The sequence below is a fragment of the Bradyrhizobium sp. Ses1 genome, assembly GCF_059512365.1.
Genome location: NZ_JCAMOQ010000001.1, coordinates 1 through 57,145, shown reverse-complemented (window position 1 = coordinate 57,145; position 57,145 = coordinate 1). Strand labels below are relative to the sequence as shown.

Annotated in this window: 51 protein-coding genes and 2 pseudogenes (1 of these 53 cut by a window edge); 30 read left to right on the top strand and 23 right to left on the bottom strand. The window is 63.8% G+C overall.

The features are described 5' to 3' along the window. Positions 1-982: the 3' portion of an allophanate hydrolase gene (atzF, locus tag AC5ZG5_RS00265; RefSeq protein WP_456640653.1), read on the top strand. The gene continues 812 nt to the left of window position 1, outside the view; only the last 982 of its 1,794 coding nucleotides appear in the window; its start codon lies off the left edge, out of view; it ends in the stop codon at positions 980-982. A gap of 133 nt (positions 983-1,115) precedes the next feature. On the opposite strand, the gene AC5ZG5_RS00260 is transcribed toward atzF, so the two are convergent. The 10 genes from AC5ZG5_RS00260 to ugpB all read right to left on the bottom strand — a co-directional run bounded on the left by AC5ZG5_RS00260 (position 1,116) and on the right by ugpB (position 12,011). After that, entirely contained in the window at positions 1,116-1,844 is a 729-nt protein-coding gene (locus AC5ZG5_RS00260) for a GntR family transcriptional regulator (protein ID WP_456640652.1), read from the bottom strand. Beyond that, positions 1,841-2,239 carry an oxalurate catabolism protein HpxZ gene (gene hpxZ, locus AC5ZG5_RS00255; RefSeq protein ID WP_456640651.1) on the bottom strand — a complete coding sequence of 133 codons (399 nt, stop codon included), beginning with the start codon at positions 2,237-2,239 and terminating at the stop codon, positions 1,841-1,843. Before hpxZ ends, AC5ZG5_RS00260 begins: the two co-directional genes overlap by 4 nt. Positions 2,240-2,242: 3 nt before the next feature. Next, entirely contained in the window at positions 2,243-3,634 is a 1,392-nt protein-coding gene (locus AC5ZG5_RS00250) for an AtzE family amidohydrolase (RefSeq protein WP_456640650.1), read from the bottom strand. 7 nt (positions 3,635-3,641) lie between these two features. Beyond that, a complete protein-coding gene (locus AC5ZG5_RS00245; RefSeq protein ID WP_456640649.1) occupies positions 3,642-3,824 on the bottom strand; it encodes a DUF4089 domain-containing protein in 183 nt (60 codons plus the stop codon). A gap of 121 nt (positions 3,825-3,945) precedes the next feature. Continuing rightward, on the bottom strand, positions 3,946-5,718 hold the full coding sequence (locus AC5ZG5_RS00240; protein WP_456640648.1) for a dipeptide ABC transporter ATP-binding protein: 1,773 nt from the start codon (positions 5,716-5,718) through the stop codon (positions 3,946-3,948). 133 nt (positions 5,719-5,851) lie between these two features. Then, positions 5,852-6,751, bottom strand: a complete 900-nt coding sequence (locus AC5ZG5_RS00235) for an ABC transporter permease (protein WP_456640647.1) — start codon at positions 6,749-6,751, stop codon at positions 5,852-5,854. A gap of 9 nt (positions 6,752-6,760) precedes the next feature. Then, positions 6,761-7,774: an ABC transporter permease gene (locus tag AC5ZG5_RS00230; RefSeq protein WP_456640646.1), complete on the bottom strand. Its 1,014-nt coding sequence runs from the start codon at positions 7,772-7,774 to the stop codon at positions 6,761-6,763. 24 nt (positions 7,775-7,798) lie between these two features. Continuing rightward, complete coding sequence (locus AC5ZG5_RS00225) at positions 7,799-9,415, bottom strand: ABC transporter substrate-binding protein (RefSeq protein WP_456640645.1); 1,617 nt, start codon at positions 9,413-9,415, stop codon at positions 7,799-7,801. A gap of 230 nt (positions 9,416-9,645) precedes the next feature. After that, positions 9,646-10,596, bottom strand: a complete 951-nt coding sequence (locus tag AC5ZG5_RS00220; RefSeq protein ID WP_456640644.1) for an aminoglycoside phosphotransferase family protein — start codon at positions 10,594-10,596, stop codon at positions 9,646-9,648. A gap of 104 nt (positions 10,597-10,700) precedes the next feature. Continuing rightward, complete coding sequence (gene ugpB, locus AC5ZG5_RS00215; RefSeq protein WP_456640643.1) at positions 10,701-12,011, bottom strand: sn-glycerol-3-phosphate ABC transporter substrate-binding protein UgpB; 1,311 nt, start codon at positions 12,009-12,011, stop codon at positions 10,701-10,703. A 248-nt stretch (positions 12,012-12,259) separates the two neighbouring features. On the opposite strand from ugpB, the gene AC5ZG5_RS00210 reads away from it, so the two are divergent. The 13 genes from AC5ZG5_RS00210 (at position 12,260) to AC5ZG5_RS00150 (ending at position 25,027) form a co-directional block, all read left to right on the top strand. Further along, a complete protein-coding gene (locus tag AC5ZG5_RS00210) occupies positions 12,260-13,219 on the top strand; it encodes a TRAP transporter substrate-binding protein (protein ID WP_456640642.1) in 960 nt (319 codons plus the stop codon). Positions 13,220-13,304: 85 nt separating this feature from the next. After that, entirely contained in the window at positions 13,305-15,320 is a 2,016-nt protein-coding gene (locus AC5ZG5_RS00205) for a sensor histidine kinase (protein ID WP_035689953.1), read from the top strand. Continuing rightward, positions 15,290-17,035 (top strand): ATP-binding response regulator, encoded by a 1,746-nt coding sequence (locus AC5ZG5_RS00200; protein ID WP_456640641.1) that lies wholly within the window; start codon positions 15,290-15,292, stop codon positions 17,033-17,035. Before AC5ZG5_RS00205 ends, AC5ZG5_RS00200 begins: the two co-directional genes overlap by 31 nt. Then, positions 17,032-17,769: a response regulator gene (locus AC5ZG5_RS00195; RefSeq protein ID WP_130226664.1), complete on the top strand. Its 738-nt coding sequence runs from the start codon at positions 17,032-17,034 to the stop codon at positions 17,767-17,769. The genes AC5ZG5_RS00200 and AC5ZG5_RS00195 overlap by 4 nt, the downstream gene beginning before the upstream one ends. A 260-nt stretch (positions 17,770-18,029) precedes the next feature. After that, positions 18,030-18,641 carry a sigma-70 family RNA polymerase sigma factor gene (locus tag AC5ZG5_RS00190; RefSeq protein ID WP_130226665.1) on the top strand — a complete coding sequence of 204 codons (612 nt, stop codon included), beginning with the start codon at positions 18,030-18,032 and terminating at the stop codon, positions 18,639-18,641. A gap of 162 nt (positions 18,642-18,803) precedes the next feature. Next, positions 18,804-18,983: a hypothetical protein gene (locus tag AC5ZG5_RS00185; RefSeq protein ID WP_456640640.1), complete on the top strand. Its 180-nt coding sequence runs from the start codon at positions 18,804-18,806 to the stop codon at positions 18,981-18,983. Positions 18,984-19,217: 234 nt separating this feature from the next. Next, on the top strand, positions 19,218-19,919 hold the full coding sequence (locus tag AC5ZG5_RS00180) for a cytochrome c biogenesis CcdA family protein (protein WP_028163405.1): 702 nt from the start codon (positions 19,218-19,220) through the stop codon (positions 19,917-19,919). 11 nt (positions 19,920-19,930) lie between these two features. Beyond that, complete coding sequence (locus AC5ZG5_RS00175) at positions 19,931-20,488, top strand: thioredoxin family protein (protein ID WP_456641003.1); 558 nt, start codon at positions 19,931-19,933, stop codon at positions 20,486-20,488. Between the two features lie 151 nt (positions 20,489-20,639). After that, positions 20,640-22,046, top strand: coding sequence for a cytochrome ubiquinol oxidase subunit I (locus AC5ZG5_RS00170; RefSeq protein WP_456640639.1), 1,407 nt, complete (start codon positions 20,640-20,642; stop codon positions 22,044-22,046). Beyond that, entirely contained in the window at positions 22,043-23,053 is a 1,011-nt protein-coding gene (cydB, locus tag AC5ZG5_RS00165) for a cytochrome d ubiquinol oxidase subunit II (protein WP_456640638.1), read from the top strand. The genes AC5ZG5_RS00170 and cydB overlap by 4 nt, the downstream gene beginning before the upstream one ends. Then, the gene (locus AC5ZG5_RS00160; protein ID WP_130226670.1) at positions 23,053-23,181 is read left to right on the top strand and encodes a DUF2474 domain-containing protein; all 129 of its coding nucleotides are present in this window, start codon (positions 23,053-23,055) and stop codon (positions 23,179-23,181) included. The genes cydB and AC5ZG5_RS00160 overlap by 1 nt, the downstream gene beginning before the upstream one ends. 159 nt (positions 23,182-23,340) lie before the next feature. Continuing rightward, complete coding sequence (locus AC5ZG5_RS00155; RefSeq protein ID WP_130226671.1) at positions 23,341-23,934, top strand: L,D-transpeptidase; 594 nt, start codon at positions 23,341-23,343, stop codon at positions 23,932-23,934. 52 nt (positions 23,935-23,986) lie between these two features. Beyond that, entirely contained in the window at positions 23,987-25,027 is a 1,041-nt protein-coding gene (locus tag AC5ZG5_RS00150; protein ID WP_456640637.1) for an amino acid ABC transporter substrate-binding protein, read from the top strand. A 257-nt stretch (positions 25,028-25,284) separates the two neighbouring features. Here AC5ZG5_RS00150 and AC5ZG5_RS00145 read toward each other — a convergent pair whose 3' ends face one another. Together AC5ZG5_RS00145 and AC5ZG5_RS00140 are read right to left on the bottom strand one after the other, a co-directional pair. Beyond that, complete coding sequence (locus AC5ZG5_RS00145; protein ID WP_456640636.1) at positions 25,285-26,424, bottom strand: acyl-CoA dehydrogenase family protein; 1,140 nt, start codon at positions 26,422-26,424, stop codon at positions 25,285-25,287. 181 nt (positions 26,425-26,605) lie between these two features. Continuing rightward, a complete protein-coding gene (locus AC5ZG5_RS00140) occupies positions 26,606-27,790 on the bottom strand; it encodes an acyl-CoA dehydrogenase family protein (RefSeq protein ID WP_456640635.1) in 1,185 nt (394 codons plus the stop codon). Positions 27,791-27,941: 151 nt separating this feature from the next. Between AC5ZG5_RS00140 and AC5ZG5_RS00135 the strand changes: the two genes are divergently transcribed. Both AC5ZG5_RS00135 and AC5ZG5_RS00130 read left to right on the top strand, forming a co-directional pair. After that, positions 27,942-28,487, top strand: a complete 546-nt coding sequence (locus tag AC5ZG5_RS00135; RefSeq protein ID WP_456640634.1) for a carboxymuconolactone decarboxylase family protein — start codon at positions 27,942-27,944, stop codon at positions 28,485-28,487. A 95-nt stretch (positions 28,488-28,582) separates the two neighbouring features. Further along, positions 28,583-29,089, top strand: a complete 507-nt coding sequence (locus AC5ZG5_RS00130) for a VOC family protein (protein WP_456640633.1) — start codon at positions 28,583-28,585, stop codon at positions 29,087-29,089. A gap of 117 nt (positions 29,090-29,206) precedes the next feature. Here AC5ZG5_RS00130 and AC5ZG5_RS00125 read toward each other — a convergent pair whose 3' ends face one another. From AC5ZG5_RS00125 to AC5ZG5_RS00115, 3 genes are all read right to left on the bottom strand, one after another. Beyond that, a complete protein-coding gene (locus AC5ZG5_RS00125) occupies positions 29,207-30,430 on the bottom strand; it encodes an MFS transporter (protein ID WP_456640632.1) in 1,224 nt (407 codons plus the stop codon). A gap of 239 nt (positions 30,431-30,669) precedes the next feature. Continuing rightward, positions 30,670-31,911: an MFS transporter gene (locus tag AC5ZG5_RS00120; RefSeq protein WP_456640631.1), complete on the bottom strand. Its 1,242-nt coding sequence runs from the start codon at positions 31,909-31,911 to the stop codon at positions 30,670-30,672. Positions 31,912-32,254: 343 nt separating this feature from the next. After that, positions 32,255-33,880, bottom strand: a complete 1,626-nt coding sequence (locus tag AC5ZG5_RS00115; protein WP_456640630.1) for a glycosyltransferase family 39 protein — start codon at positions 33,878-33,880, stop codon at positions 32,255-32,257. A gap of 201 nt (positions 33,881-34,081) precedes the next feature. Between AC5ZG5_RS00115 and lepA the strand changes: the two genes are divergently transcribed. Both lepA and AC5ZG5_RS00105 read left to right on the top strand, forming a co-directional pair. Then, complete coding sequence (lepA, locus tag AC5ZG5_RS00110) at positions 34,082-35,893, top strand: translation elongation factor 4 (protein WP_028163392.1); 1,812 nt, start codon at positions 34,082-34,084, stop codon at positions 35,891-35,893. A gap of 199 nt (positions 35,894-36,092) precedes the next feature. Continuing rightward, on the top strand, positions 36,093-37,265 hold the full coding sequence (locus tag AC5ZG5_RS00105) for an acyl-CoA dehydrogenase family protein (protein WP_456640629.1): 1,173 nt from the start codon (positions 36,093-36,095) through the stop codon (positions 37,263-37,265). A gap of 101 nt (positions 37,266-37,366) precedes the next feature. Here AC5ZG5_RS00105 and AC5ZG5_RS00100 read toward each other — a convergent pair whose 3' ends face one another. Then, complete coding sequence (locus AC5ZG5_RS00100; protein WP_456640628.1) at positions 37,367-39,586, bottom strand: putative bifunctional diguanylate cyclase/phosphodiesterase; 2,220 nt, start codon at positions 39,584-39,586, stop codon at positions 37,367-37,369. A 439-nt stretch (positions 39,587-40,025) separates the two neighbouring features. Here AC5ZG5_RS00100 and AC5ZG5_RS00095 point away from each other — a divergent pair, with 439 nt between their 5' ends. The 7 genes from AC5ZG5_RS00095 (at position 40,026) to modC (ending at position 45,527) form a co-directional block, all read left to right on the top strand. Beyond that, positions 40,026-41,018 (top strand): Bug family tripartite tricarboxylate transporter substrate binding protein, encoded by a 993-nt coding sequence (locus AC5ZG5_RS00095; RefSeq protein ID WP_035689921.1) that lies wholly within the window; start codon positions 40,026-40,028, stop codon positions 41,016-41,018. Positions 41,019-41,236: 218 nt separating this feature from the next. After that, on the top strand, positions 41,237-42,184 hold the full coding sequence (gene mepA / locus AC5ZG5_RS00090; protein WP_456640627.1) for a penicillin-insensitive murein endopeptidase: 948 nt from the start codon (positions 41,237-41,239) through the stop codon (positions 42,182-42,184). A 220-nt stretch (positions 42,185-42,404) separates the two neighbouring features. Beyond that, a complete protein-coding gene (locus AC5ZG5_RS00085; protein WP_028163387.1) occupies positions 42,405-42,611 on the top strand; it encodes a TOBE domain-containing protein in 207 nt (68 codons plus the stop codon). Between the two features lie 2 nt (positions 42,612-42,613). After that, positions 42,614-43,123 carry a hypothetical protein gene (locus tag AC5ZG5_RS00080; RefSeq protein ID WP_456640626.1) on the top strand — a complete coding sequence of 170 codons (510 nt, stop codon included), beginning with the start codon at positions 42,614-42,616 and terminating at the stop codon, positions 43,121-43,123. Between the two features lie 210 nt (positions 43,124-43,333). Beyond that, positions 43,334-44,119 carry a molybdate ABC transporter substrate-binding protein gene (gene modA, locus AC5ZG5_RS00075; RefSeq protein WP_130229470.1) on the top strand — a complete coding sequence of 262 codons (786 nt, stop codon included), beginning with the start codon at positions 43,334-43,336 and terminating at the stop codon, positions 44,117-44,119. A 38-nt stretch (positions 44,120-44,157) separates the two neighbouring features. Then, on the top strand, positions 44,158-44,853 hold the full coding sequence (gene modB / locus AC5ZG5_RS00070; RefSeq protein ID WP_456640625.1) for a molybdate ABC transporter permease subunit: 696 nt from the start codon (positions 44,158-44,160) through the stop codon (positions 44,851-44,853). A 2-nt stretch (positions 44,854-44,855) separates the two neighbouring features. Beyond that, positions 44,856-45,527 carry a molybdenum ABC transporter ATP-binding protein gene (gene modC, locus AC5ZG5_RS00065; protein WP_456640624.1) on the top strand — a complete coding sequence of 224 codons (672 nt, stop codon included), beginning with the start codon at positions 44,856-44,858 and terminating at the stop codon, positions 45,525-45,527. Positions 45,528-45,700: 173 nt separating this feature from the next. Here the strand turns inward: modC and AC5ZG5_RS00060 are convergent, their stop codons facing one another. After that, positions 45,701-46,120: a PepSY domain-containing protein gene (locus tag AC5ZG5_RS00060; RefSeq protein ID WP_456640623.1), complete on the bottom strand. Its 420-nt coding sequence runs from the start codon at positions 46,118-46,120 to the stop codon at positions 45,701-45,703. Positions 46,121-46,222: 102 nt separating this feature from the next. On the opposite strand from AC5ZG5_RS00060, the gene AC5ZG5_RS00055 reads away from it, so the two are divergent. Beyond that, positions 46,223-46,957, top strand: a complete 735-nt coding sequence (locus AC5ZG5_RS00055) for a hypothetical protein (protein WP_456640622.1) — start codon at positions 46,223-46,225, stop codon at positions 46,955-46,957. A 155-nt stretch (positions 46,958-47,112) separates the two neighbouring features. On the opposite strand, the gene AC5ZG5_RS00050 is transcribed toward AC5ZG5_RS00055, so the two are convergent. Further along, a complete protein-coding gene (locus tag AC5ZG5_RS00050; RefSeq protein ID WP_456640621.1) occupies positions 47,113-48,906 on the bottom strand; it encodes a potassium/proton antiporter in 1,794 nt (597 codons plus the stop codon). A gap of 197 nt (positions 48,907-49,103) precedes the next feature. On the opposite strand from AC5ZG5_RS00050, the gene AC5ZG5_RS00045 reads away from it, so the two are divergent. Together AC5ZG5_RS00045 and map are read left to right on the top strand one after the other, a co-directional pair. Beyond that, positions 49,104-50,417, top strand: coding sequence for a mechanosensitive ion channel family protein (locus AC5ZG5_RS00045; protein WP_028163379.1), 1,314 nt, complete (start codon positions 49,104-49,106; stop codon positions 50,415-50,417). Between the two features lie 113 nt (positions 50,418-50,530). Continuing rightward, complete coding sequence (gene map, locus AC5ZG5_RS00040) at positions 50,531-51,355, top strand: type I methionyl aminopeptidase (protein ID WP_028163378.1); 825 nt, start codon at positions 50,531-50,533, stop codon at positions 51,353-51,355. Here the strand turns inward: map and AC5ZG5_RS00035 are convergent, their stop codons facing one another. The 4 genes from AC5ZG5_RS00035 to AC5ZG5_RS00020 form a co-directional block, all read right to left on the bottom strand. Beyond that, the gene (locus AC5ZG5_RS00035) at positions 51,356-52,075 is read right to left on the bottom strand and encodes a DNA-3-methyladenine glycosylase I (RefSeq protein WP_456640620.1); all 720 of its coding nucleotides are present in this window, start codon (positions 52,073-52,075) and stop codon (positions 51,356-51,358) included. Positions 52,076-52,151: 76 nt separating this feature from the next. Beyond that, complete coding sequence (locus AC5ZG5_RS00030; RefSeq protein ID WP_456640619.1) at positions 52,152-53,243, bottom strand: NAD(P)H-dependent flavin oxidoreductase; 1,092 nt, start codon at positions 53,241-53,243, stop codon at positions 52,152-52,154. A gap of 10 nt (positions 53,244-53,253) precedes the next feature. After that, positions 53,254-53,967 carry an SDR family NAD(P)-dependent oxidoreductase gene (locus AC5ZG5_RS00025; RefSeq protein ID WP_028163376.1) on the bottom strand — a complete coding sequence of 238 codons (714 nt, stop codon included), beginning with the start codon at positions 53,965-53,967 and terminating at the stop codon, positions 53,254-53,256. A 145-nt stretch (positions 53,968-54,112) separates the two neighbouring features. Then, positions 54,113-55,060: a helix-turn-helix domain-containing protein gene (locus tag AC5ZG5_RS00020; RefSeq protein WP_130227155.1), complete on the bottom strand. Its 948-nt coding sequence runs from the start codon at positions 55,058-55,060 to the stop codon at positions 54,113-54,115. Positions 55,061-55,265: 205 nt separating this feature from the next. On the opposite strand from AC5ZG5_RS00020, the gene radC reads away from it, so the two are divergent. Both radC and aac(3) read left to right on the top strand, forming a co-directional pair. Then, positions 55,266-55,973 carry a RadC family protein gene (gene radC / locus AC5ZG5_RS00015; RefSeq protein WP_456640618.1) on the top strand — a complete coding sequence of 236 codons (708 nt, stop codon included), beginning with the start codon at positions 55,266-55,268 and terminating at the stop codon, positions 55,971-55,973. 152 nt (positions 55,974-56,125) lie between these two features. Next, positions 56,126-56,964 (top strand): annotated as a pseudogene (gene aac(3) / locus AC5ZG5_RS00010) (aminoglycoside 3-N-acetyltransferase). A gap of 77 nt (positions 56,965-57,041) precedes the next feature. Here the strand turns inward: aac(3) and AC5ZG5_RS00005 are convergent. Continuing rightward, positions 57,042-57,145 (bottom strand): annotated as a pseudogene (locus AC5ZG5_RS00005) (IS5/IS1182 family transposase); the annotation flags it as partial.

Sequence of the window (57,145 nt, the reverse complement as noted above, 5' to 3'; positions counted from 1 at the left end):
TGAGGCGATCGAGCGCTGGGCCGCGCTCGGCGCGACGCTGGTCGAATTCGACCTCGAGCCGTTCTACGAGACCGCGCGGCTGCTCTACGAAGGCCCGTGGGTTGCCGAGCGCTATCTGGTGATCCGCGATCTGCTCGCCTCGTCGCCGGAGTCAATCCACCCGGTCACGCGCGAGATCACCGCGGCCGGCGCGCGGCTCACCGCCGCCGAAACCTTTGCCGCGCTCTATCGGCTGCAGGCACTGCGCCGGACCGCCGAGCGCGCCTTCGCCTCGATGGAGGCGATCGTGCTGCCGACGGCGCCGACGGTCTATTCCACCGCGCAGGTATTGGCCAATCCGATCGAGCTCAACAGCCGGCTCGGCACCTATACCAATTTCGTCAACCTGCTCGACCTCTGCGGCCTCGCGCTGCCCTCGGCGATGCGGCCAGACAGCGCGCCGTTCGGCATCACGCTGCTGGCGCCGGCCGGCCGCGACGCGCTGCTTGCCAGCATCGGCCGCGTCTTCCATGCCGATACAAAGCTGCCGATCGGCGCGAAGTCGCTGCCGCAGCCGCTGCTCGCTCCGCTACCGCCGTCAAGCGGCGAAGACATTCCGATTGCTGTGGTCGGCGCGCACCTGTCCGGCATGGCGCTGAACGGCGAGTTGCGCGCGCTCGACGGACGTTTGCTCGAGGAGACCGCGACCGCGCCGGACTACAAGCTCTATGCGCTCGGCACCACGCCGCCGAAACCCGGGATGCTGCGCGTCGAAGCGGGCAGCGGCGCATCGATCGAGCTCGAACTCTGGGCGCTCTCGCCGTCATCCTTCGGCAAGTTCGTCGCCGCGATCCCGCCGCCGCTCTCGATCGGCACCATCCGCCTCGCCGACGGCCGCGAGGTGAAGGGCTTTATCGTGGAGCCGGCGGCGATCAACGGCGCCCGCGACATCTCCGCCTTCGGCGGCTGGCGTGCGTTCATGGCGGAGACGCCTACCACATAACAGCCGTCATTCCGGGATGCGCCGAAGGCGCAGGCCCGGAATCCATCGGGCCGCGGATGACGTGGACGAATGGATTCCGGGCTCGCGCTTCGCGCGCCCCGGAATGACAGAAACAAATGGATACCCTGCGAAACTACACTGACACCGCGTAGATCTCGTATTCGCCGCGCACCAACGTGATGTGGGCGCGCATGGCGGCGGCGGCGCCGGTCTTGTCGCCGCGCAGGATCGCGACCACGACGCGATCGTGCTCGACATGCGATTTTGCCAATCGTCCGAGATTGCGGAACTGGGCGCGGCGGAACGGCTGCACCCGGACCCGTGTCGCCAGTGTCATCTCGGCGATATAATCGTTGTGCGAGCCGGCATAGATCGTGTTGTGGAAGCGCTCGTTGACCTCGTGAAAGCGCTCGGGATTTCCGGTGTAGCTGAGCACGCGCAATTCCTCATGCACGGCTTCGAGCGCATGCCGGTCGGTTGCCGTCATCCGCTCCGCAGCGAGTCCCGCGCACAGCGCTTCCAATTCCGCCATCGCCTCGAACATGCCGGTGAGCCGTTCGATCGACGGCCGCGCCACCACCGCGCCGCGATGGGCGCGCGCTTCGACCAGGCCGCTCGCCGCAAGCTGGCGCAGCGCCTCGCGCACCGGCGTGCGCGAGACATTGAAGCGGCGCGCGATATCGGTTTCATCAAGCGGCGAGCCCGGCCCGAGCGCGCCGCGCACGATCTCATCGGCGAGCTGCAGGCGCAGCTCTTCGGCGCGCGTGATCCTGGATTGTTGCGGAGACGGACGGTCGACGCGCCGCACCAGCATGTCCGGTCCGGCGGCAGCAGGGCGACGCGGAAGATCGTCCAGACTCATGTCTTCGGATCCTTCGGTTCGTCGATGATGCTGACATGAGCGGCGACGATTCTCCAGCCTTCGGGGAAGCGTATCCACGTCTGCATCTGCCGTCCCACCTTGCCAGGTGCGGAGTCGCGATAGAACAGCGTCGAAGCGACCGCGGTGTCGCGGCCGTAGGTCGATATCACGGTCTTGTCGGTCCGGCGGTTGAGCCCGGCCGGCGAGCGTCCGGCGCGGAACGCCATGATCGCGTCATAGCCATAGAGATTCTCGCCCATGCCGTAGCGCAGCGTGCGCTTGTCGTTGCGGAACAGCTCATCCAGCACGGCGACGTCGTTCGACACCAGCGCCTTCTCGTAGCGCTCAAACTGCGCGCTCACTTCGGCAAGCACGTCGGGCAGATCGATTTCCATTCGCTAGATTCCTCGCGGCAGCGGCGCTGCGGCCGCGCCCATTTGCTCCAAAGCGTACGCAACCCGCAGCGCGATGTCCTCGCGCCAGGGCGCGGCGATGATCTGCACGCCGATCGGCATCGGCAGAAGCGGAACCGGTACCGCCACCACCGGCAGGCCGATGAACGAAATCGGCTGGGTGTGGATGCCGATATTGGCGCGCACCGGCAGTTCGACGCCATCGAGCGTGAAGTTCACCTGCCCAAGCTTCGGCGCCACGCAGGGCGTTGCCGGAGCCAGGATCACGTCGACCGTCTTGAACAGTTCCAGCACCTTTTCGCGGTACCAGCGGCGGAACTTTTGCGCCTTGTCGACATAGGGCGCCGGGATCATCGCGCCGGCGATCAGGCGATCGCGCACCGCGGGATCGAAATCATTCGGCCGCGTGCGCAGGCGATCGAGATGCAGCGAAGCGCCTTCCGTTGTCGTGATGACATAGGCCGCCGAGCGGGCCCGCGCGGCTTCCGGAATTTCGACCGTACGCGCCGCGTTGAGCGCCTTGGCGATGCGGCCGACGGCTTCAACTGCCTCCGGAAAGACGTTCTGCTGGAAATAGCCGCCGGCAATGGCGATGCGGAGATCACGGATGCCTCGCGCAAGCTGTGGCACAACCGGCTCGACCGGCCGCGGGCTGCAGGCGGCATCATCAGGATCCAGTCCTTGCATCGCGTCATAGGATAATGCGAGGTCACCTGCGCTTCGCGCCAGCGGCCCGAGATGATCAAAGCTCGCGACGAACGGAAAAGAACGCGCGCGCGACAGCCGGCCATAGGTCGGCTTCAGACCGAAGATACCGCAGAAGGACGACGGCACGCGGATGGAGCCATTGGTGTCGGAGCCGAGCGCGATCGGCACCAGGGCGCCGCCGACCGCACTGCCGGAGCCGCCCGAGGAGCCGCCCGCCATCCGCGTCGGATCGTGCGGATTGCGCGACGGACCGTCATGCACGTTCTCGCCGGTGAAGTCATAGGCGTATTCGCCCATGTTGAGCGCGCCGACCAGCACGGCGCCGGCTGCTTCCATCCGCTCGATCAGCGTCGCATCGCGCGCGGCCGGCGGCAGATCGCGATTGATCTTCGATCCGGCGCGCGTGGAGAGGCCCTGCACGTCGAACAGGTTCTTCACCGCGAAGGGCACGCCCGCGAGCGGGCCGACGGTCTGGCCGGCCGCAATCGCTGCATCAAGGGCTTTGGCCTTGGCGCGGGCGCGATCGGCGGTGATGTCGGTGAAGGCGTTGAGCACGGAGTCGTGCTTGGCGATGCGGGCGAGCGCCGCCTCGGTTGCTTCCAGCGCGGAGAGCTTTCGCGCGGCGACGGCCTGCGCTATGTCGGCGGCGGACAAGGATTGATCGGTCATTGCGCTATCAGGCCGAGTAGACACTGGCCGGCTCGGTCTCGTCAGGCAGCGGGAATTCGTCCACCATCCGTGCCAGTCTCAGCGAGACCTCAAGATTGGCGCGAACCGCCGGCCGCCAGGCGTCCTCGACCGGCAACCCGATCGCCGTTGCCACGGCGTCGATATAGTCATCCAGCTTGTCGGCAGCCATGACTCTCCCACCCGACGATCTCAACTCAACCACGATCCGATGACTTGGATCGAATCACAACCTCATCTGTTTTATCGAGTGCCGGGAAAGCCTGCGTGCCTGTTTTCTTTCCGGAGGCTGCTCAATGAACAGGCAACGGCGGATGCGGGATCGCCGTCAGCAGCTCCTTTGTATAGGCTTCCTGCGGATCGCCCAAGACCTTTTCGGAACTCCCCTGTTCGACGATCTTGCCGCTGCGCATCACGATGACGCGGTCGCACAACAGGCGCACGACGTTGAGATCGTGTGATACGAAAAGATAGCTCATCCCCATCGACTGCTTGAGATCCTGCAACAGGTTCAGCACCACCGCCTGCACCGAGACATCGAGCGCGGCCGTCGGCTCATCGAGAATGACAAGCTTTGGATGCAGTGCAATCGCCCGCGCGATGCCGACGCGCGCCTTCTGGCCGCCGGACAGTTGATGCGGGAAGCGGTCGAGGAGATTGACGGGAAGACCGACCAGCGTGGCGAGTTCCTCGCAGCGGGCCCGCAACGCGTCCCGTCCCCTGATGTCGCCGAGTTGCAGAAGCGGATCGGCGATCGCGCGCGCAGCGGTGAAGCGGGGATTGAGGCTGTCGGTCGGATCCTGGAACACCATCTGGATCCGGCTGCGCAGCGGCAATCGCGCAAAGGATTGCGGCTTGATCTCGCCGATCTCTTCATCATCGAAGGCGATGCGGCCAGAGGTCTGGTCCAACAGCCGCATCACCATCATCGACGTGGTCGATTTGCCGCAGCCGGATTCGCCGACCAGGCCGACGCTCTCGCCATGGCCGACATGGAAACTGATGCCGTCGACGGCGCGGAACACCTCCTGCTCCACCGGCGGCTTGCGGCCGAACAATTTTGACAGCACCGCACCTGCGCCCTGGCGCGGATATTCCTTGACGAGCTTTTCGACGAGGAGGAGCGGCTCTGTCTTCTCGTCACCCCCGGGCTTGACCCGGGGGTCCATCCCTTCAGGAGAAGAGTTTTTCGAAGACTGATGGATGGCCGGGTCAAGCCCGGCCATGACGGGCTTCGCATCCTCTTCCGGCAGCAGATCGCGCAGCGACACGCCGATCCGCGGCGTCGCGCGCATCAGCTTCTTGGTATAGGGATGCTCGGGCTTGGCGAAAATATCGGCCGACCTGGCGGTCTCGACCACGCGGCCTTTCTCCATCACCACCACGCGGTCGCAATAAGCGGCGGCGAGGCCAAGATCATGCGTGATCAGGATCGTCGACATCGAACGACGCTTCGTCAATTCGACGATCAGCTCCATCACCGCCTTCTGCGTGGTGACGTCGAGACCGGTGGTTGGCTCGTCCGCGATCAGGAGCTGCGGATTGCAGGCCAGCGCAAGCGCGATCACGACGCGCTGGCACATGCCCCCCGAAAGCTCGAACGGATAGGCGTGATAACGCTCGCGTGGCCGGGCAATCTTGACCTGCTCAAGCGCCGCGATCGCCTTCTCACCGCGATCGGCCACCGTCGACTGCTGAACGTGCTGACGCAGCACGTCCTCGATCTGGTCGCCCACTTTGCGGATCGGATTGAGCGCGGCGCGCGGGTTCTGGAAGATCATCGAGACCTCGCGGCCGCGCAGGTCGCGCATCTGCGTCTCGGTCGCGGCCTTGACGTCGATGCCGGAGAACATCACCAACCCTTCCGCGATTTTTCCCGCGCGATCGAGGATGCGCATCACGGCGTAAGAGGTCACCGACTTGCCGGAGCCGGATTCGCCGACGATGCCCACCGTCTCACCTTTCGCCACGGAAATACTGACGTGCTGCACCGCCTTGACGATGCCACGCCGCGTGGTGAACTCGACTGTGAGGTCCTTGACGTCAAGCAGCGGCTGCGCGCTCATGACGAGCGCCTCATTCTCAGCTCGTCATGCGCGGGCTTGACCCGCGCATCCATCGGAAGGCCAACGCTGCGCTTCGCGCGATGGATTGCCGGGTCAAGCCCGGCAATGACGATCAACTGAAAGAGTGCGGCCATTACGTCCTCCGCTGCGGATCGACGATGTCGCGCAGGCCGTCGCCGAGCAGGTTGAAGCAGAACACGGCGATCATCAAAGCGAGGCCGGGGAACAGCGCGATCCACCATTCGCCTGACACCATGAAGCCGGCGCCTTCGGCGACCATGATGCCCCATTCGGCGGTCGGCGGGCGGACGCCGAGGCCGATAAAGGAAAGGCCGGCGGCGTTCAGGATCGCGTAGCCCATGGTGAGCGACATCTGCACGATCATGATCGGCATGATGTTGGGCAGGATATGCACCAGCAGGATGCGGTATTCGCCATTGCCGGAGAGCCGCGCCGCCTGAACGAAGCCGGCATTGCGGCGGACATTGGCCTCGGCGCGGGCGACACGGGCATAGAGCGGGAAATTCACGATCGCGGTGGCGATGATGATGTTTTGCACGGTGTTGCCGAGCGCCGCGACGATGCCCATCGCCAGCACGAACAGCGGGAATGCCATGATGGTGTCGGCGATGCGGCCGACGATGCGATCGGTCCAGCCGCCGAAATAACCGGCCGCGATGCCGGCGAGCCCGCCCATCAGGAACACCAGCACGACGGAAGCGACCGCGATGAAGGTGTCGAGCCGGGTTGCCACGATGACGCGGCTGAAGATGTCGCGACCCAATTGATCGGTGCCGAACCAGTGCGCCGCCGACGGCGGTTTCAGCGCCGCCGCCGTATCGCTGGCGAGCGGATCGTAAGGCACGACATAGGGGCCGAACAGCGCGGCGAACAGGATAAGGATGAGCAGCGCGAAGGCAAATCCGGTGACCTTGTTCTCGCCGAGCACATAACGCGTGTGCTCGAAAACGGCCGATAGTCCCGAGGTCCGCGCCGGACCGACGGGCTCAACGACAGGCGCAACGGTGCTCATGCTTCACCCCTACCCTTCTAGTCGTACGCGTGGATCGATGACGCCGTAGAGAATGTCGATGACGAGATTGAGCAGCACATACATGACCGCCATGGTCAGCACGAAGCCCTGCACCGGCGCGAAGTCCGACGATATCAGCGCTTCCACCGCGTAGGAGCCGATGCCGGGCCAGGCGAACACTTTTTCGACCAGCACGTTGGCGCCGAGCAGGAACGAGAACACCATGCTGAGCGTGGTGATGACCGGCAGCATCGCGTTGCGGAACGCGTAGGTGACGATCACGGTGCCTGGCGACAGGCCGCTGGCGCGCGCGGTGCGCACGAAGTCGGAGGCGAGCACCGCCAGCATCGAGGCGCGGGTCATGCGCGCGATCGGCGCCAGCGAGAAGATCGCAAGCGTCGTCGCCGGAAGGACGAGCTGGCTGAGCGCCGAGCGGAACGCTTCGAAATCGCGGGCGATCAGCGTGTCGATCAGATAGAAGCCGGTCACGGTCGGCGGTGCGCTGTAGAACACGTCGAGCCGCCCCAGCGGCGCCGGCGACCAGCCAAGCCGGAAATAGAAGACGTAGACCAACACGAGGCCGGTGAAGAACACCGGAAGCGAGACGCCTGCCGTCGTCGTGACGCGACAGAGATGGTCGATCCAGGAACCAGGGCGCGTCGCTGCGAGCACGCCGAGTGGGATCGCGATCGCGACCGACACCAAAAGGCCAAGCAGCGTCAATTCAGCGGACGCCGGCAGGCGATTGCGGAGTTCGGTCGCGACCGGCTGGCCGGTCGTGAGCGAGGTGCCGAAATCGCCATGAGCGAGATCGCTGGTGTAACGGAAGAACTGCTCGATCAGCGGCCGGTCGAAACCGAGTTTCTTGCGGATCTGCTCGACCGCCTCCTTGGTCGCGGCGGGACCGGCGAAATACGCGGCCGGATCGCCCGGCAGCGCGCGCGTCAGGAGGAAAGTGACAGTGACGACCCCGATCAGACTCGGGATCGCGAACATCAGCCGCTTGCCAATCATCGTCAGCATCGCGCGCCCTCCACTGTTCGTTCGCTACCCCTTCGCCATCGCGCGATAGTCTAGGCGGCGATGGAACCAGTACTGATAGCCGGAGATGTTCTTCTGCATCGCCACGTTGACGAACGGCTGATACAGCGGAATGCGCGGGATGTCGGTGAAGGCGAGATCGACGAAGCCTTTGACGTCGGCATCGTAGGCGGCAGTGTCGCCGAGCGCGGCAGCTTTGCGCGCGCCGTCGATGAACTTGTCCATCTCCGGCGACTTGTAGCTCATCGTGTTGAAGATCGAATTGTTGCCGTGATAGCACCAATAGAAGAAGTATTCGGGGTAATCGAGCCAGCCCGAGAATACATTGGTGAAGAGCGGCATTTCCTTCTTGGTCAGCTCGGTGCGCCAGTTGGCGCCGGGCACCTTGTTGATGGTGGTCTTGATGCCGATCTGCGCCAGGCTCTCCTGCACCAGCACGCAGAGCGGCTCGTTGACCCCTGCGAAATTGAGGTCGAACGAGATCGTGGTCTCAAAGCCGTTCGGATAGCCGGCCTCCGCCATCAGCGCCTTGGCCTTCTCGATATCGGTGTCATATTTGTGCGGCTGCGGCCAGGCGACATCGGTCGGCTTGTCCTTCGCGCCGAACATCGGATTGGCGAGCCCGAACAGCACGGCGTCGATGATCTTCTGATAGGGAATAGCGTAAGCCACCGCCTGACGGACTTTCAGATTGTCGAACGGCGGCTTGGTGACGTTCATGCCGATATACTGGATGCCGTTGGAGAACGGCAGCGACACCACGTCGAGCTTGCCGTTCGCCTTCATCTCCTGGAAATCCTTGAACGGCAGCTCGTAGGAGATGTCGGCATCGCCGCGCTCGAGCAGCGCGCGACGATTGCCGGCCTGCGGCACCATGCGCCAGATCACGCGCTTGATCTTCGGCACGGGGCCGCCGACCCAGGCGTCGTTGCGCTCCATGATCACTTCGGTGCCGGCGGTCCACTTCGTAACCTTGTAGGCGCCGGAGCCGGCGGTCTGCTGCTTGGTGTATTCGAGGCCCCAGGGGTCCTTTTCGGACGCGTTCTTCTTGACCAGTTCCGAATTGACGACGCAGGGCACGATCACGGCAAGATCTGGAATCGTGAGCCGGTCCTTGGTGGCGAAATCGACCCGCACCGTGGAGTCATCGACGATGACGAACTGCTCGGGCTTGGTCAGCGAGCCCGCGCTCATCTGGAAGGTCGGGAAGCCGCCGACGCTGACCGCCCGATCGAGCGACCATTTGACGTCCTTTGCCGTCACCGGCGTGCCGTCGTGGAATTTGGCGTTCTTCTTCAGTTTGAAGGTGACGGACATGTCGCCGACATTCATGTCGTCGGCAAGTTCGCCCTTGAACTTGTCGCGGTCGTAATAGGGTACGCCGCCCGGGCCGCTCTTCATCTCGTGGGTGATCAGGCGATCATAGCAATTCCACGACACTTCATAGCCGGGCACATTGGTGCCGACGCCATGGATATCGAGATTGTTCGGGCCGCCCTCGGAGACGATCAGAAGCGTCTCCGAGCGCGCATCGGCCTTGGCGGGCGACCAGATCGCCGGCGCAGGCACCATCGCGCTTGCGGCCAATCCGGACACGGATCTGAGGAAATCGCGACGTTTCATGAGTGATGCTCCAACGCCCCTGGGAAATGGCGTGGAAGGAGTTCGCAAGGTTTGTGCCAAGCCTCAACGGAGCGTTGGCGCAGACCCAAGGCATTGATAACACTTCGGAATATCGAGAGCAGCAGGGTCAAACGCTACAATTGGCAGACACCACGTTGCATACAAACCAGTGTTTTTGCCTATTTATTAGGCGGATATTTTTGAACGCCCGATTGTTAGGCGAGTCATTTTTACGTGGCCCATATCAGCTCCTGCAGTTGCAGGAGATCGTCGGCCTTCGCTTGCCAGCCCTCGATGCAGATGTGCCGGTTGAGGTCGCTTGCGCGGTGCAACAGCATCAATGCCATCAGCCGCCGCTTCAGCGTGAAATCGATGTCGCTGCGGGAATATCCAAAGCCTTCGAGCAGGCTCAGCACGCGGCGCGGCCGGCCCGCGGCCATGAATGCGCCGGGGCCGAGCAGATCGTAGTCGCGCCATCCCGCCAGCACATCGCCGAAATCGATCAATCCGCAAAGGTGCCAGCGGCCGCCCCGCTGCGTCAGCATGAAGTTTTGCGGGATGTATTCGCCGGTGAGGATGACCGGCGGTTCGTGCATCGGGATCAACTCGGCGGCGTCGCGCAAGAGATCATCGAGCCCGTCGAGGAATTTTCGCGCCAGCCCCAGCCGCTCGTGCCTGGCACGACAACCTTCCATCTGGCTCCGCATGAACACGTTCCAGCGTGGCTCGATGTCAAGCAGCGGGCCCGGCGGCGCGCGCTGAACATCGGCAATGGTCTCGCCGATCTCGGCGAGCACGCGCTCCTTGTCCGCTTCGGGCAGCGAGGGCCACACCTCCGCACCCAGGATACCCGACACGCGCGTGATGATGAGATAGGGCCAGCGGTCGCGCTCGCCTTCGGCGACGATCTCCGGAATCGGAATCTTGAGCCGTCCGCGAAGCTGCGCGAGCGATCCGCGCTCGGATACGAACTGCGCCCGCAGCAGCGGTGGGAATAACTTCAGGATGAGATCATCACCGAGTCCGACGACGAGGTTGGTGCCGGTCGTGAAGACGTGAGGCGGCGTGGACGCAATTCCGTGACTGCGGGCGATATCCATCGCGACCGGCAGCCAGCGCGATGGGTCAGCACGCCAGGCGCGAAAGGCTTCGTAGTCGGTGAAGGTGGGCAGTTGGGCCATAGGCGTCATTGCGAGCGAAGCGAAGCAATCCATAGCGCCACAAGCGTCGACATGGATTGCTTCGTCGCTGCGCTCCTCGCAATGACGCCTGGCAACGGCAATTTCTACCTGTCCGGATTGGCGCGCTCGAACTGGCGCAGCAGCCGGTTACCGCGTTCGACGGCCAGATCGAGCGCGGCCTGCGGCGACTGCTTGCCGGAAAAGGCCTGCTCGAGCTCCTCCTCGATGACGCCGCGGATCAGCACGAAGGAGCCGAGCCGGATACCTTTCGAATTCTCAGTCGGCGGCTTCAGCGTCAGTTGCTCGATCCCGATCGCCGCGCCGGGGTTGTGGTCGTAGAAGCCCTGCGAGCGGGTGAGCTCATAAGCTGCGCGGGTGATCGGCAGATAGCCTGTCGCCTGGTGCCAGGCGGCCTGCACCTCGGGCTTCGATAGATAGGCGAAGAACTTCGCAACCCCGGCATATTCCGGCCGCGGGCGATCGCGCAGCACCCATAGCGTGGCGCCGCCGATGATGCTGTTCTGCGGCGCGCCGGCGACATCTGGCCAATAGGGCAGCATGCCGTAGCCGACCTCGAATTTCGAGTTGGCCTTGATATCGGCGCTGGTGCCGGACGAGCCGATGAAAATGCCGCATTCGCCCTTCTGGAAGCGCGGCTCGGCCGACTGCCCGCGGCCGCTATAGTCGAACACCTTGGTGGCTTGCCATTCCACGAGCTGGGCGATGTGCTTCACCATCAGCGGATTGTTGAAGATGAGCTCCGCATCAAGCCCGCCGAAGCCGTTGGATTTGGTCGCGATCGGCACATTGTGGAGGGCGGAGAAATTCTCGACATTGATCCAGGACGGCCACGACGTGGTGAATCCGCACGGAGCACCCGCCGCGCGCAGCCGCTTTGCCGCCGCACCGAGCTCGGGCCAGGTCTTCGGCGCCACCTCGGGATCGAGGCCGGCGGCGCGAAACAGATCCTTGTTGTAATAGAGGATCAGCGTCGAGGCGTTGAACGGAAACGACAGCAGATTGCCGCTGAGATCGGCGTAATAGCTGGTCACGGTCGGCAGATAGTTCGACGGCAGGAACGGCTCGGACTGATCGCGCATCAGCTCGAACACCGGATAGATCGCGCCGCGAGCCGCCATCATGGTGGCGGTGGCGATCTCGTTGACCTGGACGATGGCGGGCTGGCTGCGCGAGCGGAAGGCGAAGATCGCCGCCGTGACCGTCTCGGTATAGTTGCCCTTGTAGCTCGGCACGATCCGGTAGTCGGACTGGGACGCGTTGAAATCGGCAGCGAGCTTCTCGACCTGCTTGCCGAGTTCTCCCGACATCGCGTGCCACCACATGATCTCGGTCGCGGCATGCGCTGGAGATCCGAGGAGAGTGGTCGCAAGCGCCGCTGGGTATAGGAATCTCATAAACAATGTCACGGTGCGCCGATCCAGGCTTTCGCGCTTGAGAAGCAAAATGACTTTTGCCCCTGATTAAGGCTGCATCGTTACGGTTGCAATCCGACAATGCGTCGGAATGGCCGATTAACCGTAGATCGTCGGATAGCTATCTTTCAGGCTTCTGCTAAAAAGTATTGAACCTTTTCTTCCTGCCACAGACCATATCACAAGGGGATTTGTAGCCTGTGTACCGCCGCGCCGGCCTTTCGCGGACCATGACGCTTGTTATCGCGCTGCTGCTGACGGCAGTCGCAACGGGTGCGGCTGCGCGCGAGTTTCGGGCGTCCGATACCCAGAGCGAGGACTATCCGACCGTCCAGGCGCTGCGTTACATGGGCAGCCTGGTGGAAGAGCGAAGCGGTGGCCGTCATCACGTGCGGGTGTTTCATTCGCGGCAGCTTGGCGAGGAAAAAGAAACGCTGGAGCAGACGCGGGCGGGTGCGATCGACATCAACCGCACCAATGTGGCGCTGATCGGCACCATGGTGCCCGCGGCCAACGTGCTGGCGATGCCCTTCCTGTTCCGCTCGGTCGAACATTTGCAGAAGGTGCTGGATGGCCCCATCGGCAACGAGATCCTTAACTCATTCGAGGCCTACGGATTCGTCGGCTTGGCCTTCTATGATTCAGGCGCGCGCTCGATCTACAACAGCGCTCGTCCGATCCGTTCGCTCGACGACTTCAAGGGCCTGCGGATTCGGGTCCAGCAGTCGCAGCAGATGTCGGACATGATCCGCGCGCTCGGCGCCGAACCGATCGAACTGCCCTACGGTCAGGTGAAGACCGGACTTGCCACCGGATTGATCGACGGCGCCGAGAACAACTGGCCGTCTTTCATCACCGCCGATCACTACAAGTTCGCAGGCTTCTATACGCTGACAGAACATACGATGAGCCCGGAAGTGCTGGTGATGTCGCAAAAGGCGTGGGCGAGCCTGTCGGTCGAAGACCAGGCGCTTTTCCGCGAAGCCGCGAAGCGCTCCAGCACCTTCATGCGCGAGAAGTGGAAGGACCTCGACGAGCGCTCGCGCCAGCGCGCGGAAGCCGCGGGCGTGAAGATCGTCAGCGATTTCGATCGCGGGCCGTTCGAGGCGGCGATGGCAGGGCTTTATGCCAAAGCGCAGCGCGACCGCGCGATCGCGTCATTGATCGCGCGCATCCGCAAGGTGGAGTGAAGCAAGCTTGGCAACACCCGCACAGGATGGAGCAGTGGGACGGCAGGCGAGCCTCGCCGCGCGCGGCCGCGTGCAGATCGTCCAGATGCTGCGGGCGGTGCCGATCCGCTGGCGCATCCTGTCGATCGCGCTGTTGAACTCGGCGGTCGTGGTGGTGCTGGCGGCGTTGATCTGGAACGGCGCCACCGTGCTTCGCTCGGCGTGGGAGGATGTCCGGCAGGTCCGGGAGTCCGACAAGATCCTGGCCAAGCTCGAGACCGAGACCAGCCGGCTGCAGAACCTGATCCACCGCTACATCAACCAGCCGAGCCCGGAGCTTTTCGCCGAGATCCTGCTGCTCCGCGAAGCCGTGCTCGGCACGCTGACCACGCGCGCCGCCACCGATCCGATGCTGTCGGGGTCGGTGGAGCAGCTCGAGCGCGTCACCAGCCGCTTCCTGGACGGCTTCGGCGAATTGCGCGCCGTGCAGGCAAAGATCACCAAGACCTATGAGGAGCAGGTGCTCGGGCCGGCCAAGGACATGGCCGGTCTCTACTCCATCATCGAAGGCGCCACCGGCCATCGCGACGCGCTGATCTGGCCATCGCTCGGCAAATCCCGCGAGGCTTTCACCGCGATGCTGGTGGCGGCGAACGCCTATTATCTGTCGCTCTCGAGCGCATCCGCCGAAGAGGCCCGCCGCAACACCGAGACGATCGAGAAGACGATCCCGGTCATGATCGACCTCGCCGACAACGACCTGCAGCGCCTGGCGCTGGCGCGGCTCAACAAGCGAACCGAAGCGCTGCGCGAGGGATTGGGCAAGTTGACCGAGCAGCTCGCCAGCCGCACCGAGCTGCTCCGCAACACCATCGACGCCAGCCAGGCCGACGCCATCGGCGTCATCGACGATCTCTCGATCAACATGCGCCAGCGCGAGCAGAAGGCGCAGGAGACCTTCGACCGGACGCTGTCGGACATTTCGCGCCGCGTGCTCTCGATCGCGGTGATCTTCCTCGGCATCATCGTTTCCGCGGGCGTCCTGATCGCGCTCTCGATCCGCCTGCCGCTGCAGCAGATCATGGCCTCGATGCACGCCATCACGTCGGGCAGTTACGATCGCCACGTGCTGGGCACCGATGCCAAGGACGAGGTCGGCGCGATGGCGCGCGCGGTGGAAGTGTTCCGCGAGAACGCGATCGCCAAGCGCCAGGCCGAGGACGAATTGCGCGCCGCCAAGGAACGGGCGGAGAGCGCGCTACTCGAACTCAATACGGCGCAGCAGAACCTGATCGATGCCGAGCGGCTGGCGGCGCTCGGCGGTCTTGTCGCCGGTGTCGCCCATGAGGTGAACAACCCTATCGGCATCAGCCTGACGGTGGCCTCGAGCTTCGCGCGCCGCACCGAGATATTCGAGCACGAGCTGAAATCGGACCAGCTCCGCCGCTCCAAGCTCGACGAATTCGTGAAAAGCTCGCGCGATGCCGCGCAGCAGCTCGTCGCCAACCTGCAGCGTGCGGGCGAACTGATCCAGTCATTCAAGCAGGTGGCGGTCGACCGCTCACATGCCGAGCGCCGCCAGTTTTCCTTGAGCGAAGCGACCGACCAGATTGTCGCCAGCTTGCGGCCGGTGCTGAAGAAAGCCGCGATCGCCCTCACCGTCGACGTGCCGGAAGGCCTGATGATCGACGGCTATCCCGGATCCTACGGACAAATTTTAACTAATCTTTTCCTTAACGCCGTCAATCATGCGTTCGCCGACCGGCGATCGGGGACGATCACGATTTCAGCGCGGGCCCGCGGCAGCGACGACATCGAGATCATCTTCGCCGACAACGGCGCCGGCATGACGCCGGACGTGCAGCGCCAGGCGTTCGATCCATTCTTCACCACGCGGCGCAACGAAGGCGGCACCGGGCTGGGCTTGCATATTGTCTATAATCTTGTCACCCAGCAGCTCGGCGGTCGCATGGTGCTGGAGTCAAGGGTGGGACAAGGCACCACTTTTCGCATTATCATGCCGAGAATCGCCAAGGGGCAGCCTACGGGCGAGCCCACGATCGCGGACCAAGCCAATGACGGAACTGCTCAATGGCCGAACAGGACGATGTCCTCCACCTGATCGACGACACCGGGCTCGCACCGGAAGATTCGTCCGCACGCAAATGGAAAGTGGCAGTCATCGACGACGATGCTGCAGTGCATGAAGGGACCCGCTTCGCGCTGTCTGACTACAGCCTGAACGGGGCCACCCTGGAAATCCTGTCGGCCTATTCTGCGGCGGAAGGTCGCAAGCTGATGCGGGAGCATCCGGACATCGCCGCCGTGCTGCTCGACGTCATCATGGAGACCGACGTCGCAGGGCTCGAGCTCGTCGAATATATCCGCAACGAGATCAAGAACGAGACCGTCCGCATCATCCTGCGCACCGGACAGCCGGGACAGGCGCCGGAGCGGCGCGTGATCGTCCAATACGACATCAACGACTACAAGGCCAAGACCGAGCTCACCGCCGACAAGCTGTTCACCTCGTTGACGGCGGCGCTGCGCAGCTATCAGCAGCTCGAGCGCATGGTGCAGACAAGGCGCGGGCTCGAGATCATCATCGACGCCGCCTCCACGCTCTACGACTTCAAATCGATGCAGCGGCTTGCCGAGGGCGTGCTGACCCAGCTCGCCTCGCTGCTCAATGTCGAGTGCGCCGGCATCCTGGTGCTGCGCGATGACGGCGCCGGCAGCGAATTGTCGGTGCTGGCAGGCTCCGGCTGCTACAGCCGTTTCATCGGCACCACCAGCTCGAAGTCGCTCGACCCTGATCTGCGCGACATGGTGGAAGCCGCCTTCCAGCGTCGCAAGAACGAATTCGCCGACCACCGCAGCGTGCTCTATTTGCGCACCGGCAGCGGCCGCGAAGTCGTGGTGCTCCTGCAGGCGGAGCGCCAGCTCTCCGACACCGACCGTGCGCTGGTCGAGATCTTCAGTAGCCGCCTCTCGATCGCGTTCGACAACGTGATCCTGTACCAGCAGCTTCATGAGGCCAACACGCAGCTCGAGGACCGCGTCGCCCAGCGCACCCGCGCGCTGATGCAGGCCAACCGCCGGCTTTCGGCGCAATGGCTGAGATTGCAGCGTGCCAACGGCTTCAAGAACGAGATCCTGGGCACGGTTGCCCATGACCTCAAGAACCCGCTCGGGGTGATCCTCGGCCGCACCGAGATGCTGACCGAATTGATCGGCGCCGGCTCGCCAAAGGAGGCGGTCGCGACCCAGGTCGAGCACATCAGGGATGCCACCAAGCGCCTGACGTCGATGGTCGATCATCTGATCTCGGATGCGATGGCCGACGCCTTCGACATCACCATCCGCCGCGAACCGGTCGATGTCGCGGCTCTTATCAACGAGGTCGCTGAAGCGAACCTGCCGCTGGCAGTCAACAAGCAGCAGAGCATCTCGGTCTCCGCACCGCCGAATTTCGTGACCATGTGCGATGCCGACCGCATTCGCGAGGCAATCGACAATCTGGTCAGCAATGCCATCAAATACTCACCAATCGGCGGCAAGATCACGGTGATCGTCACCCATGAGGGCGACAACACGGTGATCCGGATCGCCGACGAGGGCGCCGGCCTCTCGCCGGAGGATTTGGGTCGCCTGTTCGGCAGGTTCCAGCGGCTGTCAGCCAAGCCGACAGCAGGGGAGAGTTCGACCGGGTTAGGACTTTCGATCGTCAAGCGCATCATCGACATGCATGGCGGCCATGTAACGGCACAGAGCCCCGGGCCCGGACAAGGCTCGATCTTTACGGTTACATTGCCTGCTACAGCAGAGACATCATGACCCAGAGCCCGCACATCATCATTGTCGATGACGAGGCACCGGCCCGCGAAATGGTCGGTGATTATCTCAAGATGCACGGCTTTGGCGTGACGCTGTGCGACGGCGGAAAGAGCCTGCGCAGCGTGATCGAGACCAACCATCCCGACCTCGTGGTGCTCGATCTCAACATGCCCGAGGAAGACGGGCTGTCGATCATCCGCGATCTCAAGAGCCGGATGAATGTGCCGGTCATCATGCTGACGGCGACCGCGAGTCCGATCGACCGCGTGGTCGGGCTTGAGCTCGGGGCCGACGATTACGTGGCAAAACCCTGCGAGCTGCGCGAATTGATGGCGCGGATCCGCTCGGTCCTGCGGCGGAGCACGCCGGCCAAAGCGGCAGCGCCAGAGGCGACGGCCGCCAAGACCGAGAAGGAACAATTGGTCCGCTTCGGCACCAAATGGCTCGACCTGCAGGCGCAGGCGCTGCGCGACGACGAGGGGAACGAGCATCCGCTGACGGCATCCGAATTCGGGCTGTTGAAGGTGTTCGCGGCCAATCCGAAACGGGTGCTGTCGCGCGAGCGGCTGCTCGAACTGGCCAATGCGCGCGACGCCGAAGCCTTCGACCGCGCCGTCGACCTCCGGATCATGCGCATCCGCCGCAAGATCGAAATCGATCCGACCAAGCCCGCGGTCATCCGCACCATCCGCGGCGGCGGCTATCTGTTCTCACCGAGCGGCGAAAAGGCCTGATCTTCACCGCCCGCCCAATGCTGGGGGCGGGAGAACGTATCAACGAGCCGTTCGGTTTCGCCCTATCCGCAACCTCCCTGCCATTTTCCTCGCATTGAAATTACTAGCATTTTTGCCCCGAATGTTTCGTCGCCCGCGCCCCGACGAAACAATTCTCCTACGGATGAAACCATTTTCCGCTTTTCGCGCAGACATCCCGAAACCGTGGCTCATTAACAATTCTCCCAACGAAAGCCGCCAAGGCGAACTGGGAGCCTGTCATGTCGAACGTCGTCGCCATCAACGCTGCAGCCAACGATCATATCGCCGCTGCACGCCAGACATCCGACGAAATGCTGCTCGGCAAGATCGCCATAGGCGACCGGACAGCCATGCACGTGCTCTATTCCCGCCACAACGTCCGAGTCTACCGTTTTGTCCTGCGCATGGTCCGCGACACCACGGTGGCGGAAGATCTCGTGAGCCAGGTGTTCCTGGACGTCTGGCGCACCGCCGACCAGTTCGAAGGCCGCTCGCAGGTTTCCACCTGGCTGTTGTCGATCGCCCGCTTCAAGGCGTTGACCGCGCTGCGCCAGCGCCGGCACGAGGATATCGAGCAGGAAGAAGTGCTCGAGATCGTCGACGACGCCGACACGCCGGAAGCCGCGCTCGACCGCGCCTCGACCAGCGAGATCCTGCGCGCCTGCGTCGCGAAGCTGTCGCCGGCGCATCGCGAGATCATCAACCTCGTCTATTATCACGAGAAGTCAGTGGAAGAGGCCGGTGCGATCATCGGCATTCCCCAGAGCACGGTGAAGACCCGCATGTTCTATGCCCGCAAGCAGCTCGCCGAATTGCTGAGGTGCGCCGGCGTGGAAAGCCTCGCGGCGTGAAGGAGCGATCCGGAAGGTCGTAAGGAAGGCCGGAAATTGTACGGATCGTCTTCGGAGCCAGAAGGCGGCCACGAAACAATTGAAACAATCGACGACATCACCCGGAAAAGCTCAGCCTGTATACGTTAACCATCGAACGCAACGCCAACGCCAGGAGACGACATGCTGAAGCCGTCCTTCCGCTTCTTAATCATTCCGCTCGGCGCAGTGGCTACGCTTGCAACGCTGTCGAGCCAGAATGTCGCCCCGCGCGCGCAGCGCGATGGCGGTGCAACGCCAGTGCGCGAGCAGGTTATCGATTGCAGCACCAAGAGCGCCGCGGAAGTCTGCGAGATCAGATAGCGAGTTCTTACATCTTCAAGTTCTAACCTCCCAAGACGACCTCCAACGACCCGGCCGGGATGCCCCCCAGCCGGGTCGCTCTGCCTTTGTGGCTCGTACAATCACCGTGGAAGCCTCACACAGACGTGACCACATCCGAATAAGGCAGACGTAACGTCTGATCTTGTCTTCGCGAACAACATCACACTGCCGGCTCAGGCATTGGGCGTGGCCGGACTGTGACGGACGATCGTGATGTTGAATCTTGTTCTGGCGCTGCTCGCGGGTGTCGTCACCGTCGCGGCGCCTTGCACCCTGCCGATGCTGCCGATCCTGCTTGGGGCATCGATAGGCCAGACCAGCAAGGCGCGGCCGGCGATGATCGCGCTCGGCTTTGTGATGTCGTTCTCGATGGTGGCGTTGCTGCTGAGCGCGATCACCCGCGCCTTCGATTTCGATCCCAACGTGCTGCGAACCGGCGCCGCGATCCTGTTGCTCGGCTTCGGGCTATTGATGATCTGGCCCGCGCCATTCGAATGGCTGGCGATCCGGATTTCCGGGCTCACCGCGGGCGGTTCGCCGGGCAATGCAACACCATCGCAAAGCCTGATCGGCGGCTTCGTGCTCGGCACGACACTCGGGCTGGTATGGACGCCCTGCGCCGGGCCCGTGCTGGGCTCGATCCTGACCATTGTCGCGACGTCGAAAGATACCGGCTGGGCCAGCTTGCAGCTTGTCGTCTACGCCGTCGGGGCGGCGCTTCCGATGCTCGCCATCGCCTACGGCGGTCAGGCCGTCACGACCCGCATCCGCAGCATTGCGCGGATCGCGCCGCGACTGCAGCAGGGCTTTGGCGTCGTCATCATCGCGTTCGCGGCCCTCTCCTACTTCCAATACGACACGCTGATCGTGGCGTGGCTGACCAGCTTCTATCCCAACGGCCAGATCGGCCTTTGACCTCAAAGGAAATCACCATGATCCTGCGTTCACTTATATCCGCGCTGATCGGCACCGTTTGCCTGACCGGCATCACCGCTCCCCATATCGCTCGTGCGCAGGAGCCCGCGGCGAGGGTCACGGCGGCGCAACAGAGCGCGCCAAATTTTGCCGGCATCACCAAATGGTTCAATTCGCAGCCGCTCGACATCGCTGACCTGCGCGGCAAAGTCGTGCTGGTCGACTTCTGGACCTATGGCTGCGTGAACTGCGTCAACACGCTGCCCCACGTCGTTGCGCTCGACGCCAAGTACAGGAATCGAGGTCTCGTCGTGATTGGCGTCCATACGCCGGAATTTCCGTTCGAACGCTCAGCGTCCAACGTCCGGGCCGCGCTGAAACGGCACGGCATCACCTATCCGGTGGCGCAGGACAATGAGTCGCAGACCTGGAATGCCTACCGCAACCAGTATTGGCCCGCGCAGTACATCATCGACCAGAATGGACATATCGTATTCCATCACGACGGCGAGGGACAGTACGAGCAGATTGACCGCACCGTCGCCCGGCTGCTCAACGCCAACAGTTGAGCGCTTCTGCGACAACCAAAGTACTATCGTCAAACCCGGCGCGCCAAGGTCCGCGCCGGGTCGCTCCCTCTGCCTTGGTCATATTGACATGTTTTCACTACGATCGGACGCGTGATAACCTCACCTCGTAATTCACGATGGGTAGCGTGTCATGTTCGAAGGCTGGGATGCGGTTGCGCTCGCCCGGGCGCAGTTTGCTTTCACGATGTCGTTTCACATCATATTCCCGGCTTTCTCGATCGGGCTCGCCAGCTACCTTGCGGTGCTCGAAGCGCTCTGGCTCTGGACCGGGCGCGAGGTCTTCATCAATCTGTTTCACTACTGGCTGAAGATCTTCGCGGTCGCATTCGGCATGGGCGTGGTGTCGGGCATCGTGATGTCCTACCAGTTCGGCACCAACTGGTCGGCCTTCTCCGACAAGACCGGGCCCGTCATCGGACCGCTGATGGCCTATGAGGTGCTGACCGCGTTTTTCCTTGAAGCAGGCTTCCTCGGCGTGATGCTGTTCGGATTGAACCGCGTCGGTCCCAGGCTGCACTTTCTCGCAACCTTGATGGTCGCGATCGGCACGCTGATCTCGGCATTCTGGATCCTCTCGTCCAATTCCTGGATGCAGACGCCGACCGGCTACGCCATCAATGCGAACGGCCAGTTCGTGGCGGCCGACTGGCTCAAGGTGATCTTCAACCCGTCCTTTCCCTATCGCCTCGTGCACATGGTGCTCGCGGCCTATCTGACCACCGCGCTCGTGGTCGGCGCGGTCGGCGCTTATCATCTGCTGCGCGACCAGCATCTCGCCGGCCCGCGCGTGATGTTCTCGATGGCGATGTGGATGGCGACTTTCGTGGCGCCAATCCAGATCCTGGCCGGGGACCAGCACGGGCTGAACACGCTGGAGCATCAGCCCGTGAAGATCATGGCGATGGAAGGCCACTACCAGAGCCACAAGGACGGCGCGCCGCTGATCCTGTTCGGATGGCCCAACCAGACGGCCGGCCGGGTCGACTTCGCCGTCGAGATCCCCAAGCTCGGATCGGTGATCCTGAAGCATTCGCCGACCGCGCCGATGGACGGGCTCGACACCGTGCCGCGCGAAAACTGGCCGCCGGTACCGATCACCTTCTGGTCGTTCCGCATCATGGTCGGGCTCGGCTTCCTGATGATGGGGCTCGGCCTGCTCAGCGCGTGGATGCGCTGGCGCGGTCAGCTCTATTCCTCGCGATTCCTGCACGGCTTCGCAATGCTGATGGGGCCGGCGGGCTTCATCGCGGTGCTGGCGGGCTGGATCACCACCGAGACCGGGCGGCAGCCATTCACGGTCTATGGCCTGCTGCGGACGGCCGACTCCGCTTCGCCGCTCGCTGCGCCTGCGGTCGGCTCCTCGCTGCTCGCTTTCGTCATCGTCTATTTCGCGGTGTTCACGGCGGGCGTGATCTATCTGCTGCGGCTGATGGCGGCGCCGCCGCATCCCGGCGAAGCGGGACCGCCGCGTGACGTTCCCGCCCGCGCCGCCGGCATCACCCCGGCCGCCGCCGCGGCAACAGAGGTCGCGTCATGAGTGTCACGGTCGACCTTGCCACGGTCTGGGCCTTCATCATCGCCTTCGCGGTGTTCGTCTACATCGTCATGGACGGCTTCGATCTCGGCCTTGGCATCCTGTTTCCGCTGTTTCCAAGGAAGGCGGATCGCGACGTCATCATGAACAGCGTGGCGCCGGTCTGGGACGGCAACGAGACCTGGCTGGTGCTCGGCGGCGGCGGGCTGATGGCGGCGTTCCCACTCGCCTATGCCGTGCTGATGCCGGCGCTCTATACGCCCGTTATCGCGATGCTGGTCGGCTTGATCTTCCGCGGGGTCGCCTTCGAATTCCGCTGGCGCACGCAAAGGGAACGCAACCGCTGGGACAGCGCCTTTTTCGGCGGGTCACTGGTCGCGGCGCTGGCCCAGGGCGTTGCGCTCGGCGCCATCCTGCAGGGTGTGCATGTCGAGGCCCGCCAATATGCCGGCGGCTGGTGGGACTGGCTGACGCCGTTCAGCGTGCTGACCGGCATATCGGTGTTGGTGGGTTACGCGCTGTTGGGCGCGACCTGGCTGGTGATGAAGACCGAGGGCGCGCTGCGCGACAAGGCCTATCAATTGAGTTGGGTGTTACTGTTCGCGATGCTCGGTGCGATCGTCGCCGTCAGCCTCGCAACCCCGTTCCTCAGCGTGCAATATACCCAGCGCTGGTTCACCTGGCCGAACATCATCCTGACCGCGCCGGTGCCGCTCGCGGTGGCGGCCGTCACCGCGCTGCTATTGCGCAGCCTTGCGAACAAATATGACTACCAGCCGTTCTTCCTGACGCTGGCGTTGTTCTTGCTGTCCTATGCCGGCCTCGGCATCAGCATGTATCCCTATATCGTGCCGCAGAGCATCACGATCTGGGAAGCGGCCTCGCCTGCCAACAGCCAGATATTCATGTTGGTCGGCGTCGCGATCCTGATTCCGCTGATCCTCGCCTACACGGGTTGGGCATATTGGGTGTTTCGCGGCAAGGTGCGGCCCGGCAGCGGGTATCACTGATGCCGCACGAGGAGAATCCACGCCCGCTCGCGAAGCGCCTGATGTGGTTCGCCGCGCTTTGGCTCAGCGGCGTCGGCACCGTGGCGTTGATTTCGTTCGGCCTGCGGCTCTGGATCGCACCACAATAAGACCGCTGCACTACAGGGTCATGACGGAAATCGCAGGTATTCCAGCGAGCTATCTCCTCCGCCCCAAACTTGCCATCAAGCTGCCACTGAGATTTGATGCTTCCTGATTTGGGTGGAGCATCAATGCATTTGGCCGCGGGCCAACGAGGAGACCTTTGTATGACGAAACTTCGTCAACTCATCTGGATGGTCATTGCGGCAGGCGGCCTGATGCTTTCGGCCTCGCAAAGCCAGGCCCAGGCGCCCGATGTCGGCGATCAGCCAGGCCTTGTCCCCGACGATAATGTCGAGCTCGATCCGGAGTGGCGCAAGCAGGTGGTCTACTACCGCACCAACGAGGCACCGGGAACCATCATCATTTCGACCAAGGAGCGTCATCTCTACCTGATCCAGGGCAACGGCCGCGCGATCCGTTACGGTATCGGCGTCGGCCGTGAAGGCTTCCAGTGGCAGGGTCTCCTGAACATCACCCGTAAAGCGGAATGGCCGGACTGGACGCCGCCGCCGGAAATGATCGCACGCCAACCCTACCTGCCGCGCTTCATGGCCGGCGGCCCGGGCAACCCGCTCGGCGCTCGCGCGATGTATCTCGGCACCACCGTCTACCGCATCCACGGCACCAACCAGCCCAACACCATCGGCACCGCGATCTCCTCCGGCTGCTTCCGGCTGGTCAACGCCGACGTCGCCGATCTCTATGATCGCGTCCCGGTCGGCACCAAGGTCATCGTCCGGCAGAAGCCCGAACTGTAACTGCCCGCCCGCTTTTCCCTTCCTGACACCTACACCTGGTGAGAAATAAATAATGAAGCGCACATTTCGAGGCGGCCTGCTGATCGGGCTCGCGGTTGCGGTGCTGGTCGGCGCCGCCGCCATCGCCTATGAGCGATACGACACCAAGACTTTGAAGCGCACCGTCCTCCGCGGCGAGGTGCTGTGTGGTGTCAACAAGGGCCTGCCGGGCTTCTCGATCCCCGACGAGAAGGGCAATTGGACCGGCTTTGACGTCGATTTCTGCCGCGCGGTGGCGGCCGCGATCTTCGACGATCCGTCCAAGGCGAAATTCGTCCCGCTCGATGCCAGCGAGCGCTTCAAGGAGTTGCAGAGCCGGAAGGTGGACATCCTCTCGCGCAACTCGACCTGGAGCATGTCGCGCGAGACCAATTACGACCTCTATTTCCCCGCCGTCGCCTATTATGACGGCGAAGGCTTCATGCTGCCGCGCTCGCGCAACATCGACTCCGCACTCGACTTGAACGGCAGCAAGGTCTGCGTGCAGGGGGAGACCACCACGCAGCTCAACCTCGCCGACTATTTCCGTCTCAACAATATGAAATTTACGGAGATGAAGTTCGGAAAGCTCGAGGATGTCGTCAAAGCCTATGACAGCGGGCAGTGCGACACCATCACCGCCGATGCCTCGCAGCTCTATGCGCTCAGGCTCAACCTCTCCAAGCCCAACGATCACGTCATCCTGCCCGACATCATCTCCAAGGAGCCGCTCGCGCCCGTGGTGCGGCTGCGCGACGACGACTGGATGATGATCGTGAAATGGACGCTGTATGCGATGATCAACGCCGAGGAGCTCGGCATCACGTCGAAGAACATCGATGAGGCGCTGAAATCGAAGAAGCCCGAGGTGATGCGGCTGGTCGGCACCGAAGGCTCCTATGGCGAGGACCTCGGCCTGACCAAGGACTGGGCGGTGCGCATCATCCGCCACGTCGGCAATTACGGCGAGATCTACGACCGCAATGTCGGCAGCGAGTCGAAACTGAAGATCCCGCGCGGCCTCAACCAGCTCTGGAACGCCGGCGGCATCCAATACGCGCCTCCGATCCGGTAAAGGTCTCGCACGCCGTCATTGCGAGCTTCCGAACCGCATCGACGTCTCGCGCTTCCCTTCTCCCCTTGTGGGAGAAGGTGGCGCGAAGCGCCGGATGAGGGGTTGCCTCCGCGAACGTCGGCGTGCGTCGAGAGAGACCCCTCACCCAAGCGTATCAGTTGCTGACGGCGGAGCAGCCCTCTCCCACAAGGGGCGAGGGCACATCAACGCGCACCGAAGCATTGGCTCCCACCCTCATTGCAATGAGGGTAACTCCATCAATACCCCTTCGCCCTCGCCAACTGATCGGCGTGGAAATTGCTGTCGCCGAACAATTCCTGGCAGACGCGGGCGCGCTTCATGAAGAAGCCGATGTCGAACTGATCGGTCATGCCCATGCCGCCATGCATCTGCACGCCTTCCTGCACCGCGAGCGTTGCCGTGGTGCCAGCGCGCGCTTTTGCAACTGCGACCGCGCTGCCGGCATTGGCGGCATCGGCATCGAGCGCCTGCAACGCCTTCAGCACCGCGGCGCGCGTGATCTCGATATCGATATAGAGCTGGGCGGCCCGGTGCTGCAGCGCCTGGAATTCGCCGATCGGCTTGCCGAACTGCTTCCGCTCCTTCAGATAAGCGACGGTGCGGCCGAACACCTCTTCGCTCAGGCCGACCATTTCCGACGCGACCGCGCCGCGGCCGATATTGAGCACGCCTTCGAGCAGCGGATAACCCTGATCAACCTCCCCTAATACGCTGTCGGCGTTGACCTCGACATTATCGAACACAATGCGCGCAGCGTTGTGCGAGTCCACCATGATGGTGCGCTCGGTCGCAATTCCCTTTGCCTTGGGATCGACCAGGAACAGCGTCACCCCGTTGCTCTCCCCGGCGCTGCCGGCCGTGCGGGCCGCGACGATCAACAGACCCGCGGTGTGGCCGTCGACGACCAGCGCCTTGTCGCCATTCAGCTTGAAGCCGTTGCCGCTGCGTACCGCCTGTATGCTGGTCTGCAGCGGGCGATGCTTGGCGCCCTCGTCGACCGCGAGCGCGGCCAGCAGCGAGCCGTCGGAGATCTTGGGCAGATGCTGCGCTTTCTGCGCCTCGCTGCCGCCGCGCGACAGCGCCGAGGCGGCGAGGACGGACGTAGCAAGGAACGGCGACGGCATCAGCGTGCGTCCGATCTCCTCCATCACAATCCCGGCCTCGACCGCGCCGAGCCCGCTGCCGCCGAATTGTTCTGATACCAACAGGCCGGAGAAGCCCATCTCGGCAAAGGTCTTCCAGAGCTCGCGCGAGAAGCCGGTTTCGTCCTTGCTGTCGCGCAATTGGCGCAAATGCGAGACCGGCGCCTTGTCGCTGATAAGGCCGCGCGCGCTGTCGCGCAGCATAGATTGTTCTTCGGTGAGGATGAGGGCCATAGACTGAATCCGAAAACCTGAGACGATGAATGTTTCCGTTGCACTCCTCCCCCTGCAAGGGGGAGGTTGGGTGGGGGTCTGCCGCTTGCTCCGTGTCTGTGGCTGACCCTCACCCGTCGCGCTCTGGCGCGCAAGTGCGCTGCCGAGCGCGCCGACCTCTCCCTTTCAGGGAGAGGTGAAGTTAAGCTCCCGGCAGGTCGAGGATGCGCTTGGCGACGATGCCGAGCATCACCTCCGACGTGCCGCCTTCGATCGAATTGGCCTTGGTGCGCAGCCAGGCGCGCGGCCGCGCGCCGCCTCGGGAGCGCTCGCTTTCCCATTCCAGCGCGTCGATGCCGCCGGCCGACATCAGGATCTCGTAGCGGCGCTTGTTGAGCTCGGTGCCGTAATATTTCATCGCCGAGGAAAATGCCGGATGCGCCTGCCCCGCTTTGGCGAGATCAACCGCGCGCTCGGCGGCCGCAGCGAGTGCTGCTTCATCGACTTCGAAGCTCGCAATCTGGCTGCGCAGCACCGCGTCGTCCAGCCGTCCCTGCGCGTCGGCACCGATGGAATCAGCCGCGATCTGGCCGAGCGGACGGCCGACGCCGCGCTCGCCCATCCCCGAGATCATCGCGCGCTCGTGCTGCAGCAGATATTTTGCAACGTCCCAGCCGCGGTTGATGGTGCCGACAACATGCGACTTCGGCACCCGCACATTGTCGAAGAAGGTCTCGCAGAACGGCGAATAGCCTGAGATCAACAGGATCGGCTTGGTCGACACGCCCTTCGAGGTCATGTCGAACAGGATGAAGCTGATGCCGTCATGCTTCTTCGCAGCGGGATCGGTGCGCACCAGGCAGAAGATCCAATCCGCATAGTTGGCATAGGACGTCCAGATCTTCTGGCCGTTGATGATGAAATCATCGCCGTCGCTCTCGGCCCGCGTCTGCAGCGAAGCGAGGTCGGAGCCGGCGTTCGGCTCGGAATAGCCCTGGCACCAGCGGATCAGGCCGGCCGTGATCTTCGGCAGATGCTCTCTCTTCTGCTCCTCCGTGCCGTATTTGAGGAGCGCCGGCCCGAGCATGGAGATGCCGAACGAGGTCAGTGGCTGCCGCGCGCCGATCGCCGTCATCTCCTGGCGCAGGATCTTGGCTTCCTCACCATCGAGTCCGCCGCCGCCATAGTCCTTCGGCCAATGCGGCACCGTCCAGCCCTTGTCGCGCATCCGCTCGAACCAGACCCGCTGCGGCTCGGAGGAGAACTTTGCATTACGGCCGCCCCAGAACGTGTCACCGTCCGAGGTCATGGGCTTGCGCATCTCCGGCGGGCAGTTCTGCTCCAGCCAGGCGCGGGTTTCGCTGCGGAATTTCTCAAGATCGGCCATGGCGCGTTTCCATCTGACGAATTGTTGAAACGACCTTAGCCGCCGGACCGTGGAATTCAATATCTCCCTGCGCCTGGCGCCGGTGGCCGCGAGGCCGGAACGGGTGTATTCGCTTGCTGGCCTAACGATTGAAAAACAAGAGGAAACGGACATGAGGCTGAAGCTGCTTTCGCCTGGCGAAATGAACGAGGCGCAAAAACAGACCTATGACGAGGCGATCGCCGGCAAGCGCGGCTCCGCGCCGGCGCCGATGATGGCCTGGCTCAACAGCCCGGAAATGGCGCGGCACGGCGCGCGGCTCGGCGAAATGCTGCGCTTCAACACGATGTTTCCGCCAAAACTTTCGGAGATCGCGATCCTCGTCACCGCGCGCCACTTCACCGCGCATTACGAATGGTGGGCACACAAACGCCTCGCGCTGAAGGGCGGCCTCGACCCGAACATCATCGATGCCATCCGCGACCGCCGCACGCCGGAATTCGACGACCCCAAGGCGAGGATGATCTACGACGTGGCGAAATCGCTGCACGAAGGCCATGGACTGTCGCAGGCGCTGTATGACCAAGCCGTCGAGACGCTCAGCGTGCGTGGCGTGGTCGAGATCATCGGGCTCTGCGGCTACTACACGATGGTGTCGATGACGCTGAACACGTTCGAATTCGGCTTGCCCGACGGCGAGGTGTCGGAGCTGGCGTGAGCCAGGAGCGCCGCCGGAAACACAGGGTTTCCGGACAGGCCGGTTCCGTGCGGTTCGGATCATCGCTACATACTTGTTTTAACCGGAGCAGCACCATGGCGCAAAATCCTCCCATCATCGCCGGCACACGGATCGGGCATGTGCACCTGAAGGTCGCCGATCTCGATCGCGCGCTCGGCTTCTATTGCGGCGTACTCGGCTTCGAGCTGCAGCAGCGCATGGGCTCCGGTGCCGCGTTCATTTCGGCGGGCGGCTACCATCACCACATCGGGCTGAACACCTGGGAGAGCAAAGGCGGACACCCGCCGCCATCAGGCACCACCGCCCTGTACCACACCGCGATCCTCTACCCCACCCGCCCTGCGCTCGCGGACGCGCTCCACCGCGTGCTCAGCGCTGGTATCGCACTCGACGGCGCCAGCGACCATGGCGTCAGCGAGGCACTGTACCTGCGCGACCCCGACGAGAACGGCGTCGAGCTCTACTGGGACCGACCCCAAGAGCAATGGCCGCGCACGCCGGACGGCAAGCTTGCGATGTTCACCAAGCGGCTCGATCTCGAGGATTTGCTGCGGCAACGGGAATCTAACCCCTCATGGTGAGGAGGCGCGCAGCGCCGTCTCGAACCATGAGGCCCCTATGTCGCCCGTGGCCCATCCTTCGAGACGCGGCCTGAAGGCCGCTCCTCAGGATGAGGTCGGCGTGCGTGGTGCGTGTAGCTACGCATTGGCGCGTCCCCGCAGCATGATCAGCACGGCCGCGATGAGTTCGAGCACGATGCAGCCGTAGAACGGCAGCGTGTAGCTGCCCGACACATCGCGCAGCAGGCCGACCACGCCTGGACCGAACGCATAGGTGATCTGGTTGATGGCGGTGACCAGGCTCACCAATACGCCGAACGAGCGCGGGTCGAATTCGCGCTGCACGATCAGGGCCGGCAGCGTGATCAGATTGCCGACCGAAAAGCCGAATACGGCACAGGCCGCAATCAGCGCCCAATCGCTGCGCAGGTTGATGATGACGAGGAGCGCCACGGACTGGCTGACGAAGGACAGCGCCGACGCCAAGCGCTGATTGAGCCGGTCGATCACGAAGGAGAAACTCACGCGCCCGACCACCGCCATCGCGGTCAGCAGCGCCATCGCCGCCGCCGCGCGCTCGCGGCCGATCACCTGATCCAGGAATGAGATCAGGTGCACGATGAAGCCGACCTGGGCGAACAGCACCAGGGCGAATGCAATCGAGACCGAGAGGAAACCGAGATCGCGAAGCGCACGGGCGCGGATCTGCGTCGGTGACGGCCCTCCCGCAGCAGACAATGCCACCGCCCCGATATGCGCCGGCGGCCGGCCGACGAAGACCAGGATCACCGGCACCATCAGCGCGACCATCGCGATCGCCGCCGCCGTCATCGCGCCGGAGAAACCGAAATAGCCGATGCCGGCGATCAGCAGCGGAACGCCGACGATGCCGCCAAAGCTCGCGCCGTTCAGCGCCAGGCTGATGGCCATGCCGCGCTTCTTGTCGAACCACAGGCCGAGCGTGTTGGTGATCATGCCAAGGCTGGTGCCGGCCCAGCCGAAGGCGAGCACAGCGTCGGCAAGATAGAGCTGCCAGGGCTCGCGCACCTGCCCGATCGCGACCGCCGCCGCAGCCATCGCGATCGTTCCCGCGACCAGGCAGCTCCGCGGACCGAACGCCTTGATCGCTTCGGCGACGAAGACGACCAGACCCGCACCCGCGAGATAGAAGAACGTGGTGCCGGAGGAAATCAGCGACGCCGGCCAGCCATGCAGACGCTGCAGCTCGGCAACGTAGACGCTCTGACCGTAAAAGCCGAGGCCCCAGCCGAACGTCGCGAGCAGAAAGCAGACCAGCACGATGCGCCAGCCGTCGTAGCGGAGCGCGGCCTCGTCGGTGCTGGTGTGAGTTGATGCGTCCACGATTCTTGCTTGTCGTTTGTCCGTTAGCCGTCATGCCCGGGCTTGACCCGGGCATCCACGTTCTTCCTGGCCGCCAAGGACGTGGATGGCCGGGACAAGCCCGGCCATGACGAACACTATTAGCAGGGTCTACAAGATCATCATTTCGACCACGACCGAACTGTCAGCAGTTGTCAGCAGGTCCCGGTCTTGAGCATGGTCTGTTCGGAAAACCGGCGTCCACTTTTCCGGATCATGCTCTAAAGACTCGGTTCCGGAAACTCGTCGACGGTACGCAATTTCGCCCGCCGCTTCGCGAACGAGACGATCCACAGCACGACAAGCCCCAGCGCCACCGGCGGGAACACGACGAGGTTGACCGCCGACCAGCCGTAATTGGCGAGCAATTGGCCTGACGAGAACGAGCCGATCGCCATCGTCCCGAACACCAGGAAATCGTTGAACGCCTGCACCTTGTTGCGCTCCTGCGGCCGGTGCGTCTCCAGCACCAGCGCGGAGGCGCCGACAAAGCCGAAATTCCAGCCGACGCCGAGCACGATCAAGGTCGCCCAGAAGTGCAGCGCGGTCAGGCCGGAGAGCCCGATCGCCGCCGCAAGCGCCTCCAGGAGCAGGCCGAGAGCGACGATGCGCGATGCGCCGAAGCGCGCGATCAGCGAGCCCGTAAAGAAGCTTGGGCCATACATCGCGATGATGTGCCACTGGATCGCGAAATTGGAATCACTGACGGAAAGGCCGCACATCTTCATGGCGAGCGGCGCCGACGTCATCACCAGGTTCATCATGGGATAGGCGATGATGCCGCACAGCGCGGCGGCGATGAACCGCGGCTGCCGCGCGATCTCGAGCAGCGGCCGACCGCCATGCAGGTCGACCGCGGCGGGTTTTGGCGCGTCGACGCCGACCAGCACCGCCATCGCAACCAGGGCAACGAACGCCTGCATCAGGAAGCTGAAGGCGAAGAGATAAGGCGGCCAGATGTCCATGGTCCATTGCACGAGCTGCGGACCGAGCACACCGGCGAATACGCCGCCCGCCATCACCCAGGACACCGCCTTCGGCCGGAACGCGGCGCTGGCACCGTCGGCGGCGGCGAAGCGATAGGATTGCGCCACCGCGCCATAGAGCCCGCCGAGAAAGGTCGCCAGGCAGAACAGCCAGAATGCGCCGCGCAGGATCGCGAAGGCGCCGAGCGCGCCGGTCAGCGCGCCGCAGCCGGTGCCGATGATGAACGCCGTGCGGCGGCCATAGGCGCGCGAGATCGCACCGGTCGGCAGCGTGCCGGCGGCAAGCCCCAGCACATACATCGACAGCGGCACGGTCGCGAGCGAAACGTCGGGCGCCAGTGTCGCGCCGACGATCGAGCCGGTCGCGAAGATGACGGCCGAATTGGCGCCGGTCAGCGCCTGCGCCGCAGCCAGCCGCAGCACATTGGCGCGCGCCCGCGCGTCGTCGGCGATCTCATCGCTGGATATGGCACTCATCGACGTTCCCATTCCAAGGCACCCGGCCGGGAACCTCGCTGTTGCAAATGCACTATGGAGAGAGGACGCCGGCCGATCAACCAGCGCAAATGGACACTCGCCATGCGGGTGGAGGAGGCGTTGTGTGTCTCACATTACGACTACGCTTCGTGCACCGTTGTCGTCCCGTCGAAGGACGGGGCGACACTGTCATTCCGGGGCGATGCGAAGCATCGAGCCCGGAATCCATTTTGCCGCCGACGCAAGTAGCTGAATGGATTCCGGGCTCGTCCTTCGGACGCCCCGGAATGACGGCGGTGTTTGTGGCTGACGCGAATGGTGGGTTACGCTGCGCTAACCCACGTCACGATTTCGGGCGATCCGGCACCGGCGGCGCGATGTAGACCTTCCAGCTCACGGAGGGGCCGGGGTGGCCGTTGACGAAGCGGCGCGTGGTCATGATCAGGCGCTCGGCGTGCGGCGCGTTCTTGTCGATCCAGCTCTCGAACGCAGGCAGGCGTCCGTCATTGGGGTCGAACACGCCGATGAAGCCGAGGCGCTTGGCTTCCGCTTCGCTGGTGAGGCCCGCGCCCCAGACCTCGCCCGGCGTGAACGGCGCTGGATGATCAGGGCTGTAGAACACCAGCGGCATGATCACCTCCGTGGTGCCCGCCACCACGGCCCAGCGCGAGGCGGCTTTGCGGTGCCAGGCCTCCGTGAGCTCGCGCGCAAGCTCGGCGCGCGCGCCGTATTTCGCGACGCTGTTCGGATCGGCGGCAAGCTCGCGCTCGGCAATGGTCGGCGACGCGAACAGCATGGCGATACTGATCACGAGCCAGATCGCGCTGATCCGAAACAGCGCCATCCTGGGGATCCGCAGCCAGGGGATCGCGACCAGCGCGAGCGGCGTCAGGAAGAACAGCGAGATGCCCCAGTCGGTCTTGATATAGATCTCGAAGAACAGCGCGCCGAGCGGCGGTCCGATCGCGACGATGATCTGGATGATCCAGACGTTCAGCGCCTGCGAGAGATTGACGCCGGGATTCGGCCCCAGCGACCAGTTGCGCGTGAACAAGGTCGACGGCCGCCGCACCAGCGCGCCCCACCCAAGCGCCAGCGCCGCCAGCACGATACAGGCGGCGAGCAATCCGATATTGTGGGCGATATAGCCCTTCACGAGAAACAGACTGACCGCGCGATTGTCGATGCTGTAGACATCCCCGGCATAGGTCAATGGCGCAAAATGGGTCTCGCTCAGCCAGACGATATGCGGAATCATCGCCACAATCATCGTTGCGATCGCAACCCACGGCGCCGGCGAAGCCAGGAAGCGAAGGCGCTCGGGATGGATCAGCGCCGCAAGCCCGATGGCGCCGATCATGGTCAGCACCCAATATTTGGTCATCAGCGCCAGCGCGCCGGCAAGGCCAAGCCAGACGCCCGAAATGACGGTGCGCTTCTCGAACGCGTAGAGATAGGCCAGCACGACCGGCGGCAGGGTTGCAAGCTGCAACAGGTCGGCGTTGTACTTGTAGCCCTTGAAGTTGAAGATCGGATAGAGCGCGAGCGTCACCACGACGAAGAAGGCGCGGCGGCGGTCGACGACACGCAGCGCGATCAGCCAGCAGACGATAAGGCTCACGGCGATGACCGCCATCGCCAGCGCATATGTCGCCCAATCCGTCACCGGAAAGATGCGGAACCAGAGGCCGGCGACCCAGCCGGACAGCGGCGGATGCTTGCCATAGCCGAGCTGGAATTTCTGGCCCCAGGCAAAGGCCTCCGCGACGTCCATATGGATGTCCTGCGCGGACTTCAGATTGACCAGGATCAGCGTCCACAGCACGGCATGGGCGAGCGCAAAGCCGGTGACGAACCATAATCCGGTGACGGGATCGGTTGCGCGCGCCACCAGCCACGCCGCCAGGCGGGAGATAGAGAACTTCCGTTTTGCGCGCGCCGCCGCGGGCAGGATTGATGCAGTCGCCATGGGCCCTGCCTAGCCTGTTTTACGGGCGAATGAAATCAGCTTGGCGTGACTATGGGAGACCGGCGCCGCAAGTTTCCCCGCCGCTGCCGTTTGCCGCAGCGACCCACAATCGGCAGAAACACCCGCCAAGACCAACCAAAACCGGCTCAAAATTCCGCAATGTGGTTGCCGCTTCGGGGTGCGAATGCTATCTCGCGCCCCATGACGACCGCCCCTATTCCGAACATCCGCAACTTCTCCATTGTCGCCCATATCGACCATGGCAAATCGACGCTGGCCGACCGCCTGATCCAGATGACCGGCGGCCTGTCGGATCGCGAGATGGCGGGCAAGGAACAGGTGCTCGATTCCATGGACATCGAGCGCGAGCGCGGCATCACCATCAAGGCACAGACGGTGCGGCTGAAATACCGCGCCAAGGACGGCAAGGATTACATCTTCAACCTGATGGACACGCCCGGCCATGTCGACTTCGCCTACGAAGTCTCGCGGTCGCTGGCGGCCTGCGAAGGTTCCCTGCTGGTGGTCGACGCCAGCCAGGGCGTCGAGGCGCAGACGCTCGCCAATGTCTACCAGGCGCTCGACAACAACCACGAGATCGTGCCGGTCCTGAACAAGGTCGACCTGCCCGCGGCCGAGCCGGAGAAGGTCAAGCAGCAGATCGAGGACGTGATCGGCATCGACGCTTCCGACGCCGTAATGATCTCGGCCAAGACGGGTCTTGGCGTGCCTGACGTGCTGGAGGCGATCGTCACCCGCCTGCCGCCCCCGAAGGGCGACAAGGACGCCACCTTGAAGGCGCTCTTGGTCGATAGCTGGTACGACGTCTATCTCGGCGTGGTCGTCCTGATCCGCGTCGTCGACGGCGTGATGAAGAAGGGCAGCCGCATCCGCATGATGGGCACGGGCGCAGCCTACGACATCGAGCGCGTCGGCTTCTTCACGCCGAAGATGCAGCAGGTGGACGAACTTGGTCCCGGCGAGATCGGCTTCATCACTGCGGCGATCAAGGAAGTCGCCGACACCCGCGTCGGCGACACCATCACTGACGACAAGAAGCCGGTGTCGGAAATGCTGCCGGGCTTCAAGCCGGCGATCCCGGTGGTGTTCTGCGGCCTGTTCCCTGTTGACGCCGACGATTTCGAAACCCTGCGCGCGGCGATGGGCAAGCTCCGCCTCAACGATGCCAGCTTCTCGTTCGAGATGGAGACCTCGGCCGCGCTGGGCTTCGGCTTCCGCTGCGGCTTCCTCGGGCTGTTGCACCTGGAGATCATCCAGGAGCGGCTGTCGCGCGAGTTCGATCTCAATTTGATCGCGACCGCACCGAGCGTCATCTACAAGATGAAGCTCACCGACGGCAGCGAGATCGAGATCCACAACCCGGTCGACATGCCGGACGTGGTCAAGATCGCCGAGATCGACGAGCCCTGGATCGAGGCCACGATCCTCACGCCGGACGAATATCTCGGCAGTGTGCTGAAGCTGTGCCAGGACCGGCGCGGCTCGCAGAAGGAGCTGACCTATGTCGGCTCCCGCGCGATGGTGAAATACGATTTGCCGCTCAACGAAGTGGTGTTCGATTTCTACGACCGCCTTAAATCGGTCTCCAAGGGCTATGCCTCGTTCGACTATCATCTGACCGACTACAAGCCGGCCGATCTCGTCAAAATGCAGATCCTGGTCAATGGCGAGCCGGTGGACGCGCTGTCGATGCTGGTGCACCGCACCCGCGCCGAGGGCCGCGGCCGCGCCATGGTCGAGAAGATGAAGGAACTGATCCCGCCGCACATGTTCCAGATCCCGATCCAGGCGGCGATCGGCGGCAAGGTGATCGCCCGCGAAACCGTCCGCGCGCTGCGCAAGGACGTCACCGCCAAGTGCTACGGCGGCGACATCACGCGTAAGCGAAAACTTCTGGAGAAGCAGAAGGAAGGCAAAAAGAAGATGCGGCAGTTCGGCAAGGTCGACATCCCGCAGGAAGCTTTCATTGCCGCGCTGAAGGTGGATAGCTGAGGCGCTGTCATTCCGGGGCTCGCGAAGCGAGAACCCGGAATCCATCGGGCCACAGGCACGGGCGGAGAAATGGATTCCGGGCTCGCGCTACGCGCGCCCCGGAATGACGGCGGCGAGTGCCTCGACTAGCTTGCCCTCCCCCCACAGATAAGCCACCATCGCGTTCCCGCTCAACAAAACAACAACAGCGAGGAAACGCATGAGCAAGCCAGAAGGGTTCGATCTTGCCGGGAAGGCGCGTGCGCTGGCGCCGTTGATCACACAAGATGCCGACGAGATCGAGCGGACGCGGCGGCTGACGGGAGCGGTGACGGCGGCGCTGGTCGACAACGGGCTGTACCGGGCGCTGCTGCCGAAACGCTTCGGCGGCAGCGAGGCGACGCTGGAGGCGTTCATGCAGATGCAGGAGGAGGTCGCCAAGGCCGATGCCTCCACTGCCTGGTGCCTCGGCCAATGCAGCGTCTGCGCGATGACCGCGGCCTATCTCGACCCTGATGCGGCGAACGAGATTTTCAACGTCGCGCCGGGCATTCTGGCCTGGGGCGCGATCGCGCATGAGGTGAAGGCGGTGCCGGGCGGCTATCTCGCCAATGCGCGCTGGGATTTCGCGAGCGGATCGCGGCAGGCGAGCTGGCTGGGCGCGCATGTGCGCGTGGTCGAACAGGACGGCTCGCCCCGCAAGAAAGCGGACGGCTCGATGGAAATCCGCACCATCCTGTTTCCGGCGGCGAGCGCCACCATGCACGACGTCTGGGACGTGATCGGGCTGAAGGGCACCGGCACCGATTCCTATTCGGTGGAGAATCTGTTCATCCCCGAGAAGTTCGCGGCGCTGCGCGACGATCCTTCCGCCTTGCGCGAAGGGGGCCCGCTGTACAAGCTTTCCACCAACATGGTGTTCGGCATGGGCTTTGCCGCGACCGCGCTCGGCGTGGCACGCGCCACGCTCGATGCGGCGATCGAGCTTTCGCGCGGCAAGACGCCGCAAGGGTTGAAGGCGATGCGCGAGAACAATGCGGTGCAGGGTTTGATCGGCCGCACCGAGGCAAGCCTGCGCGCTGCGCGTGCCTATCTCTATACGACTGCTGCGGACGTCTGGCGCGATCTGGAACGCGGCGTTTCCCTGACCGAAGGCCATCGCGTGGCGCTGCGCGTCGCCTCGACCTGGACCATCCACCAATCGGCATCCGTGGTCGATACCGCCTATCACATGGCCGGCGCCACGGCGGTGTTCGCCGCCAACAAGTTCGAGCGCCGCTTCCGTGACATGCACGCGATCGCGCAGCAGATCCAGGCCCGCGACGTCAATTACGAGGACGCCGGCCGCGCGATCCTCTCAGGCAATCTCGCGGGATCGCCAACGACGCGGTGAGCAATTCGTCATTGCGAGCGAAGCAAAGCAATCCATGTCTCAGCGCGTGGCGCTATGGATTGCTTCGCTTCGCTGGTAATGAGGAGTTGAGAGATTTGGAGTCACGCCACCAGCGCGGCTTCGTCGTCGTTGGCGTCGCCGCGCTGGGCCTGCAGCAGGCTGACGATGTCGGCATTGGGCCTGGCGCGGCTGAACAGGAAACCCTGGCCTTCGTGGCAGCCTTCGGCGCGCAGGCAGCTCAGCTCGGCTTCGGTCTCGACTCCCTCCGCGGTGATGGTGACGCCGAGGCCCTTGCCGAGGCTGATGATTGAACGCACGATCGCCTGCGCATCGCGGTTGGAGCCGAGGTCGCGCACGAACGACTGGTCGATCTTGATCTTGTCGAACGGAAAGCTGCGCAAATAGCTGAGGCTGGAATAGCCGGTGCCGAAATCGTCCATCGAGATGCGCACGCCGAGCGCGCGCAGCGCGTGCAGCGTGGCCAGCACCTGGCTGCTCTTTTCCAATAGCAGCGTCTCGGTGATCTCGAGCTCGAGCCGCCGCGCCGGCAGACCGGAATACTTCAGCGCTTCCGTTACCTGCGACAACAGATTGCCGGTGCGGAATTGCAGCGGCGACAGGTTGACGGCGACGCGGACATCGTCGGGCCAGTGCGCGGCATCCATGCAGGCGCGCCGCAGCATCAAGCCGCCGAGCGGATTGATCAGGCCGGTCTCTTCCGCCACGGGGATGAACTCGCCGGGCGAGATCATGCCGCGCTCGGGATGCGGCCAGCGCACCAGCGCCTCGAAGCCGGTGATGCGGCCGCTCGAGAGATCGACCAGCGGCTGGTAGAACGGCCGCAAGCCGTCGTTCTGGATCGCGTCGCGCAAATCCATCTCGATCTTGCGGCGGGTCTGGGCGCGCGCGTCCATCTCGGCCTCGAAGAAGGAGAAGGTGCCGCGGAATTCGCTCTTGGCGCGCGATAGCGCCATGTCGGCGCTCTTCAACAGTTTCTCCGATTCGTCGCCGTCGCCGGGCGACATCGCAATGCCGATGCTGGCGCCGATCACGATGGAATGGCCGTCGAGCAGATAGGGTTCGCCGATCGCTTCCAGCAGGCGCTTCGCGAGCAGCACCGCATCCTCCGGACGCGACACGCCGCTCTGGACGATCGCGAATTCATCGGAGTTGAGACGGGCCAGCGCATCTTCCTCGCGCAAGGTCGAGCGCAGGCGCTTTGCGACCCCGCGCAGGAGCTTGTCGCCGACGCCATGGCCGAGCGTGTCGTTGACGGCCTTGAAATTGTCCAGCCCGAGCACCAGCACCGCGACCTTCTCGGCGCTGCGGCGGGTGTGCAGCAGCATGTCGTCCATCTGCTGGCGGAGCAGATTGCGGTTGGGCAGCCCCGTGAGCCCGTCATGCTGGGCCATGAAGGCAAGCCGCGCCTCGGCGCGCTTGCGCTCGGTCATGTCCATCAGCGCCAGCAGCACCGCGGGCTGGTTGCCATGCATCAATTCGCGCGAATAGATCGCAAGATCGATCAGCGTGCCGTCGGCCCGCACATGCTTCCAGGTCCGCGCCGCCTGCTCGTCGCCACCGCGGCCGCCGATCCATGGCAGTTCGGTATCGAATGCCTGCAGGCTGCGGATGGTCAGTTTCTCAAATTCGGCGCGGCTGAAGCCGTAATGCTCGGCCGCGGCGTCGTTGACGGAGAGGATGCGCTCACCGTCGAGCGAGCAGACGATCATCGGCACCGGATTGCCGTCGAACAACAGGCGGAACGAGGCCTCGCGCTGCTTCAATTCGGTGATGTCGACGCGCAGGCCGACGACGCCGCCATCCGAGGTCAGCCGCTCCTCGATCAGGACGACGCGGCCGTCGGCAAGCTTCTGCTCATGCCGCTCGCCGGGCTGATAGAGTTTCTTCAGCCGCTCGGCGATCCACGCCTCCTCGCGGCCGATGGCCTCGGGATAGTCGCCGCGCGCGACGCCGACCCGGAGCGTATCCTGCAGCCGCGCGCCGTGCTCGAACTGGTCGGAGCTGCGGCGATAGATCTCCGCATATTTCTTGTTCCAGAGGATGTAGCGGCCTTCGGCGTCGAGGAACACGATGCCCTGCGGCAGGATGTCGATCGCCTCGCGCAGGCGTTCGTTGGAGCGGCGCGCATCCGCGATTGCCGCTTCAGTCTCGGCTCGGTTGCGCACGATCTCGCCGATCTCGGATGGAACGCGCCGCCTGCCACTTGCAAGCTTCGGATCGGGTTTGACGGGACGGCCGGAAATTCTCGCCGCCGCCTTACGCTTCAGTTTCTTAGCCGTTCTTGGCCGCATCTTCGGCATCGACTTTTCGCCCACACGCACTCCCGCCGCGGATGGTTCTCCGATAAGTGTCTGAAAAAATGGTGTATTCCGCCGGTTTCCAGAATAGAGCCGGCCTCCGAGCTGCCTGTTTAGGAGGCGGACGTCCGCATCTCTGAATACCGGTGGGCGGCTCGAAGGGCTGAGAAGCAAATCCAACGGGCAAATCAACCAAGCGCGCGGAGCCAATTTTCCCGCGATCCGGGTAGCGATGCTGCGGATGCACCAATGGCGCGTATTCCGCACGAAATTGCGTCATTACGCGACAGGGTTAGTACCCGGTTAAGCCGCGAGCTTGCATCGAACCAATCACGAGGCGGTGGCATCTGCTGCCGCCAAAAAGGCTTCGGGCGCCTGCCGGTTCAGGCTATCCTCCGCTCCAGGGGACGAGGCGCAAGCATCGCCTTGGGGAGGGGACCCGATGCGCCAGAGCACGCACAATCGATCTCTCACCATCAGCACTCTCTTGGCGGCGACGCTGGCGCTGCTGCTGACGTGTGGTCCCGGCGCTGCCGGAGACTACCCGGACCGCACCGTCAGGATCATCGTGCCATTCTCTGCCGGCGGCACCGCGGATGCGGTCCCGCGGCTGGTGGCGGACTGGCTGTCGCGCAAATGGGGCCAGCCGATCGTAATCGAGAACAGGATCGGTTCAGCCGGCAACGTCGGGGCCGAGGAGGTCTACAATGCCGACCCCGACGGCTACACCCTTCTCTCCGCGCCACCGCCGCCGCTCGTCATCAACCAGAACCTTTTTCGCAAGCTCCGCTTTGATCCGGCGAGGTTCGAGCCGATCGTCGTGATGGCGCAGGTGCCGAACGCGATCTTCGTCCGCCCCAACGGCATCAAGGCGTCCAGCGTGGCGGAGTTGATCGATCATCTGCGCGCAAACCCCGATGGGCTCACAGCCGCCACGCTCGGCAGCGGGACAACGTCGCATCTGAGCTCCCAATTGTTCGAGACGATGGCGAAGGTGAAGCTGCGCCAGATTCCCTATCGCAGCACCGTGCCGGCGCTGCAGGGCCTGCTCGCCGGCGACGTCGACCTGATGTTCGACAATCTCGGCGTCACGCTGCCGCTGGTGACGGCCGGCAAGCTCAAGCTGCTGGCGGTGGCTTCGCCCAAACGGTTGCCATCCATGCCCAACGTGCCGACGATCGCCGAAACGCTGCCGGGCTTCGAAGCGGTCGCCTGGTTTGCGATGGTGGCGCCGCCAGGGACGCCGAAAGCGATCGTCGAGAAGATCAATGCCGACGTCAACGAAGTGCTGGCCCGGCCCGATATCCAGGCCAACTTCCGAAAGCTCTCCGCGGAAATCTATGGCGGCTCGGTGGAGCGGACGTCGCAATATCTGCGCAGCGAGGTCGACCGCTGGAGCACGGTGATCAAGTCGGCCAAGATCGAGATGCAGTGAAGGCTCTTCCCACCTCTCCCGCTTGCGGGAGAGGTCGGCGCGTAAGCGCCGGGTGAGGGCCCTCTCCACACGAAGAGTCCGAATCGCGGAGATACCCCCGCCCCGGCCCTCCCCCGCAAGCGGGAGAGGGAGTTTAGCTCCATCAACCAATTGCGATGTCACGGCGGCTCGCGGACCATCGAATCCATGTTACGCTGACTGCCCTTCGAGTGAATCCCATGACGTCCCGCCCGATATTGACCCTGCTGGTTCTTGCAGCTCTATCGCTTGGTGCCGACGCGGCGTCGGCGCAGGACAGAGGCTCGGTCAATCCGAAGCCGCTGCCGCCGCTCGCCAATCCCAACGATCCCAAGCTCGGCGCCAAGGAATTGTTCGCGCGCAAGGTGCTGCCGACGGCGACGCCGACGCGGGTGATCGGCTCCTATTCCAAAGGCTGTCTCGCGGGCGCGGCGCCGATGCCGATCAATGGCGAGACCTGGCAAGTGATGCGGCTGTCGCGCAACCGCAACTGGGGCTATCCCGGCATGATCGCGCTGCTCAAGCGCCTGTCGGTAAAGGCACACAAGGATGCCGGCTGGCCGGGTATCCTGGTCGGCGACATCGCGCAGCCGCGCGGCGGGCCCGCCCTGAGCGGCCATGCCAGCCACCAGATCGGTTTAGATGCCGACGTCTGGCTGACGCCGATGCCCGACCGCAGGCTGTCGCGCGAAGAACGCGAGGACATGTCGGCGGTGATGATGGTGCGGCCGGACCGGCTCGACGTCGATCCCAAAGTGTTCACCCCCGGCCATGTGCTGGTGCTGCGCGACGCCGCGCAGGAGCCCGCCGTGCAGCGGATATTCGTCAATGCCGCGATCAAGAAGGCGTTGTGCCGCGAGGCCAAGGGCGACCGTAGCTGGCTCGCCAAGATCAGACCGTGGTGGGGCCATGACTATCACTTCCACATCCGCATGCGCTGCCCGGCCGGCGCCAGCGAATGCGAGGGACAGCCGTCGCAGTCGGAGGATGAAGGCTGCAAGCCTTCCGACTTCGACTTCTGGTTCTCCGATGCGGTGCTGCATCCGAAGCCGCCGCCGATACCGCCAAAGCCGAAGCCGCCAATGACGCTGGCGCAAATGCCGGCCGCCTGCAAAGCGGTGCTGAACGCGCCGGACGCGAAGCAGTAACATCTTCTTCGATTGACGCTCCATCCGGGCTACGCATTGTCCCGCGAGGATAACATCTTCGTCAGGACGCTATTCCCACGGCGGCTTGATGGGCTATTGTCGCATCGGCCAGCGCCGCAAGCGCAAGGCGTCTGCCGGGGACGACGGTCCCGCTCGTTTCAACCAAAAGCCACATAGGCGCAGCACGACTGCGCGCATTCAACCATTGCGAGGAGCGATCATGCGTCTCAGTGCACGTAACCAGATCAAGGGCACCGTCGTCGAGGTGAAGAAGGGCGCAACCACGTCCCATGTCCGCGTCGATATCGGCGGCACCGTCATGACGTCCTCGATCACCAACGAGGCGGTCGACGATCTCGGCATCAAGGTTGGCGGCAAGGTGATCGTGGTGGTCAAGGCCTCCGATGTCATGATCGCGGTGGAATAGTCATGCGGCGGACATCTGTTCTGGCTGCGTTGCTGCTGCTCGGCAGTGCGCCCGCCCTTGCGGCGGAAGAACCGAGCGGCTGCGACAAGTTCAAATGGCCGATCGATCGCGAGCGCGCCGCGCTGACCGCGCCAGATCGCGCCAAATTGACCTCAGGCAACGAGTTTGCGGCCTTGTCCGCAAGCGGATTCACGCTGACCCTGGTGGCGCCGGCGGATGCCAAATTGCCGAGACCGCCGGAGCGTGCGCCGAAGGACGGCACCTTTGCCGGCTTCACCAGCTTCAAGACTACGCCCAAGGCCGGCCTTTACACGATCAGCCTGTCGTCCGGCGCCTGGCTGGACGTGGTGCAGGATGGTCACTTCCTCAAGCCCAAGGCATTCAGCGGCGCCACCGACTGCGACGGTATCCGCAAGACCGTAAAATTCGAGCTTTCCGCCAGCCCATTCGTGCTGCAGATCAGCGGGGTCAAAGAGAATTCGATCTCGGTCGCGATCCTGCCGGCGGAATGAGCGGCGAATAGGCCTGGGCAAATGCACAAAGGGTCGCCTTTACCCGGGCCGCGGGCCTGTTTATTGTCTGGCCATAGCGATGCCCCGACCGACCGTCAGTCCGTTGGGATCACCGGAACGGCGCTTCCGTCTGTCGCAATCCTTACCGATTCAACCAACGCCCGAAGTGCGCGCGGTCCGCGTGCATGCGGACGTGATGGAGCGCCTGCCATGAACCGCCTTGCCGGAATTGTCGCCGCCTTTGTCCTTGCGCTGTCTTCAGCCGCCTTAGCTGCGAACGCGCAGGAAAAGACCCTGACCGTGTTCGCGGCCGCCTCGATGAAGAACGCCCTCGACGACATCGACGCCGCCTACACCGCCAAGACCGGCGTCAAGGTCAATGCGAGCTATGCCGCCAGCTCAGCATTGGCAAAGCAGATCGAGCAGGGCGCGCCGGCCGACGTGTTCGTCTCCGCCGACACCGACTGGATGGACTACGCGGTCAAGCAGAAGAACATCAACGAGGCGACGCGGGTCAATCTGCTCGGCAACAGCATCGTGCTGATCGCGCCGAAGGACTCCAAGATCGACAACGTCAATATCGGCGCCGGCTTCGACCTCGCCAAGCTCGCCGGTGACGGCAGGATCGCGACCGGCGACGTCAAGGCCGTGCCGGTCGGCAAATATGCCAAGGCGGCGCTGGAGAAGCTCGGCGCCTGGCAAGCGGCCGAGCCGAAATTCGCTATGGCCGAAAGCGTGCGCGCGGCGCTGACACTGGTCGCCCGCGGCGAGGCCGTGCTCGGCATCGTCTATTCGACCGACGCCAAGGTCGAGCCCGGCGTCAAGATCGTCGGCACCTTCCCGGCCGACAGCCATCCCGCGATCATCTATCCGGTCGCGGCGACGACGACGGCCAAACCCGAGACCGCCGAGTACCTCAACTTCCTGAAATCGTCGGCGGCAAAGACGATCCTCGAGAAGTACGGCTTCAAGTTCCTGATCACGCCGACGACCTGAGCATGATCCGGAAAAGCGGAAGCATGATCTGAGCCCACGTGTTCGAGATTTCGCCGACCGAGTGGACGGCGATCCTGCTGTCGTTGCGGGTCGCCATCGTCGCAACGCTGGTCGCGACCCCCTTAGGGATCGCGCTGGCGTGGCTGCTTGCGCGCCGTGACTTCTGGGGCAAATCGGTGCTCGACGCGCTCGTGCATCTGCCGCTGGTGCTGCCGCCTGTTGTCACCGGCTATCTGCTATTGCTCACGTTTGGACGGCGCGGCCTCGTCGGGGCCTGGCTTGCCGATCATCTCGGCATGGTCTTCGCGTTCCGCTGGACCGGTGCGGCGCTCGCCTGCGGCGTGATGGCCTTTCCATTGCTCGTGCGGCCGATCCGGCTGTCGATCGAGGCCGTCGACCGGCGGCTGGAGCAGGCCGCCGGAACGCTGGGCGCGGCGCCGTGGCAGGTGTTCCTGACCGTGACGTTGCCCCTGGCGCTACCGGGCGTGCTCGCCGGAATGGTGCTCGGCTTCGCCAAGGCGATCGGCGAATTCGGCGCGACCATCACCTTCGTCTCCAACATTCCGGGCGAGACCCAGACCATCTCGTCGGCGATCTATTCGCTGATCCAGACGCCCGAGGGCGACCTTGCGGCGGCGCGGCTGGTCATCATCTCCATCGTGCTTGCGATGAGCGCGCTTGTTGCATCAGAGTGGTTCGCGCGGCGCGCGACGAAGCGGCTGCACGGAAACTGACCATGCTCCGTGTCGACGTCACCAAGCACCTTGGCGAATTCACGCTCTCTGCGTCCTTCACCAGCGAGGGCCGCGTCACCGGCCTGTTCGGCGCGTCGGGCGCCGGCAAGACCTCGCTGATCAACATGATCGCGGGACTGCTGAAGCCCGACCGCGGCATCATCTCGCTCGATGGCGAGACGCTCGACGACACCGAAGCGCACGTGCATGTGCCGCCCTACCGGCGCCGCATCGGCTATGTGTTCCAGGACGCGCGGCTGTTCCCGCATCTCGACGTGCGGCAGAACCTCGATTACGGGCGCCGCATGAATCGCCTGCCGGATGATCCGGCGCAGCGCAAACGCGTCACCGACCTGCTCGACATCGGCCATCTCATGGACCGTCGTCCGGGTAAACTTTCCGGCGGCGAGCGCCAGCGCGTCGCGCTCGGACGCGCGCTGTTGTCGAAGCCGCGCCTGTTGCTGCTCGACGAGCCCTTGGGCTCGCTGGACGAAGGGCGGAAGGTGGAGATCCTCCCTTATCTGATCCGACTGCGCGACGAGGGCATACCCATGGTCTACGTCAGCCACGACGCCGCCGAACTGCGCCAGCTCGCGACCCAGATCGTGATGCTGCGTCGTGGCGAGGTGACTGCGTTCGGCGGCGTAAAGGTGCTGACGGGAGGCTCGAAGTGATTTCGGTCGCCTTCCCTTCTCCCCTTGCGGGAGAAGGTGGCGCGAAGCGCCGGATGAGGGGTCGTCGCCGCGGGCACGGTGCGCGTGGAGAGAGACCCCTCACCCAAGCGAGTGACGCCGGAGTAGCCCTCTCCCACAAGGGGCGAGGGCGCATCAAGCAGCACCTCGCAGGTTTATCGATCGACGTTGAGCACCGCACCGGTGCGGGCGTCGACATCGACTTCCATATACCGGCCTTCGAGATCCCGCCCCTCGATTTGCCATTCATAGCCGGCAAATTCAGTGTGAGATACGGTTACGAGCCCGAGATCGGTCGCGATCGCCAGTGCTCTCTGCATCGATATGAGATCGCCAGAATCATAAGCCCTGGCGTGCGTCGCAATCCCAAGGGTCATCACCACGATCATCGGGAGGATGAATTTTCGCATGTGCCACTCCTGGTGAAGGTTCGTTACGGCAGGCACCAACAGCCCTCGAGGCGTATTGGTTCCCATTTCACAGCGAAACTGGGTGATCCGCAGGGGTTGCAACCGCTTGTTGACCGCCGATTGGCGACAATGTGACGGTTCCCCGCGGTGCTCGGCAAAAGACATCGGGTCGACTCGTTCACAGATTCGTTTGCTTTAAGGACAAAGCTTGTCGATTTGCCAAATCCGCCCGAGCGCGCCAAATTGTTGCCGGAAGAAAGGCGTGCCATGCGTATTGCTGGTTGGGTTTTGCTGCTCACAGGATTCGTCCTGTGCCTCACGGTGGCCTGGGCCGCTCTCGGGTTTCTGTTGATGGGCATCGGCCTCGTGTCGCTGCAGGTCGCCGAGCGGAAGCGGCGAAAGTCCGAGAAGACGGAGTCCGCCGCCCTCGATGCGCGTCCGAAGCCGGCTACCGCACTTGCCGAAGTGCCTCCGGCCCACGCAGAAACTGTTCCGATCACTCCGGAACCTCCCCCCTTGCCGGCACCGCAAACGACCTCGAGCGCCGACGCCTCCGCTTACGACAAGGAAGTATGGCGCCGCATGGTCGAGAGCGATCCCGATCTGGCGCGACTGGCCGCGGTGCTGTCCGACTACGGACAAGACTATGTCGATGAATTCGCCAATAGCTATCTCGCCGAGCCCGACAAGGGCCGCCTCGGCGCGATCGTCAACGAGATCATCGCGAAGGCCGCACGAAAGGAATCCACGCCGGCGGCATCGCCCGAAGTGCATCAGGCATCGGTCGATGCAAATCGGGAGCCGAGATCGCCGCGCGCAGAGGTCAAGCCGGATCGCCGCGCTGTGAAACTCCACGCGCCGAAGATCGCTGTAATGCCGCCTGCGGCACCACAGATTCGGACCGAATCGAATCCGCAAGATGGAAACGATGGGCCCGCTGACGACGACCTCAACGAACTGATCAAGCAGTTCGCGGGCGATGCGGGCTTCCTTCGAAGATAAGCCCTTTCCCAGCCCACGACGACCGTCCCCGCGAAACAGCCGCATAGCCCGGGTGGAGCGAAGCGCAACCCGGGACATCTCCATCAAGGTTTGCAAGCGGTCCCGGGTTACGCTGGCGCTCCACCCGGAGCTACGCTCTCTTTCGGGGCGCGACTTTAGACGCCTGCGACCGATGTCCAGATCCCGGCGAGCTTGCGCTTGAACTGCTGCAGCCGGGTCGCCGGCACGACCGACTCCTCTTCCTCCGGCAGGCGCAGGCCGACGACATTGACCCTGCCACCACCGAGGCTGCGCGCGACCAGGACGATGCTGTCCAGCGCGAGCTCCGCGCCTTCCTTCGGCGCGCGGTCGAGATGGATGTCGAAATAATCCGACAGCGTCAGCTTCTTCTGGTCCTCATCGACGGTCACGCCGTAGATCTCGGCAAGCTCGCCAAGCGTATGCTCGCCGGAGACCACGAAGTCGCCGAGCAGATGCGGGTCCGGCGCAGTGCTTGGCGGCATGTCGACAAAGAAGCGGTCGAGCGCTTCCGCTCGCTCCGGCGGCGCCAGCAGATAGAGGTAGTCGCCGGGCGCGATCGGGTCGGCCTCGGCGGGGGAGAGGATGTTCTCATCGCGGATCACCAGCGTCGGCCTCGACCAGGACGGCAGCAATCCGCGGCGGAAAAACAGGCTCTTCGCACCGACGGGATAGCCGACGAGCTGCTGCTCGAGCTGGCCGGGCAGGTCCAGTTCGACGCGCCGCGGGCCGCGGTCGACGCGCGGCAGCGCCACGTGCAGCCGACGCGCCGCCGGCGCCAGGGTCCAGCCCTGCAGCAAAAGCGAGATGATGACGACGACAAAGGCGACATCGAAATAGAGATAGGCCTTCGACAGGCCCACCAGCATCGGGATCGAGGCAAGGAAGATCGCAACCGCGCCGCGCAGCCCGGTCCAGGCAATGAACACCTTCTCCCGCCAGTTGAAGCGGAACGGCGCCATGCAGGCGAATACGGCAAGCGGCCGCGCCAGCAGCATCAGCGCCAGCGCCACCACGACCGAAGCGCCCAGGCTGCTGAGCACGCGGTGCGGCGACACCAGGAGCCCGAGCAGCACGAACATCACGATCTGCGCGAGCCAGGTCGCGGCATCGAGGAACGCGACCACCGAGCTGTGCGCGCGCGTCGGCCGGTTGCCGATGATGATGCCGGCGAGATAGACGGCGAGAAAGCCGGAGGCATGGGCGATCTGCGCCGCGCCGAAGATCACCAGCGCCGCCGTGGTCACGAATGGCGCGTGCAGGCCCTGCGGCAGAGCGACGCGGTTCATGGCGATCACAACCAGCCGGCCGCCGATCACGCCCACGATCGCCCCAAGCACGGCCTCGCGGACGAACTCCAGAACGATGTGCGACGCCGAGCTTTCTCCGAGGGAGATGAATTCCACCAGCATCAGCGTCAGGAAGATCGCGAAGGGATCGTTGGTGCCGCTTTCGGCCTCCAGCGTGGCGCCGACGCGCGGGCGCAGGCGCAACCCCTGGGTGTGGACCAGCAAAAATACCGCCGCGGCGTCGGTCGAGGCCACCACGGCCCCGACCAGCAATGCCTCGGTCCAGGAGAGGTCGAGCATATATTTGGCCACCGGCGCCGTGATCAGCGCGGTCAACAGCACGCCGGCGGTCGCGAGCACCATCGAGGGCGCCAGCACGGCACGGATGCTTTGGAAGCGCGTGCGTAGGCCGCCATCGAACAGGATCAGCGCCAGCGCCACCGAGCCCACCAGATAGGTGGTGCGGACGTCGTCGAACTGCAGGTGGCCGGGACCGGCATCGCCCGCGAGCATGCCGATCAGGAGGAAGACCAGTAGCAGGGGGGCGCCAAAGCGCAGCGCCAAAAGGCTCGACAGGATGCCGGCCATCACGAGAACTGCGCCAAGCAGGATGGCTATGCTGACCTGATCGAGAGAAGCCATACGCCGTAAGGAAAGAGAAGAGTTGCAATGCATCCTTACCGTCGCCACAGTTCGACGCCAACCCATTTTCTTCTGGTTTTGCGCCCAGCCTCACCTCGCACGCCAGTTGTGGCGATGGTCCGCGCGTCGCGTTTGTGGGATCGTGCCGACCGTTCGAATCAAATTCGCTTGAATCTGCACTTCATGAGATTTCGCCGATGGAAATGGAGCTGAAGGACGTCATCGAGACCCTGCAGATGGCCGCACGGTCGGTCGGAGCGGAGGTTACCTCGCCCTGGTTCTATCTGCAGTTCGGCATCATCCTGGCCGCCGCCGGCATCGCCTATGCGGCCGACGCCGCGATCCGCCTACGGGTCGACATGGATTCGCTGGCGTCGCACCTGCCGCTGCCGCTCAGGCATTTCATCCGCGTGCTGGTCGGCAGCGCCTCGACCGCGGTGTTCGCGCTCCTGATGATCGCGACGCGCATCATCATGGCGCATTCGACCTGGCCGAGCCGCAGCTACCTGATCGTAGTCTCGGCCAAGCTGGCGCTGGCCTGGCTCGTCATCTCCCTGGTGGCGTCGGTCATCCGCAACGCCTTCATCGTCCGCCTGGTGTCGGTGGGGGCCTGGATCGTCGCGGCGCTCAGCATCATCGGCCAGCTCGATGCGACGGCCGAGACGCTGGATTCGGTCGCGATCGAGGTCGGCGGCCTGCGGTTGACGCCGCTGCTCCTGATCAAAGCCGGCGCGCTGGTGATCCTGGCGCTGTGGCTCACCAACATCGCGAGCAATTTCGTCGAGAGCCGCATCAACCGCGCCACCGACCTGACGCCGTCGGTCCAGGTGCTCCTGATCAAGATCATCCGCATCGGGCTGATGGTGGTCGCGATCGCCATCGCGCTGAGCGCGGTCGGCATCAACCTGTCAGCGCTCGCGGTGTTCTCCGGCGCGGTCGGTGTCGGTATCGGTATCGGCCTGCAGAAGATCGTCGCCAACTTCATCTCGGGCATCATCCTGCTCGCTGACAAGTCGGTGAAGCCCGGCGACCTCGTCACCATCGGCGACAATTCGGGGCGCATCAGCGCGATGAAAACCCGCTACATCTCGGTAGCCGCCGGCGACGGCCGCGAATTTCTGATCCCGAACGAGGACCTGGTGACGCAGAAGGTCGTCAACTGGACCTATACCGACAAGAACACGCTGGTCAAAATCCCCTTCGGCACCAATTACGAGGCCGATCCGCGGCTGGTGTGCAAGCTCGCCATCGAGATCGCCGCCGCGGCGCCGCGGGCATTGAAAGGCAAGCCGCCAAACTGCATCCTGACCGAATTCGCCGAAGCCGGGATGAAATTCTCGCTGACCTTCTGGATTGGCGATCCCGATGGCCTCGACAACGTCAAAAGCGACGTGATGCTGGCGCTGTGGGACGCCTTCAAGCGCGAGGGCATCCGCGTGCCCTATCCGGTGCGGGAACTTCGGGTCCGCGGCGCCCTTCCGGTCGAGACCGTGATCGAGACTTCCAGCTAAATCCATGGCGGGAAAGGCCATTTCGGCCCCAACCTTGGCTTGCGCTGGCCGCCTCGATCATTAAATTAGGTGAATTATCGCCCGTCCGACAGACCCGCCAAATGACCCCGAACATGAGCTATATCGAAGCAACCGACACCTCCCTACGCAAGACCGGCCAGATCAAGCTGCACGGACAAAGCGGCTTTGTCGGCATGCGCAAAGCGGGCGCGCTGGTGTCGAAATGCCTCGATGAGCTCACCGACATCGTCAAGCCGGGGATCCCGACCTCCAAGATCGACCAGTTCGTGCGCGAGTTCGCCTTCAGCCATGGCGCCTATCCGGCGACGCTGATGTATCGTGGCTATCGCTATTCGACCTGCACCTCGCTGAACCATGTGGTCTGCCACGGCATGCCCGGCGACCGCCCGCTGAAGGAAGGCGACATCGTCAATATCGACGTCACCTTCATCGTCGACGGCTGGTATGGCGATTCCAGCCGCATGTATGCGGTCGGGCCGATCGCGCGCAAAGCCGAGCGGCTGATCGAGGTGACCTATGAGGCGATGATGCGGGGCATCGCCGCGGTGAAGCCCGGCGCCACCACCGGCGACATCGGCCATGCGATCCAGAGCTATGTCGAGCCGCAGGGCATGAGCGTGGTGCGCGATTTCTGCGGCCACGGTCTCGGGCGGATGTTCCACGACGAGCCGAACATCATCCATGTCGGCCGGCCCGGCGAAGGCGTGGCGTTGAAGCCAGGCATGTTCTTCACCATCGAGCCGATGATCAATCTCGGCAAGCCGCATGTGAAGATCCTGTCCGACGGCTGGACCGCGGTGACGCGCGACCGCTCGCTGTCGGCACAGTTCGAACATTCGGTCGGCGTGACCGCCGATGGCGTGGAGATCTTCACGCTGTCCCAGCGGAGCGGCGAGAAGCCGTGGACGGTGGTCTGATCAGTCATCGCCGCCCATGCGTCGCGTGAGCTCGGCCGGCTCGTAATTCTCCCCGATCGACATCGCGCAGATGCGGGAGAGATGCACATAAGGCAGCTCGGTCTCCTTGGCCCAGGCGTTGAACTGCGCCTGCACCTTGGCGAGATCGCCTTTCGACTTCACCTCTTCCGCGATATCGAGGCCGGCGTCGCGCAGGCAGGCGACGACATCCCTTGATGTGACAAAGCCGTCCCAGCCGAGGAAACGCAGCAGGATCTGGCCGGTATTGCCGCCGAGCCGGCTGCCGCGCTTGAGCAGAAGGTTCAACAGCCCGATTTCGTCGGAGGACGGCCAATCGCCCAAGAATTTGCCGAAGCTGCCGTGCTCAGCCGCGATCTCCTGCACGAAGCGGGCGTTGTCACGCACCGACATGATCTTGGCGCCGTTGCGCACGATGCGCGCATCGCTCGTGAGCCGCTCCCAGAATTCATCCGGCTCGAAGGCGAGCTTCTCCACCTGGAAACCGAGGAAGGCCTCCTCGAAGCCCGGCCATTTTGCGTCGATCACGCTCCAGGCAAAGCCGGCGCAGAACACCCGCTTCGTCATCTCGGCGAGAACGCGATCGTCTTTCAGCTTAGCCAGAGATTTCGCGTTCGGCGCCGGCGGCAGCAGCTTCTCCAGCGCTTTCGCGCCGCCCTTGCGCTTCTCGGCCCGCGCCCGAATAGCCCTAAACGACGTCACGCGGCGAGACCTCTTTGCATTGGCAGGGACGGACGATCATAGCGTGACGCACGCCGAGATGCCAACGCGGCGGATCTCAGCCGCCCCTGATATGCTTCAGACGCTCGACGGCCTGCTTCACCAAGGTCTGCATCAGCGCCTTGGCCGGGAGCTCGCGGGCCAGCGCAGCGCCCTGTCCTGCCCAGATCGGGGTAAAGTCGCGGCTTCCCTTCCGCTCTGCCGCGGCCCGCAGCGGTGCCAGCTCGCCCATCGGCAACGGAAAATCCGGTGCTGCGTCGGACAGAGGGCCGACTTCGGCGACGAAGCGGTTGACCATGGCGCGCGCCGGTCGGCCGGAGAGCACGTTGGTCATCACGGTGCCAAGCTCGCGCGCTTGGCGCAAGGCGTCGCGGTGCAGCGGCGGCGTCGCCGCCTCGGGGCAAAGCAGGAAGGCGGTCCCGATCTGGACTCCGGAGGCGCCGAGGGCAAGAGCGGCGGCGATGCCGCGCCCATCGGCGATGCCGCCGGCGGCGATCACGGGCACGCTGACCACGTCAGTGACCTGCGGCACCAGCTCAAAGGTGCCGAGCTGCGAAGCGACCGCCCAGTTCCGGTCGCGATCGAGGAACGTGCCCCGGTGGCCGCCGGCTTCATAGCCCTGGGCAATGACTGCATCCGCGCCATGGTCCTCCAGCCAGCGCGCTTCCGCAACCGCCGTCGCCGACGAGATCACCTTGCAGCCGGCCGCCTTGATCCGGGCCAGCAATGGGGGCGCAGGCAAGCCGAAATGGAAGCTCACCACCTCCGGCCTCGCGTCCTCGACGAATTCGCACATCGCACTGCCAAACGGCGCAAGATCGGTGCGCGGCGGCGGTGTCGCATCGTCAACTCCGAGCTCGCGATAATAGGGTGACAGCGTCTCGTGCCACGCACGCTCGCGCCCCGCATTGGCCTTCGCCGGCTCGTGGCAGAAGAAATTGAGGCTGACCGGCTTGCTGGTCAGCCGCCGCATCTGTGTGATCGCATCGGTGGCGCGCTGCGGGTCCATGGTGGCGCAGCCGATCGAGCCGAGGCCGCCGGCATCGGCGACGATGGAAGCGAGCTCAACCGTGGCGAAACCCGCCATCGGTGCCAGCACGATCGGATGTTCGATTCCAAACAATTCAAGCAGACGACGGTCGGACCACATCTCGCATCTCCTAGCCGCGACCGGCGGACCAGCCGCCATCGACATGCAGGATCTCGCCGGTGACGAAGGCTGCCTTCTCCAGATACATCACGGCATCGACGACCTCCTGCGTCGTGCCCATCCGACCGATCGGCTGCAGCGCGGCGAGAAAACCATGCGCCTCCGGCGAATGCATCGGCGTGCTGATCGCGCCCGGCGAAACGGCATTCACCCGGATATTCCGGGGCGCATATTCGATCGCGAGCGAGCGCGTGATCGCGTTGAGCCCGCCCTTGGTCAGCGCCGCAAGACCCGCTGCGAGCGATGTCATCGGCTGTTCGGCGATCGTGGCGGTGATGTTGACGATGTGGCCAGAACCCGTCTGCAGCATTCTCGCTGCGACCTTCTGGGTCAGATGAAAGAATCCGGCGAGATTGACCGCGACCATCTTTGCGAAATCGGCGGCGGAATATTCGGTAAAAGGCTTGGCAATGAACACGCCGGCATTGTTGACGAGCGTATCTATGCGCCCGAAACGCTCGATCGCCAGCTTAAAGATGCGCTCGGCCGTCTCGGGGTGTGCAATGTCGCCCTCGATCATGAGGACCGACGGATCATCGCTCTTGCCGATCGAACGGGCGGTGGCCACGACGCGGTAGCCGTTTTCGCGATAGGCTTTCAGCAATTCCGCGCCAATGCCGCGTGACGCGCCGGTGATGATGACGACCTTTCGCTCTGATGTCATGTTCGCTCCTCGCAATTGCCTGGGGTTTATCGGAGCGATAGATGCACCATGCGGCCGGACGCGGCTTTGCCTCGGTTGCTCAGCTTTTGTCATTTCTTGCCGCTGTCAGGATCAGCGGACGCAGATCGGTTACATCCGTAACAAATCAGGCCACGACGCTGCGGCGGTACTGAGCGGGCGTCAGGCCGGTTGCCTGCCGGAACGCGCGGGTGAAATTGGCTTGGCACGAAAATCTGAGCCTGAGCGCGATATCGGCCAGCGGCTGCTCCCTTTGTCCCAGCAATTCCTTGGCACGTTCGAGCCGCCGGGCGCTGACGTAACGATGCGGCGATCGGCCGACGGCTGCCTTGAACGCGCGGGCGAAATGAAACTGGCTCAGGCACGCGATCGATGCCAGATGGCGGACCGTCAATTCGCCCTCCAAATTCGTCTCGATGTAATCCAGCACACGCGCCAGCCTGCGCCGGTCAAGTCCCTCGCGGGGTGCGAGGAAGTCGAGCGATAGCTTGCCGAAATGGTTTTGAACCAATCTTGCGGCCAGACTCGAGGCCAGCGTCTCCGCGAGAAGCCGGCCGGCAGACGTCTCGCGCTCCAGCTCGGAGGTGAGTGCATAGGCGATCTCGGCCAGAAGCGGATCGCGAAAACTGCTTTCATGACGCAGCGACGTCACAACGCATGGGGCGAGCCCTTCGCCAAAGCTCTCCGGCGAAAACCGGCTCGGCGGCAGATAAATGTGCAGGACCGCCGGAACGGGATCGGACAAATCGATCAGGCCATGCTCGGCCACCGGCGGCGAAACCCAGATCGTCCCACGTTCGGAGACGCTGCGATCGGTGACGCCATACCTCTCGCGCGTGACCACGGACCCATTGCCCCGGACGTCGATGCAGATTTCGATGTCCGGCTGCGGGCTCTTCCAGGCGATCGTGCCACTACTGTGACTGCGAAGCTCCGCCGCTATGCCCGACCAGCCCCGATCGGTGGAAGACGCCAGAAGCCCCGAGGCGCCGTAGCTTCCGAAACCGTGTGCCCCTGGCGACGCCGGTTGCTCTGGTTGAGATGCGAAGTTGAGCTTTTTATGGGTGGAATTCATTCGACATAACCCGATATCCGGCAATCGACGAAATCCCCAGCCACCCCAATGTGGCCGGCTCGCAGCCAAATCGCAACGATTGCTGGCCGCCCATCACGCGGAAGCGATCAAGACCGGCCGGTCTTCTGGCGCATGTCGAAGGCTTCGATGCGTCCGCGGCACTTCATGGTTGCAAAAACCGCGCGGCACGGCATGTTTGGCGCCGATGCCCGCCAAGACCAACACAGACCAGCCCGCCGAGACGCCGCATTACCACGGCCATCGGGAGCGCCTGCGCGAACGCTTCCATAGCGCCGGGCCCGACGCGCTGAGCGACTATGAACTGCTCGAGATGGCGCTGTTTGCCTCGATCCCACGGCGCGACACCAAGCCGCTCGCCAAGGAATTGCTGAGACGCTTCGGCTCGTTTGCCGAGGTGATCCATGCGCCCGTCGGCCGCCTGCGCGAGGTCGAGGGCATCGGCGAAGCCTCGGTCAACCAGCTCAAGCTGATCGCGGCCGCCGCGAGCCGGGTCGCCAAGGGCGAGGTGAAGCGGCGCAAGGCGTTGTCGTCATGGAACGACGTGCTCGACTATTGCCGCTCGAGCATGGCCTTCGCCGACAAGGAGCAGTTTCGCCTCCTGTTCCTCGACAAGCGCAACCAGCTCATTGCCGATGAGGTGCAGCAGATCGGCACCGTCGACCACACGCCGGTCTATCCACGCGAAGTGATCAAGCGCGCGCTGGAACTGTCCGCCACCGCGCTGATCCTCGTGCACAACCACCCTTCCGGCGACCCGACGCCGTCGCAGGCCGACATCCAGATGACGAAAGCGATCATCGACATCGCCAAGCCGCTCGGCATCTCCGTGCACGACCACATCATCGTCGGCAAGAACGGCCACGCGAGTTTGAAGGGGATGCGGCTGATTTGAATCCATGCTGGTTTCAGCGCCCCGGTTTGCCCTGACGGGCAGCTACGTCAACCAATACGTACCGCCGGCTTACCTCCTACTGGTACTTTTCCTTGAGGTCGGCCCCTCGGCACGGCCGATCCAGCCGAGAAGAAACTGGGAGAGAGATTCCAATGAGAGCAAGAACCGAAATCACAGCAGACCTTCAACGACTGGGCATCCAACCGGGAGATCTCGTGATGGTCCATGCCTCGTTGAAGGCCATCGGTAGTGTCGAGGGCGGCGCGGCCACCGTCGTCGACGCTCTTCTCGACGCCGTCGGCCGGCGGGTACCGTAATGGGCTATGCCTCATGGGACCGCTCACCGTACGAGGAAACATTGAACGGCGCTCAGATGGACGAAGAACTCCGTCGCACCTGGCCTCCGTTTGACCCTGCAACCTCTGGAACATATGCGGGCTTCGGCCTGCTCAATCAGTTCCTTGTCCAGACCCCCGGTGCGCGACGTAGCGCACATCCGGACGCATCGATGGTCGCTATAGGTCCTCTCGCAGAAACTTTGACAAAGTCTCATCACCTTGGTCAGGCGTTGGGAAAACGCTCGCCCCTCGAACGTTTTGTCAAGCTGGGCGGAAAAGTTCTTCTGCTAGGCGCTCCGCTGAACTCAGTCACCGCACTGCACTATGCCGAGGCTATTGCCGATATTCCTGGTAAACGCCGCGTGACCTATGAGATGCCGCTACTTGGCCCCGATGGTCAAACCGTCTGGGAGTGGGCCGAGGATTTCGACTCGAACGGCATCCTCGATCGCTTCGCGGTCGACGGAGAGCCTGACGCGGTCGAAACGATCGCGCATGCATACGCTGCCCTCGATCGGCACCGGATTGACCGAGTAGGAGACGCATCCTGCTACCTGTTCGACGCGCAGGACATCGTTTCCTTTGGCGTGACCTATCTTGAGCGCCGTTTTGGCCGGACGTCGTCGCCCTTGGATGATCCCCGAAGCGACTAGCCTTTCAAACGACATTTGCAGCATAGGCCATGATCAATGATCATTCTGACCAAATCTGCTCTAGGTCGCGTGGACAGTTATCTTAGCCAGAGCAGAGTTGCGGCGATAGCGACGACAGCGAAGTAATTTCGTGCGGTTTTTTCGTAGCGCGTAGCAACGCGCCTGAAACGCTTCAGTTTCG

Coding starts and splice junctions, on each gene's coding strand:
- AC5ZG5_RS00260 (WP_456640652.1), bottom strand. CDS start 1,844: ATGAGTCTGGACGATCTTCCGCGTCGCCCTGCTGCCGCCGGACCGGAC.
- hpxZ (WP_456640651.1), bottom strand. CDS start 2,239: ATGGAAATCGATCTGCCCGACGTGCTTGCCGAAGTGAGCGCGCAGTTT.
- AC5ZG5_RS00250 (WP_456640650.1), bottom strand. CDS start 3,634: ATGACCGATCAATCCTTGTCCGCCGCCGACATAGCGCAGGCCGTCGCC.
- AC5ZG5_RS00245 (WP_456640649.1), bottom strand. CDS start 3,824: ATGGCTGCCGACAAGCTGGATGACTATATCGACGCCGTGGCAACGGCG.
- AC5ZG5_RS00240 (WP_456640648.1), bottom strand. CDS start 5,718: ATGAGCGCGCAGCCGCTGCTTGACGTCAAGGACCTCACAGTCGAGTTC.
- AC5ZG5_RS00235 (WP_456640647.1), bottom strand. CDS start 6,751: ATGAGCACCGTTGCGCCTGTCGTTGAGCCCGTCGGTCCGGCGCGGACC.
- AC5ZG5_RS00230 (WP_456640646.1), bottom strand. CDS start 7,774: ATGCTGACGATGATTGGCAAGCGGCTGATGTTCGCGATCCCGAGTCTG.
- AC5ZG5_RS00225 (WP_456640645.1), bottom strand. CDS start 9,415: ATGAAACGTCGCGATTTCCTCAGATCCGTGTCCGGATTGGCCGCAAGC.
- AC5ZG5_RS00220 (WP_456640644.1), bottom strand. CDS start 10,596: ATGGCCCAACTGCCCACCTTCACCGACTACGAAGCCTTTCGCGCCTGG.
- ugpB (WP_456640643.1), bottom strand. CDS start 12,011: ATGAGATTCCTATACCCAGCGGCGCTTGCGACCACTCTCCTCGGATCT.
- AC5ZG5_RS00210 (WP_456640642.1), top strand. CDS start 12,260: ATGACGCTTGTTATCGCGCTGCTGCTGACGGCAGTCGCAACGGGTGCG.
- AC5ZG5_RS00205 (WP_035689953.1), top strand. CDS start 13,305: ATGCTGCGGGCGGTGCCGATCCGCTGGCGCATCCTGTCGATCGCGCTG.
- AC5ZG5_RS00200 (WP_456640641.1), top strand. CDS start 15,290: ATGGCCGAACAGGACGATGTCCTCCACCTGATCGACGACACCGGGCTC.
- AC5ZG5_RS00195 (WP_130226664.1), top strand. CDS start 17,032: ATGACCCAGAGCCCGCACATCATCATTGTCGATGACGAGGCACCGGCC.
- AC5ZG5_RS00190 (WP_130226665.1), top strand. CDS start 18,030: ATGTCGAACGTCGTCGCCATCAACGCTGCAGCCAACGATCATATCGCC.
- AC5ZG5_RS00185 (WP_456640640.1), top strand. CDS start 18,804: ATGCTGAAGCCGTCCTTCCGCTTCTTAATCATTCCGCTCGGCGCAGTG.
- AC5ZG5_RS00180 (WP_028163405.1), top strand. CDS start 19,218: ATGTTGAATCTTGTTCTGGCGCTGCTCGCGGGTGTCGTCACCGTCGCG.
- AC5ZG5_RS00170 (WP_456640639.1), top strand. CDS start 20,640: ATGTTCGAAGGCTGGGATGCGGTTGCGCTCGCCCGGGCGCAGTTTGCT.
- cydB (WP_456640638.1), top strand. CDS start 22,043: ATGAGTGTCACGGTCGACCTTGCCACGGTCTGGGCCTTCATCATCGCC.
- AC5ZG5_RS00160 (WP_130226670.1), top strand. CDS start 23,053: ATGCCGCACGAGGAGAATCCACGCCCGCTCGCGAAGCGCCTGATGTGG.
- AC5ZG5_RS00155 (WP_130226671.1), top strand. CDS start 23,341: ATGACGAAACTTCGTCAACTCATCTGGATGGTCATTGCGGCAGGCGGC.
- AC5ZG5_RS00150 (WP_456640637.1), top strand. CDS start 23,987: ATGAAGCGCACATTTCGAGGCGGCCTGCTGATCGGGCTCGCGGTTGCG.
- AC5ZG5_RS00145 (WP_456640636.1), bottom strand. CDS start 26,424: ATGGCCCTCATCCTCACCGAAGAACAATCTATGCTGCGCGACAGCGCG.
- AC5ZG5_RS00140 (WP_456640635.1), bottom strand. CDS start 27,790: ATGGCCGATCTTGAGAAATTCCGCAGCGAAACCCGCGCCTGGCTGGAG.
- AC5ZG5_RS00135 (WP_456640634.1), top strand. CDS start 27,942: ATGAGGCTGAAGCTGCTTTCGCCTGGCGAAATGAACGAGGCGCAAAAA.
- AC5ZG5_RS00130 (WP_456640633.1), top strand. CDS start 28,583: ATGGCGCAAAATCCTCCCATCATCGCCGGCACACGGATCGGGCATGTG.
- AC5ZG5_RS00120 (WP_456640631.1), bottom strand. CDS start 31,911: ATGAGTGCCATATCCAGCGATGAGATCGCCGACGACGCGCGGGCGCGC.
- AC5ZG5_RS00115 (WP_456640630.1), bottom strand. CDS start 33,880: ATGGCGACTGCATCAATCCTGCCCGCGGCGGCGCGCGCAAAACGGAAG.
- lepA (WP_028163392.1), top strand. CDS start 34,082: ATGACGACCGCCCCTATTCCGAACATCCGCAACTTCTCCATTGTCGCC.
- AC5ZG5_RS00105 (WP_456640629.1), top strand. CDS start 36,093: ATGAGCAAGCCAGAAGGGTTCGATCTTGCCGGGAAGGCGCGTGCGCTG.
- AC5ZG5_RS00100 (WP_456640628.1), bottom strand. CDS start 39,586: ATGCCGAAGATGCGGCCAAGAACGGCTAAGAAACTGAAGCGTAAGGCG.
- AC5ZG5_RS00095 (WP_035689921.1), top strand. CDS start 40,026: ATGCGCCAGAGCACGCACAATCGATCTCTCACCATCAGCACTCTCTTG.
- mepA (WP_456640627.1), top strand. CDS start 41,237: ATGACGTCCCGCCCGATATTGACCCTGCTGGTTCTTGCAGCTCTATCG.
- AC5ZG5_RS00085 (WP_028163387.1), top strand. CDS start 42,405: ATGCGTCTCAGTGCACGTAACCAGATCAAGGGCACCGTCGTCGAGGTG.
- AC5ZG5_RS00080 (WP_456640626.1), top strand. CDS start 42,614: ATGCGGCGGACATCTGTTCTGGCTGCGTTGCTGCTGCTCGGCAGTGCG.
- modA (WP_130229470.1), top strand. CDS start 43,334: ATGAACCGCCTTGCCGGAATTGTCGCCGCCTTTGTCCTTGCGCTGTCT.
- modC (WP_456640624.1), top strand. CDS start 44,856: ATGCTCCGTGTCGACGTCACCAAGCACCTTGGCGAATTCACGCTCTCT.
- AC5ZG5_RS00060 (WP_456640623.1), bottom strand. CDS start 46,120: ATGTCTTTTGCCGAGCACCGCGGGGAACCGTCACATTGTCGCCAATCG.
- AC5ZG5_RS00055 (WP_456640622.1), top strand. CDS start 46,223: ATGCGTATTGCTGGTTGGGTTTTGCTGCTCACAGGATTCGTCCTGTGC.
- AC5ZG5_RS00050 (WP_456640621.1), bottom strand. CDS start 48,906: ATGGCTTCTCTCGATCAGGTCAGCATAGCCATCCTGCTTGGCGCAGTT.
- AC5ZG5_RS00045 (WP_028163379.1), top strand. CDS start 49,104: ATGGAAATGGAGCTGAAGGACGTCATCGAGACCCTGCAGATGGCCGCA.
- map (WP_028163378.1), top strand. CDS start 50,531: ATGAGCTATATCGAAGCAACCGACACCTCCCTACGCAAGACCGGCCAG.
- AC5ZG5_RS00030 (WP_456640619.1), bottom strand. CDS start 53,243: ATGTGGTCCGACCGTCGTCTGCTTGAATTGTTTGGAATCGAACATCCG.
- AC5ZG5_RS00025 (WP_028163376.1), bottom strand. CDS start 53,967: ATGACATCAGAGCGAAAGGTCGTCATCATCACCGGCGCGTCACGCGGC.
- AC5ZG5_RS00020 (WP_130227155.1), bottom strand. CDS start 55,060: ATGAATTCCACCCATAAAAAGCTCAACTTCGCATCTCAACCAGAGCAA.
- radC (WP_456640618.1), top strand. CDS start 55,266: ATGCCCGCCAAGACCAACACAGACCAGCCCGCCGAGACGCCGCATTAC.